General features: G+C 55.8%; 48 protein-coding genes and 3 tRNA genes (2 of these 51 cut by a window edge). 32 read left to right on the top strand and 19 right to left on the bottom strand.

The genetic code is table 11. From position 1 onward, the window contains the following. The 3 genes in view from agaW to agaF are tightly spaced (at most 10 nt apart) and all read left to right on the top strand, a layout consistent with a single transcriptional unit that may run on beyond the window. Positions 1–275, top strand: the final stretch of a protein-coding gene (agaW, locus tag ACMV5H_RS13300) for a PTS N-acetylgalactosamine transporter subunit IIC (RefSeq protein WP_115159699.1). The gene continues 505 nt to the left of window position 1, outside the view; only the last 275 of its 780 coding nucleotides appear in the window; its start codon lies beyond the left edge, outside the window; its stop codon occupies positions 273–275. After that, positions 265–1,158: a PTS system mannose/fructose/sorbose family transporter subunit IID gene (locus ACMV5H_RS13295; protein WP_021179851.1), complete on the top strand. Its 894-nt coding sequence runs from the start codon at positions 265–267 to the stop codon at positions 1,156–1,158. The genes agaW and ACMV5H_RS13295 overlap by 11 nt, the downstream gene beginning before the upstream one ends. A 10-nt stretch (positions 1,159–1,168) precedes the next feature. Next, positions 1,169–1,603, top strand: coding sequence for a PTS galactosamine/N-acetylgalactosamine transporter subunit IIA (gene agaF, locus ACMV5H_RS13290; RefSeq protein WP_115159698.1), 435 nt, complete (start codon positions 1,169–1,171; stop codon positions 1,601–1,603). 203 nt (positions 1,604–1,806) lie between these two features. On the opposite strand, the gene ACMV5H_RS13285 is transcribed toward agaF, so the two are convergent. The 3 genes from ACMV5H_RS13285 to ACMV5H_RS13275 all read right to left on the bottom strand — a co-directional run bounded on the left by ACMV5H_RS13285 (position 1,807) and on the right by ACMV5H_RS13275 (position 5,318). Then, positions 1,807–3,540 (bottom strand): ABC transporter ATP-binding protein/permease, encoded by a 1,734-nt coding sequence (locus ACMV5H_RS13285; protein WP_414821961.1) that lies wholly within the window; start codon positions 3,538–3,540, stop codon positions 1,807–1,809. Positions 3,541–3,776: 236 nt separating this feature from the next. Then, positions 3,777–4,415 carry a DsbA family protein gene (locus tag ACMV5H_RS13280; protein WP_414821960.1) on the bottom strand — a complete coding sequence of 213 codons (639 nt, stop codon included), beginning with the start codon at positions 4,413–4,415 and terminating at the stop codon, positions 3,777–3,779. An 18-nt stretch (positions 4,416–4,433) separates the two neighbouring features. Next, positions 4,434–5,318 carry an MBL fold metallo-hydrolase gene (locus tag ACMV5H_RS13275; RefSeq protein WP_179253233.1) on the bottom strand — a complete coding sequence of 295 codons (885 nt, stop codon included), beginning with the start codon at positions 5,316–5,318 and terminating at the stop codon, positions 4,434–4,436. Positions 5,319–5,427: 109 nt separating this feature from the next. Between ACMV5H_RS13275 and ACMV5H_RS13270 the strand changes: the two genes are divergently transcribed. After that, positions 5,428–6,336 (top strand): LysR family transcriptional regulator, encoded by a 909-nt coding sequence (locus ACMV5H_RS13270; protein ID WP_179253232.1) that lies wholly within the window; start codon positions 5,428–5,430, stop codon positions 6,334–6,336. Here ACMV5H_RS13270 and ACMV5H_RS13265 read toward each other — a convergent pair. After that, positions 6,333–7,256 (bottom strand): LysR family transcriptional regulator, encoded by a 924-nt coding sequence (locus ACMV5H_RS13265; protein ID WP_179253231.1) that lies wholly within the window; start codon positions 7,254–7,256, stop codon positions 6,333–6,335. The two genes, ACMV5H_RS13270 and ACMV5H_RS13265, sit on opposite strands and share 4 nt — an antisense overlap. Positions 7,257–7,378: 122 nt before the next feature. Here ACMV5H_RS13265 and lysA point away from each other — a divergent pair, with 122 nt between their 5' ends. Continuing rightward, positions 7,379–8,635, top strand: a complete 1,257-nt coding sequence (lysA, locus tag ACMV5H_RS13260) for a diaminopimelate decarboxylase (protein ID WP_115159697.1) — start codon at positions 7,379–7,381, stop codon at positions 8,633–8,635. On the opposite strand, the gene ACMV5H_RS13255 is transcribed toward lysA, so the two are convergent. Next, entirely contained in the window at positions 8,632–9,639 is a 1,008-nt protein-coding gene (locus tag ACMV5H_RS13255) for a LacI family DNA-binding transcriptional regulator (protein WP_071681862.1), read from the bottom strand. The genes lysA and ACMV5H_RS13255 overlap by 4 nt on opposite strands. A 182-nt stretch (positions 9,640–9,821) precedes the next feature. Here ACMV5H_RS13255 and ACMV5H_RS13250 point away from each other — a divergent pair, with 182 nt between their 5' ends. After that, positions 9,822–10,277 carry a GNAT family N-acetyltransferase gene (locus tag ACMV5H_RS13250; protein WP_166733252.1) on the top strand — a complete coding sequence of 152 codons (456 nt, stop codon included), beginning with the start codon at positions 9,822–9,824 and terminating at the stop codon, positions 10,275–10,277. Here the strand turns inward: ACMV5H_RS13250 and galR are convergent. Beyond that, positions 10,274–11,293 (bottom strand): HTH-type transcriptional regulator GalR, encoded by a 1,020-nt coding sequence (gene galR / locus ACMV5H_RS13245; protein ID WP_414821959.1) that lies wholly within the window; start codon positions 11,291–11,293, stop codon positions 10,274–10,276. The two genes, ACMV5H_RS13250 and galR, sit on opposite strands and share 4 nt — an antisense overlap. 471 nt (positions 11,294–11,764) lie before the next feature. On the opposite strand from galR, the gene aas reads away from it, so the two are divergent. Together aas and lplT are read left to right on the top strand one after the other, a co-directional pair. Beyond that, the gene (aas, locus tag ACMV5H_RS13240) at positions 11,765–13,918 is read left to right on the top strand and encodes a bifunctional acyl-ACP--phospholipid O-acyltransferase/long-chain-fatty-acid--ACP ligase (RefSeq protein WP_414821958.1); all 2,154 of its coding nucleotides are present in this window, start codon (positions 11,765–11,767) and stop codon (positions 13,916–13,918) included. Then, entirely contained in the window at positions 13,918–15,108 is a 1,191-nt protein-coding gene (gene lplT, locus ACMV5H_RS13235; protein WP_414821957.1) for a lysophospholipid transporter LplT, read from the top strand. The genes aas and lplT overlap by 1 nt, the downstream gene beginning before the upstream one ends. Positions 15,109–15,152: 44 nt before the next feature. Here the strand turns inward: lplT and ACMV5H_RS13230 are convergent, their stop codons facing one another. The 3 genes from ACMV5H_RS13230 to mutH form a co-directional block, all read right to left on the bottom strand. Continuing rightward, positions 15,153–16,193 carry an NADP(H)-dependent aldo-keto reductase gene (locus tag ACMV5H_RS13230; RefSeq protein ID WP_021179864.1) on the bottom strand — a complete coding sequence of 347 codons (1,041 nt, stop codon included), beginning with the start codon at positions 16,191–16,193 and terminating at the stop codon, positions 15,153–15,155. Between the two features lie 197 nt (positions 16,194–16,390). Further along, positions 16,391–16,609 (bottom strand): YgdI/YgdR family lipoprotein, encoded by a 219-nt coding sequence (locus ACMV5H_RS13225; RefSeq protein WP_021806137.1) that lies wholly within the window; start codon positions 16,607–16,609, stop codon positions 16,391–16,393. Positions 16,610–16,735: 126 nt separating this feature from the next. Next, positions 16,736–17,416, bottom strand: coding sequence for a DNA mismatch repair endonuclease MutH (gene mutH, locus ACMV5H_RS13220; RefSeq protein WP_414821956.1), 681 nt, complete (start codon positions 17,414–17,416; stop codon positions 16,736–16,738). A gap of 696 nt (positions 17,417–18,112) precedes the next feature. Here mutH and rppH point away from each other — a divergent pair. The 13 genes from rppH (at position 18,113) to dinQ (ending at position 37,543) form a co-directional block, all read left to right on the top strand. Beyond that, positions 18,113–18,640 (top strand): RNA pyrophosphohydrolase, encoded by a 528-nt coding sequence (gene rppH / locus ACMV5H_RS13215; RefSeq protein ID WP_021179868.1) that lies wholly within the window; start codon positions 18,113–18,115, stop codon positions 18,638–18,640. A 12-nt stretch (positions 18,641–18,652) separates the two neighbouring features. Beyond that, positions 18,653–20,902: a phosphoenolpyruvate--protein phosphotransferase gene (gene ptsP, locus ACMV5H_RS13210; protein WP_094981685.1), complete on the top strand. Its 2,250-nt coding sequence runs from the start codon at positions 18,653–18,655 to the stop codon at positions 20,900–20,902. Between the two features lie 195 nt (positions 20,903–21,097). Further along, positions 21,098–21,970 (top strand): prolipoprotein diacylglyceryl transferase, encoded by an 873-nt coding sequence (lgt, locus tag ACMV5H_RS13205; protein WP_021179871.1) that lies wholly within the window; start codon positions 21,098–21,100, stop codon positions 21,968–21,970. Between the two features lie 6 nt (positions 21,971–21,976). Beyond that, the gene (gene thyA, locus ACMV5H_RS13200) at positions 21,977–22,771 is read left to right on the top strand and encodes a thymidylate synthase (protein ID WP_115159695.1); all 795 of its coding nucleotides are present in this window, start codon (positions 21,977–21,979) and stop codon (positions 22,769–22,771) included. 206 nt (positions 22,772–22,977) lie between these two features. After that, positions 22,978–23,481, top strand: coding sequence for a prepilin peptidase-dependent protein (locus tag ACMV5H_RS13195; RefSeq protein WP_094981700.1), 504 nt, complete (start codon positions 22,978–22,980; stop codon positions 23,479–23,481). Continuing rightward, on the top strand, positions 23,469–24,041 hold the full coding sequence (locus tag ACMV5H_RS13190) for a prepilin peptidase-dependent protein (protein ID WP_414821955.1): 573 nt from the start codon (positions 23,469–23,471) through the stop codon (positions 24,039–24,041). The genes ACMV5H_RS13195 and ACMV5H_RS13190 overlap by 13 nt, the downstream gene beginning before the upstream one ends. Continuing rightward, the gene (locus ACMV5H_RS13185; protein ID WP_373368188.1) at positions 24,041–24,490 is read left to right on the top strand and encodes a YgdB family protein; all 450 of its coding nucleotides are present in this window, start codon (positions 24,041–24,043) and stop codon (positions 24,488–24,490) included. Before ACMV5H_RS13190 ends, ACMV5H_RS13185 begins: the two co-directional genes overlap by 1 nt. Further along, on the top strand, positions 24,480–24,833 hold the full coding sequence (locus tag ACMV5H_RS13180; protein ID WP_115159693.1) for a prepilin-type N-terminal cleavage/methylation domain-containing protein: 354 nt from the start codon (positions 24,480–24,482) through the stop codon (positions 24,831–24,833). The genes ACMV5H_RS13185 and ACMV5H_RS13180 overlap by 11 nt, the downstream gene beginning before the upstream one ends. A 258-nt stretch (positions 24,834–25,091) precedes the next feature. Further along, complete coding sequence (gene recC / locus ACMV5H_RS13175; protein ID WP_414821954.1) at positions 25,092–28,463, top strand: exodeoxyribonuclease V subunit gamma; 3,372 nt, start codon at positions 25,092–25,094, stop codon at positions 28,461–28,463. Positions 28,464–28,755: 292 nt separating this feature from the next. Next, positions 28,756–31,647, top strand: a complete 2,892-nt coding sequence (gene ptrA, locus ACMV5H_RS13170) for a pitrilysin (protein ID WP_414821953.1) — start codon at positions 28,756–28,758, stop codon at positions 31,645–31,647. Then, the gene (gene recB / locus ACMV5H_RS13165) at positions 31,644–35,192 is read left to right on the top strand and encodes an exodeoxyribonuclease V subunit beta (protein WP_218518960.1); all 3,549 of its coding nucleotides are present in this window, start codon (positions 31,644–31,646) and stop codon (positions 35,190–35,192) included. Before ptrA ends, recB begins: the two co-directional genes overlap by 4 nt. Further along, positions 35,189–37,039, top strand: a complete 1,851-nt coding sequence (recD, locus tag ACMV5H_RS13160) for an exodeoxyribonuclease V subunit alpha (RefSeq protein WP_021806125.1) — start codon at positions 35,189–35,191, stop codon at positions 37,037–37,039. Before recB ends, recD begins: the two co-directional genes overlap by 4 nt. Positions 37,040–37,444: 405 nt before the next feature. Then, positions 37,445–37,543 carry a damage-inducible type I toxin DinQ gene (gene dinQ / locus ACMV5H_RS13155; RefSeq protein WP_371822644.1) on the top strand — a complete coding sequence of 33 codons (99 nt, stop codon included), beginning with the start codon at positions 37,445–37,447 and terminating at the stop codon, positions 37,541–37,543. 74 nt (positions 37,544–37,617) lie between these two features. On the opposite strand, the gene argA is transcribed toward dinQ, so the two are convergent. Continuing rightward, positions 37,618–38,943 (bottom strand): amino-acid N-acetyltransferase, encoded by a 1,326-nt coding sequence (gene argA / locus ACMV5H_RS13150; protein WP_071682809.1) that lies wholly within the window; start codon positions 38,941–38,943, stop codon positions 37,618–37,620. A 228-nt stretch (positions 38,944–39,171) separates the two neighbouring features. Here argA and amiC point away from each other — a divergent pair, with 228 nt between their 5' ends. Next, positions 39,172–40,422 carry an N-acetylmuramoyl-L-alanine amidase AmiC gene (amiC, locus tag ACMV5H_RS13145; protein ID WP_021179882.1) on the top strand — a complete coding sequence of 417 codons (1,251 nt, stop codon included), beginning with the start codon at positions 39,172–39,174 and terminating at the stop codon, positions 40,420–40,422. A 105-nt stretch (positions 40,423–40,527) separates the two neighbouring features. On the opposite strand, the gene ACMV5H_RS13140 is transcribed toward amiC, so the two are convergent. The 3 genes from ACMV5H_RS13140 to ACMV5H_RS13130 form a co-directional block, all read right to left on the bottom strand. After that, positions 40,528–40,604, bottom strand: a tRNA-Met gene (locus tag ACMV5H_RS13140). 63 nt (positions 40,605–40,667) lie between these two features. Further along, a tRNA-Met gene (locus ACMV5H_RS13135) sits at positions 40,668–40,744 on the bottom strand. A 65-nt stretch (positions 40,745–40,809) separates the two neighbouring features. Further along, positions 40,810–40,886 (bottom strand) — tRNA-Met (locus tag ACMV5H_RS13130). Positions 40,887–41,123: 237 nt separating this feature from the next. On the opposite strand from ACMV5H_RS13130, the gene mltA reads away from it, so the two are divergent. Together mltA and tcdA are read left to right on the top strand one after the other, a co-directional pair. Further along, entirely contained in the window at positions 41,124–42,269 is a 1,146-nt protein-coding gene (gene mltA, locus ACMV5H_RS13125) for a murein transglycosylase A (protein WP_021179883.1), read from the top strand. 78 nt (positions 42,270–42,347) lie between these two features. Continuing rightward, a complete protein-coding gene (gene tcdA / locus ACMV5H_RS13120; RefSeq protein ID WP_021806123.1) occupies positions 42,348–43,154 on the top strand; it encodes a tRNA cyclic N6-threonylcarbamoyladenosine(37) synthase TcdA in 807 nt (268 codons plus the stop codon). Here the strand turns inward: tcdA and csdE are convergent. Further along, entirely contained in the window at positions 43,145–43,579 is a 435-nt protein-coding gene (gene csdE / locus ACMV5H_RS13115; RefSeq protein WP_024484295.1) for a cysteine desulfurase sulfur acceptor subunit CsdE, read from the bottom strand. The genes tcdA and csdE overlap by 10 nt on opposite strands. 19 nt (positions 43,580–43,598) lie before the next feature. Then, a complete protein-coding gene (gene csdA / locus ACMV5H_RS13110; protein WP_115159711.1) occupies positions 43,599–44,804 on the bottom strand; it encodes a cysteine desulfurase CsdA in 1,206 nt (401 codons plus the stop codon). 193 nt (positions 44,805–44,997) lie between these two features. Here csdA and ACMV5H_RS13105 point away from each other — a divergent pair, with 193 nt between their 5' ends. From ACMV5H_RS13105 to rlmM, 4 genes are all read left to right on the top strand, one after another. Continuing rightward, complete coding sequence (locus tag ACMV5H_RS13105) at positions 44,998–45,222, top strand: YgdI/YgdR family lipoprotein (protein WP_021806121.1); 225 nt, start codon at positions 44,998–45,000, stop codon at positions 45,220–45,222. Between the two features lie 508 nt (positions 45,223–45,730). Beyond that, the gene (locus tag ACMV5H_RS13100) at positions 45,731–46,648 is read left to right on the top strand and encodes a transcriptional regulator GcvA (protein ID WP_115159688.1); all 918 of its coding nucleotides are present in this window, start codon (positions 45,731–45,733) and stop codon (positions 46,646–46,648) included. A 52-nt stretch (positions 46,649–46,700) separates the two neighbouring features. Next, the gene (locus tag ACMV5H_RS13095; protein WP_024484299.1) at positions 46,701–47,096 is read left to right on the top strand and encodes a DUF423 domain-containing protein; all 396 of its coding nucleotides are present in this window, start codon (positions 46,701–46,703) and stop codon (positions 47,094–47,096) included. Then, a complete protein-coding gene (rlmM, locus tag ACMV5H_RS13090; RefSeq protein ID WP_021179890.1) occupies positions 47,089–48,192 on the top strand; it encodes a 23S rRNA (cytidine(2498)-2'-O)-methyltransferase RlmM in 1,104 nt (367 codons plus the stop codon). The genes ACMV5H_RS13095 and rlmM overlap by 8 nt, the downstream gene beginning before the upstream one ends. A gap of 30 nt (positions 48,193–48,222) precedes the next feature. Here the strand turns inward: rlmM and xni are convergent, their stop codons facing one another. From xni to queF, 3 genes are all read right to left on the bottom strand, one after another. Beyond that, positions 48,223–48,981, bottom strand: a complete 759-nt coding sequence (xni, locus tag ACMV5H_RS13085) for a flap endonuclease Xni (RefSeq protein WP_021806119.1) — start codon at positions 48,979–48,981, stop codon at positions 48,223–48,225. Positions 48,982–49,039: 58 nt separating this feature from the next. Next, positions 49,040–50,404, bottom strand: coding sequence for a nucleotide 5'-monophosphate nucleosidase PpnN (gene ppnN / locus ACMV5H_RS13080; RefSeq protein WP_021179892.1), 1,365 nt, complete (start codon positions 50,402–50,404; stop codon positions 49,040–49,042). 183 nt (positions 50,405–50,587) lie between these two features. Then, positions 50,588–51,433 carry an NADPH-dependent 7-cyano-7-deazaguanine reductase QueF gene (queF, locus tag ACMV5H_RS13075; protein WP_414821952.1) on the bottom strand — a complete coding sequence of 282 codons (846 nt, stop codon included), beginning with the start codon at positions 51,431–51,433 and terminating at the stop codon, positions 50,588–50,590. A gap of 63 nt (positions 51,434–51,496) precedes the next feature. Between queF and syd the strand changes: the two genes are divergently transcribed. Further along, entirely contained in the window at positions 51,497–52,045 is a 549-nt protein-coding gene (gene syd, locus ACMV5H_RS13070) for a SecY-interacting protein (protein WP_021179894.1), read from the top strand. 620 nt (positions 52,046–52,665) lie between these two features. On the opposite strand, the gene ACMV5H_RS13065 is transcribed toward syd, so the two are convergent. Then, positions 52,666–53,904: an MFS transporter gene (locus ACMV5H_RS13065; RefSeq protein ID WP_021179895.1), complete on the bottom strand. Its 1,239-nt coding sequence runs from the start codon at positions 53,902–53,904 to the stop codon at positions 52,666–52,668. 152 nt (positions 53,905–54,056) lie between these two features. On the opposite strand from ACMV5H_RS13065, the gene ACMV5H_RS13060 reads away from it, so the two are divergent. From ACMV5H_RS13060 to ACMV5H_RS13050, 3 genes are all read left to right on the top strand, one after another. Beyond that, positions 54,057–54,383: a YqcC family protein gene (locus ACMV5H_RS13060; RefSeq protein WP_024484306.1), complete on the top strand. Its 327-nt coding sequence runs from the start codon at positions 54,057–54,059 to the stop codon at positions 54,381–54,383. Between the two features lie 122 nt (positions 54,384–54,505). Then, positions 54,506–54,949 (top strand): hypothetical protein, encoded by a 444-nt coding sequence (locus ACMV5H_RS13055; protein ID WP_021806116.1) that lies wholly within the window; start codon positions 54,506–54,508, stop codon positions 54,947–54,949. A 69-nt stretch (positions 54,950–55,018) separates the two neighbouring features. After that, positions 55,019–57,671, top strand: the 5' portion of a protein-coding gene (locus ACMV5H_RS13050; protein ID WP_414821951.1) for an alpha-2-macroglobulin family protein. Its footprint extends 3,344 nt past the window's final position; the window shows 2,653 of its 5,997 coding nt (coding positions 1–2,653); the start codon lies at positions 55,019–55,021; its stop codon lies off the right edge, out of view.

The following is a 57,671-nucleotide window of genomic DNA, read 5'->3' as shown; positions in this document are numbered from 1 at the left end:
AAGCGCCGACCTGGCTGCTGGATGGGTTGGCGGTGGCGGGGGGCATGATGCCAGCGATCGGCTTCTCACTGCTGATGAAAGTGATGATGAAGAAAACCTACGTGGCGTATTTCATCCTCGGCTTTATTTCGGTGACGTTCCTTAAGCTGCCGATCCTGGCGGTGGCGCTGGGGGCATTGGCGATTGCGCTGATCGATTTCTTTAACAGTCAACGGGCAGATGCGGACATGACCAGAAAGCCTGTTCAACCGGAGGACGCCGAAGATGGCATTTGATGATTCTGACGATCTGCTGGCGCAAAAGGCAGCAAAACGCCTGGAACAGGCATTGGCCACCAGCCAGGTAGAGCAGGATGACTATGTTGATAGCCAGCCAGCGCAAGCGCTGACGCGTAGCGATATTAACCGCATGGCCTGGCGCTCGCTACTGCTGCAGGCATCGTTCAACTATGAACGTATGCAGGCCGGTGGTTGGCTGTATACCCTGATCCCAGGTTTGCGCAAGATCCATCGCAATCCTCAGGATCTGGCGAATTCGATGAAAATGCATATGGAGTTTATCAACGTGCATCCCTTCGACGTTACCTTCCTTTCGGGGCTGGTGCTGGCGATGGAGCAAAACAAGGAGAAAGTCTCCACCATTCGAGCGGTGAAGGTGGCGCTGATGGGGCCGCTGGGAGGCATTGGCGATGCGCTATTCTGGCTGACGCTGTTACCGATTTGTGCGGGCATCGGGGCATCTCTGGCGCTGGAAGGCAGCCTGTTTGGGCCGATAGTGTTCCTGCTGTTGTTCAACGTGTTCCATTTCGGGCTACGTTTTGGGCTGGCGCACTATGGCTATCAGGCGGGCACCAGTGCGCTGACGCTGTTGAAAACCCATACCAAACGAATATCCCATGCGGCGTCGATCGTGGGCATGACGGTCATCGGGGCGCTGGTGGCTTCTTATGTACATCTTTCTACGCCGCTGATCATGCATGCCGGTAAGGCCACCGTAGCGTTGCAAACGGACGTGCTTGATAAGTTGATGCCCAACCTGTTGCCGCTGTGTTTCACGTTGCTGGTGTTCTTCCTGATGAAGCGCGGTTTCTCACCGGTGAAACTGATCGGTGTGACGGTGGTGATTGGCGTAGTGGGTAAATTTATTGGTTTGCTGTGAGGTAGAGAACATGCCAGGAATTGTCATTACCGGCCACGGCGGCTTCGCCAGTGGCCTGCTACAAGCGGTAGAGCAGGTGGTAGGGGAACAGCCTGCCTGTATCGCGGTGGACTTCCCGGTCCATATGGGGACGGCGGAGTTGAAAGTGGCATTGAGTGCGGCGCTGCAAGCGGTAGAACAAGCGGACGGCGTAGTTTTCCTTACTGATATGCTGGGGGGATCGCCTTTCCGTAGTGCCTGCGAGTTGGCCGATGTGCATGGCAACTGTGAGGTGTTGACCGGGGTGAATATGCAGTTGGCTGCCGAAATGATGCTGGAGCGCGAAGGGCTGAGCCTGATCGAGTTTCGCGACATGGCGCTGGCCTGCGGTAAACGCGGCTTGACCAGCCTGTGGCATGAACGGCGTAAGGTGAAATGCGCCAACGCCGAGGCTGATGGGATTTGACCCTCACCCCAACCCTCTCCCACAGGGAGAGGGAGTTGATAGCCCCTGCTCTTTTGGAAGTATAGAGATCATATCAGCAACCTCGAGCACCCCTGAGCCATGGTGAATCAGTCGATGCTTATGAAGAATCACGATACTTTCAGCTAAACTCGATCGGTTCCCTCTCCCTGTGGGAGAGGGTTAGGGTGAGGGGTATGTTGAGGCTAACTCGGTATTGGCAACGGGCTAAGCGCCATCTGGGCCGGGCCATGTTCGTCGCGGCTGAAACGCCAGCAGGTCTGATGATATTTCGCCACGCTGTTGCGGTGTGCCACGCTGACCAGCGTGACCTCCGGCAGTTCGTCAACCAGCAGGCAATACATCAATTGCTCGGTTTCATCATCCAGCGCGCTGGTGGCCTCATCCAGGAACAGCACATCCGGGCGGGTAAGGATCGCACGGGCAAACGCCAACCGCTGCTGCTCGCCCGGTGAAAGCCGATGGCTCCAGTTGGCGCTGGTATCCAGCCAGCGTTGCAGGTGCTTCAGCCGGCAGTTTTCCAGGACTTTCAACAATTGTTCATCGCTGTAGTCTTTATCCTGATGTGGATAGCTCAGGGCCTCACGCAGCGTACCGATCGGGATATAGCTGCGCTGCGGCAGGAACAGCGTGGTGAGATGATTATCCAGGCCGATCTCACCGGAGCCGTAAGGCCAGATCCCGGCAATGGCACGCAGCAGAGTGGATTTACCACAGCCAGAAGGGCCGACGACCAGTACGCGCTCGCCACGTTGCAGCGTCATGCTTGCTGCACTTAACAGAGGCTGTCCATCGGGCAGTGTCAGGCCAACATTGCGCAGCGTCAACGGGGAGTGCTCTTCCTGTTGTAGGCTGATGCCACGCGTCAGGTTATGGACCTCGTCCACCGCCGCGTTAAAGCCAGCCAGACGGTTAACGCAGGCTTTCCAGGTGGCCAGATTGGAAAACGCATCGATAAACCACGATAGCGAACCTTGTACCTGGCCGAACGCGGAGGAGATCTGCATCAGCCCGCCCATCTGGATCGCACCGGAGAAATAGCGTGGTGCCGCCACCAGCAGCGGAAAGACAATGGCAAACTGGCCGTAGAAGTTGCTGGCGATATTTAGCCGCCGGGTGATACGCATGATCGACCACCAGTTGCTGCGGATGGCTTCAAAGCGGTTACTTAGCTGCTGCTTCTCACGGGGTTCACCGTGATACAGCGCGATGGCATCGTTATTTTCACGGATACGGATCAGCCCGAAACGGAAGTTCGCCTCATAACGTTCCTGATTAAAGCCGAGCATGACCAGCGGCTTGCCGACCCACCAGATCAGCAACGATCCCAGCGCCGCGTACAACAGGGCAAACCACACCATATAACCGGGCAGGGTAATGGTATGTTGGGCGATCACAAAGGTCATCGGCCCGCTGATATGCCAGAGAATGGTAATAAACGAACAGAGCGTCACCAGGCTGGAGAGCAGGCCGAGCGACAAAGATAAGGTGTACTGGGTCAGGACGTTGAGATCGTCGGAGATACGTTGGTCGGGGTTATCGATAATCTGCTGCTGTTCGGTATGGTAATAGGCCTGATGCGCCAGCCACTTGCCCATAAATTTTTCCGTCATCCAGCGCCGCCAGCGCATCTGTAGGCCCTGGGTCAGATAGATCTTGTAGACCGCCAGCACGATGAAAGCCAACGCCAGATAGGTAAAGCGCCACAGTTGGGCTTTGAATACCGGGTAGTTTTTATTCTGCAGGGCATCATAGAACACTTGGTTCCACTGGTTGATCAGCACGCTGATATAGACCAGCCCCAGGGATAGGCCAACGATGGCGATCAGCATCGCCCAGGCGCGCCATTTTTCTTCCGAAACCCAAAAGGGTTTGATCAACTGCCAGACGGCCCGTTTTTGTGTGGTGCTCGTGTTCATGAAAATCCAGAAGGTATCGTTTTCTTCTAGCATGGGCACGAGGCTGGTAACAAACAAACCGCCACATGTAAGCAGTTTTGACGTGGCTCATTATTTGCAATACAGCGGAGATAAAACGAGCGCAAGAAACGTTGAGTAGCGTAAGGCGAGGGCGTCTTTGGCGCGGCGGCAAATCACAACATAAAATGAAATTGTTACAACTATGTCCGGGGCGAACAGTGCTCGCCCCGACAGATTTATTTCACGGCATCTTTCAGCAAGGCTTTCCAGCCTTCAACATTCCCCAAATACTCCTGCATGGGGATCTGGGATAGCCGCCCTTGAGTATCCTCCAGGGCAAAGGTCGGGAAGCCATGCCCTCGGACTTTGGCAAGCAGGGCGCGGCTGTCGGCAATATGCTGTGCCGTTGGCGCGCCGCTGTTCAAACGCATCTCGGCAATAAAGGCAGCAGGATCCAGGCCCAACTCACTCGCCAGCGCTTCCAACACCGGCGTATCGGCAATACGTTGCCCTTCCCGGTAGTGAGCTTCCTGAATGCGGTGCAGCATATCCAGGCCCTTTCCGGCGAGTTGTTCAGCGGCCAGGATCGCGACGATCGGTGGCTCAGAGTCCATCACCGCCGTGGTGTCACGCAGCAGTCCGTTGAAGTAGCCGTCGCCGAAGGGCTGGCCGGTTAGCTCGGCAATCCGTTTATCATGGGGCATCACGTAATTGCGCCATTCCTCGTTGATGGTTCGGCGGGCATTGCCGGTCATCATGCCACCGGCGTGCAGGGCAACGGTCAGGCCCGGAATAGCCTGGGCAGCCTTGGCCAGCGGTGCTGCACCGTAACACCAGCCGCACAGCGGATCGAAAATGTAATGCAGGGTCGTCATGTTTTTGCTCCTACCGCTTTACTGCGGCCACTTCATTTCGCCTTTCAGCACTTTGGCGCTCAGTTCCAGGCTAGAACTATCTTGCAGCTTTGGATAGTGCTGCTGCATGGCCGCGATCAGTTCCGCGGAGTTCTTGGTTTTTGGCAACTCGCTTTCCAGCGTGGTCAGGTAATTGTGGGTAAAGGTCACCGACTCCAGCGTTTGCGCCGCTCCCGGCAGGAAGTGCCCCGGAACCACTACCTGCGGTTTCAGCGCCTTGATGCTTTCCAGCGTTTGCTGCCAATGAGCGCGTGACTCGACGGTCTGATTATCCGCAATCCACGGATGAATATTGTCACCGGCTACCGGCACGCCACCCACCACGGCTTTCAACGATGGGATCCACACAAAGGTGCGGTCTGGCGTTGGGCCATTGAGGCCTTTCACTTCGACCTGCTGGCCATCGATGCTAAAGCTGCTGCCCTGCAACGGCTGCGGCACGATCACGGTTTTCGGTGCATTCTCCTTCAGGATGGGGCCCCAATAGGCGAGTTTACCTGCCTGGGTCGCATTGATCGCTTTGATCGTTTCCGGTGAAGCAATGATAGTTGCTTCTGGGAAGGCGGCTTTGATCACGTCCAGGCCGAAATAGAAATCCGGATCCGAATGGCTGATGTAGACCGTGGTCAGCTTCTTACCGGTGGCCTTGATCTTTTTCACCAGTTCCTGCGCGTCGTTACGCTGGAATTGGGCATCGATCAGCGCCACTTCGTGTGGGCCGCTGACAATCTCGGAGGAGACCGGGAATACGCTCTTTTCGCCAGGGTTATACACTTCCAGGGTCAACGTATTAGCCGCATTGGCGAAGGTGCTGAATGAAACGAAGCCGGTTACGGCCAGGGTCAGTAATGATTTCTTAAACATGTGCAGGTGCCTTTTAGGTATTTGTTGTCGTTGGCCAGATGATAGGTTGCATAGAACGAGAGAAAAACCGGATAATAAGCAATTATTCATTGCGCAAATCGAGCGAATCATGGATCGCATCACCGCTGCAGAAGTTTTTGTCACTATCGTCGAACGCGGCAGCATGATTGCGGCAGCGGATACCTTGGCTATATCGCGGGCTATGGTGACGCGCTATCTGGCGCAGATGGAACAATGGGCTGGCGCACGGCTGCTGCACCGAACTACGCGTAGGCTCAGCCTGACCGATGCCGGGGAGCGCACTTTGGAACGTTGCCGCCAAATGCTGGCAGTAGCGAAAGATATCGATCTGGTGGAAAACGAACAGAGTGACGATTTACGTGGCCTGCTGCGCATCAGTTGCTCGCAATCGCTTGGCCAAACGGCGTTGGTAGGGGCTGTGGCACAGTATCTGAAGCGCCATCCTCAGGTTGCGGTGGATTTGCAAATGAATAACCGAGCGGTCAATCTGGTGGAGGAGCGGATCGATCTGGCGTTACGCATCACCAATGAACTGGATCCTAATCTGATTGCACGACCCCTTTCCAACTGCGCTTCGGTGATCTGCGCATCTCCAGCCTATCTGGCCGCTCATGGCACCCCGCGCCACCCGCAGGATTTAGCCCTGCACAACTGCCTGACCTACTCCTACTTTGGTAAAAGCCTGTGGCACTTTGATGAGCAGGGTGTGAAGTCGGCGGTGGCAGTCAGCGGTAACCTCAGCGCCAACGAGTCGGTGGTGCTGTTGGCAGGAACGCTGCAAGGAGTAGGGATTTCCATGCAGCCTTACTATTCCGCTGCGCCACTGTTGGCAAAGGGGGAGTTGGTGGAACTGTTACCGGGGTATCTGTCACAAACGATGGGGATCTACGGCATTTACACTTCGCGCCGCCAAATGCCCGCCACGTTGCGAACCATGCTGGACTTCCTGGTGGAATGGTTTGCCACCGATCCTGGCTGGCGTGCCACGCTACGCTAGCGCTGGATCACCGAAGCCAGGCGGGCGGGCAACTGTTGCGCCTGCTGCTGCAAATGCTGCACAAAGGCGGTGACCAGCGCGGAAGAGGGGCGGTGCAGTGGGCGGATCAGGCTCACGGTAAACGGCACCTCGACGCTGAAGGGCCGCACATGAACGCCATTATTGGCGTAATCCAACGCGGTCAGTGGGTTGACGATCGATATGCCGACTCCGGCCTTGACCATCGCACACACCGAGGCGGCGCTATGGGTCTCCATCACCATCCTGCGCTCGATGCCTTGCTCATGAAACAATGCATCCAGCAGTTGCCGATAGCTGTCGGTGCTCGACAGGCTGATAAAGTTTTCTGCGTTGAAATCCTGCGGCGTCAGCGTACTTTTCGCAAGCATTGGGTGCCCCGCAGGCAGCACACACACCTCATTCATCGTCATCAGCGTCATGCGCTCGGTGCCAGCGGGCGTCAGGATATTCTCCGTCAGGCCCAGATCGTGGCGCTGTGCCGAAAGCCACTCTTCCAACAACGGTGACTCCTGTGGGATCACGCTGAAGCTCACTTCCGGGTAACGATCGACAAAAGGTTTGCACACGGCAGGCAGCAGCGATTGGGAAAACACCGGCAGACAGGCAATGGAAAGCTGCGCCTGCTGGAATTGCCGGATACCTGCCGCTGCATTCTTGATGCGATCCAGGCCGTAATAAGAACGCTGCACTTCTTCAAACAGCCGCAAACCTTGCACTGTGGGGTAAAGACGGCCACGTACGCGGTCAAACAGTTGCAGCTGGATCAGCTTCTCGAAGCGGGCCAGTTCGCGGCTGACGGTCGGTTGTGAAGTTTGCAGCAGCGCCGCCGCCTCGGTCAGATTGCCGGTGGTCATCACCGCGTGGAAAATCTCAATCTGGCGTAGGGTAATGGCGTACATGGCGAAACTCCACGGAGAGGGAAAGCCATATCATAAATGAATAGACTATGGCGAAATAGATATTTTTCACACCGAGGCTGCTGCGGCATGATGGTGGAAAATTTGATTATGGGAACCGAACCATGCCACGCGCCTTGAACGACACCTCTACCGCCCTGAACGCCGCCAATCTGCTGGCGCTGCCCCCACGCTTTGGTTGCCCGGTCTGGGCCTATGATGCAGATATCATCAGCCAGCGTATCAGCCAGTTGCAGCACTTTGACGTGATCCGTTTTGCCCAGAAAGCCTGCTCGAATATTCATATTCTGCGCCTGATGCGCGAGCAGGGCGTCAAGGTGGATTCGGTGTCGCTGGGTGAGATTGAGCGCGCGTTAAAAGCCGGTTTTGAGCCGGGTGGCGAGGATATCGTATTTACCGCAGATGTGCTGGATCACGCCACGCTGGCGCGCGTCAGCGAATTGAAAATCCCGGTCAACGCTGGTTCTATCGATATGCTGGAACAGCTTGGTCAGGTGTCTGCCGGGCATCCGGTGTGGCTACGTATCAATCCTGGTTTTGGCCACGGCCATAGCCAGAAAACCAATACCGGCGGTGAAAACAGCAAGCACGGTATCTGGTATGCCGATCTGCCGCAGGCGGTCGCCAAGGTGCAGCAATACGGTCTGAAACTTATTGGGCTGCATATGCACATCGGTTCCGGGGTGGATTACCAGCACCTGGAGCGCGTGTGTGATGCCATGGTGCAGCAGGTGATTGCACTGGGGCAGGACATTACGGCGATTTCCGCCGGTGGCGGCCTTTCTATCCCTTATCAGCAAGGGGAAGAGGCGATTAATACCGAACACTATTACGGCCTGTGGAACCGTGCACGTGAGCGAGTTGCCGCACATCTGGGCCATCCGGTGAAGTTGGAAATCGAGCCGGGGCGTTTCCTGATGGCGGAAGCGGGCGTGCTGGTGGCCGAAGTGCGTTCGGTAAAACAGATGGGCAGCCGCCACTTTGTCCTGGTAGACGCTGGGTTCAACGATCTGATGCGTCCGGCGATGTATGGCAGCTATCACCATATCTCCCTACTGCCTGCCGACGGCCGCAATACTGATCATCAATCGCTGCAAGACACCGTGATTGCCGGGCCGCTGTGTGAGTCAGGTGATGTGTTTACCCAGCAGGCGGGTGGCGGTATTGAAACCCGTCCGTTGCCGCAGGTGCGGGTCGGGGATTATCTGGTGTTCCATGACACCGGGGCCTATGGCTCGTCGATGTCCTCCAACTACAACAGTCGCCCGCTGCTGCCGGAAGTACTGTTTGAAAACGGTGAGCCTCGGCTGATCCGTCGCCGTCAGACGATTGAAGAATTGATCGGGCTGGAGTTAATTTAAGCGTAGGGGCCAGGTACCACGGACTCACGCAGTTTTAACTCACCGACAAACGGCGTTAGCGGTTGTAGCGCTTCGCCGTTGATCAGACGCAGGGCTTGGGCGATCGCCGCTTCGATCATCGCGTCGATCGGCAGGTAGACGGTGGACAATGCCGGTTGCAGATAGGCGGCGCTTGGCTCATCGTCGAAACCAAACAGCGAAACGTCCTCAGGCAGGCGTTTGCCAGCCTGGTGCAGGGCCTTCATCGCGCCGATGGCCATATCATCGTTGCTGGCAAACAGCGCGCTGAAGGAGTTGCCGCTAGCCAGCAGTGCCTTACAACTGAGGTATCCGCCGGGTACGCTGCTATCACCGTTGGTGATCAAGGCATCATTGAACGCAACCTGGTGGTGTTCCAACGCCTGACGATAACCCGCCAAGCGGGATTGGGCGGTGGGTGTATCGATCGGCCCGGTAATGCAGGCGATCTCACGGTGCCCTTGACGGATCAGGTAATCCACCACGTTGAAGGCGGCCTGTTGCTGTTCGAAGAACACGCAGCGTTCACGGGCTTGCGGCAGATCGCGGTTAATGACCATCACCGGAACCGGCAGGTCTTCCAGCAGCTCCATCAGGGCGCTTTCACTCATAAAGCGGGTGTACAGGATAATGGCGTCGCAGCGGCGATCCGCCAGCAGTCGTACCGCCTGCAATTCATCTTCTGGCGTGTCGTGGCCGTCGGTGACGATCAGGTGCTTGCCGCTGGCCTCGACCAGTTTGGCAGCCTGGCGCAGCAAACGGCCAAAGTAGGGGCCGTCAAAATTGGACACTACCAGCCCAATACTGTTGGAGCTTTTATTGGCCAGCGATTGGGCGAGAAAGTTCGGCCGGTAGCCCAATTCATCCATTGCCTTGAACACCGCATCACGCGTGCTTTTCTTCACCTGGCCGGTGCCATTTAAAACGCGGGAAACCGTGGCTTTGGACACCCCCGCGCGCATGGAAACATCCAACATGGTGATCATCAATGGCTACCCTCTTTCAACGTCCGCTGCGGTAAATAGTGCTGAGTCTAGCATAGGGTGAGATCGGCTCGAACATGTTCGACCCCTACAAATTCAGCAACCTATGTTGTTGGGGCACCCATGCATTGATTGGCGTACACTGACGGTGCAGGCGTTTAAGGCATTTTTCCGAGGGGATTAGCGTGTTTCGTATTGTGCATCTGGCGGACTATCCGCAGCATCAGCAACAGGTTATCGATTGGCAGTGGCAGGCGTTTGGCAGCGAAAATAGCCGGGAATTCTTTGCCAGCGTGGTGGCCAGCAGCCTGCGGCATGAAGGTTTGCCGATCACCTTTATCGCCCTGTTGGATGACCAGCCGGTAGGCACCGTGGGGCTGTGGCGCTGTGATTTGATTAGCCGCCAGGATTTAACGCCGTGGCTGGCCGCGCTTTACGTTGAAGAGAGCCAGCGCGGCAGCGGGCTGGGGTTGCAGCTCCAGCAATATGTGCAGGAGTACAGCCGCCAAGCCGGGTTCAAGGAGCTGTATCTGTATGCTGAATTTAGCGGTTATTACGAACGCCATGGCTGGCAGCACATCGGCGAGGCGCTGGAGTACCCGGATCGCCCCGTGCGCCTCTACCGCCGCCGGCTAGATTAGCTCTGATCGAAAGCGTTATTGATGCTGGCGACCGAATGGCGGCGGACCAGCGTCGGGCTGAACATATTGGTGATCTCCGGTAGCGGCTGGTTGTTGGCCAACGCTAATGCCAGCTCTGCTGCTTGCGTTGCCATCGCCACCACCGGGTAGCGGATAGTGGTCAGGCGTGGGCGCAGATAGCGGGAAATCAGCACGTCGTCAAAACCAATCAGCGAAATCTGGCCAGGAACGTCCACGCTGTTATCACTGAGCACCGAAAGCGCCCCTGCGGCCATCGGATCGTTATAGCAGGTGATGGCGGTAAACTGCTTACCACGGCCCAGCAACTCGGTCATGGCCTGCTCGCCGCCAATCTCATCCGGCTTACCGTAGGCAACCAGCTTCTCATCCACCGCAATACCGTGTTCTTCCAATGCATCCAGGTAGCCCTGCAGTCGATCGGCAGCATCTGAAATCTGATGGTTGGAGCAAATAAAGGCGATCCGCTGGTGGCCCTGCTGGATCAGATGGCGGGTGGCCAGCCAGGCACCGTAACGATCGTCAAGCGCTACGCAGCGGGGCTCAAACCCAGGCAGCGTTCGGTTGATCAGCACCATCCCTGGGATTTGGCGCATCCAGACGGTCAGCTCATCGTCGGTCAGCTTCTTGGCATGCACCACCAAGGCCGCACAGCGATGGCGCACTAGTTGCTCAATGGCCTGGCGCTCTTTTTCGGCATTGTGGTAACCGTTACCAATCAGCAGAAAATTATGCGTGGCGTAGGCCACCTGCTCCACGGCTTTTACCATGGCACCAAAGAAGGGATCGGAAACGTCAGAGACAATCAGGCCCAGGGTTTCGGTGGATTGCTGTGCCAGCGCACGGGCATTGGCGTTGGGGTGATACTGCAATCCTTCCATGGCGGCCAGCACGGCGGTTCGTGAACTTTTGCTGGCTTTTGGGGAGTTATTTATTACGCGGGACACCGTGGCGACGGAAACACCCGCCAGCCTGGCAACATCCTTAATCGTGGCCATATCTGCAACACTTCCTGGGTAATCGCTTACATTCCTCAGTTTTGCGGAAAAAATCGCGCGCCGCAAGGGCTGGTATCGCTAACTTGTGGTGAGCGTTGCATTTATGGCTTTTAAATTCACCTTTTCACCCCAAGCGGATCCAGGGTTAACGGGCGCAACGTGCGGTGCCCCAACGATCCGGGTTGGTTGAGGTTTTTCAATAGTTTCAAAACCATGTCTATCAAAGGAAAAACTACATCGCTGGTTACACTTTGCGCCGGACTGTTGCGATTGGCCGCTGGCGAGAGTTTGGCGTGGCGGGGTAAATTGACTGTCCCAGAGGTATTGATTGGTGAGCAATCGGCATACTCTGTATGTTGAAGCCATTTTCAATTGCACCAACCTACGCGGATGCGTAGGTTTTTTTTTGCCTGCCGTATAGTATTCTTCCTCAGACAATTTTTAAGGCCATCAACCCCGAGGGAGAGTGGGATGATATATACCGTGTTACGTGCACTGTTTCGCCTGTTGTTTCGTGTTCGTGTCGAAGGCGACGCCAAGCATTTTGAGCAGCAGAAACTGCTGATCACCCCGAATCACGTTTCTTTCATGGATGGCGCGCTGCTGGCGTTGTTCTTACCGATCAAACCGGTGTTTGCCGTTTACTCCAGCATTTCCGAACGTTGGTTTATGCGCTGGTTGAAGCCTTATATCGATTTTGTGCCACTGGATCCCACCAAGCCGATGGCCATCAAGCATCTGGTGCGCATGGTTGAACAGGGCAGGCCGATCGTGGTATTCCCGGAAGGGCGCATTACGGTGACCGGTTCATTGATGAAGGTCTATGACGGGGCGGCCTTTATCGCCGCCAAATCTGGCGCCACCATCGTGCCGGTACGTATCGATGGCCCGGAGTTCAGCGTGTTTGGCCGTATGGCCGGGGTGTATAAACTCCGCGCCTTCCCACAGACCACCATCAGCATTCTGCCGCCAACCACTTTACCGATGCCAGACGCGCCAAAAGCCAGTCAACGCCGGCAGTTGGCCGGTGACAGGCTGCATCAGATCATGATGCAGGCGCGCATGGATACCCTCAAACCGCAAACCCTGTTCGGCGCGCTGTTGGCCGCACAGCATCGTTATGGGCGCTTCAAGCCCTGCATCGAAGACATAGGTTTCAAGGAAGACAGCTATCATACGCTGCTTAAAAAATCGCTGGGCGTCAGCCGCATCCTGGAGCGCTTTACCGCGCCGAAAGAGCATGTTGGCCTGCTGTTGCCCAATGCCACTATTACCGCTGCCGCCATCTTTGGCGCTTCATTGCGGGGCCGTATTCCGGCGATGCTCAATTACACCGCCGGTGTGAACGGGCTGAAAAGCGCGATGACCGCGGCCACCATTAAAACCATCGTCACCTCGCGCCAGTTCCTGGAAAAGGGCAAGTTGACTCACCTGCCAGAGCAGGTGCCGGAAGCCAATTGGGTTTATCTGGAAGATTTGAAAGATACCGTCACCCGCGACGATAAGCTGTGGATCCTGCGTCACCTGTTCCAGCCACAAAAGGCCATGGTGCCGCAGCAGCCAGAAGATGCGGCGCTGATCCTGTTTACCTCCGGCTCGGAAGGCCATCCGAAGGGCGTGGTGCATTCCCATGCCAGCCTGCTGGCCAACGTGGAGCAGATCCGAACCATTGCGGATTTCACCCCGCGCGATCGCTTTATGTCCTCGCTGCCGCTGTTCCACTCTTTCGGTCTGACGGTTGGGTTGATCACCCCGTTGATGACCGGTAGCCGGGTATTCCTCTACCCAAGCCCACTGCATTATCGCGTGGTACCGGAGCTGGTCTATGACCGTAACTGCACCGTGCTGTTTGGGACAGCGACCTTCCTCAACAACTACGCCCGTTTCGCCCATCCTTACGATTTTGCCCGTCTGCGCTATGTGGTGGCCGGGGCCGAGAAGCTGGCCGAAAGTACCAAACAGATTTATCAGGACAAATACGGCATCCGCATTTTAGAAGGCTACGGCGTCACTGAGTGTGCTCCGGTAGTGTCGATCAACGTGCCTCTGGCGGCCAAAGTTGGCACCGTAGGCTGCATTATGCCGCAGATGGAAGCACGTTTGATTAAGATGGCCGGGATCGATAACGGCGGCCGCCTGCAATTGAAAGGCCCTAACATCATGAAGGGCTACCTGCGGGTTGAACGCCCAGGCGAACTGGAAACTCCGGCAGCCGAGGACGAAAACGGCGTGTTGCAAGCTGGCTGGTACGATACCGGTGATATTGTCAGCTTCGACGAACAGGGCTATTGCACCATTCGTGGCCGCGTGAAGCGCTTTGCCAAACTGGCGGGGGAAATGATCTCGCTGGAGAGCGTGGAACAGTTGGCCGTGCGCCTGTCACCGGAAGGGCTGCATGCGGCCACGGTGAAAAGCGACAGCAGCAAAGGCGAAGCGCTGGTGTTGTTCACCAACGACGCCAGCATTACCCGTGATAGCTTGCTGCGGGTGGCTCGTGAGCAGGGCACCCCGGAGCTGGCGGTGCCGCGTGATATTCGCCTGGTGAAGGCGTTGCCGTTACTGGGCAGCGGCAAACCGGATTTCGTTACTTTGCGCCAAATGGCTGAACAGCCGGAGAAGGCATAATGAATGCAACTGATTCCCCACTGCTGTCACGTTCGATGATCGCGGTGATCTGTGCCCAGTTTCTCTCGGCCTTCGGCGATAACGCCTTGCTGTTTGCTACCCTGGCGCTGATCAAACAGCAAATGTACCCCGATTGGAGCCAACCGATACTGCAAATGGCCTTCGTGGCCACCTATATCATCCTGGCTCCGTTTGTCGGCCAAATCGCCGACAGCTTCTCCAAAGGCCGGGTGATGATGGTCGCTAACGGTTTGAAGCTGGCCGGTGCGCTGGTGATCTGCTTTGGGCTGAACCCGTTCCTGGGCTATACCCTGGTCGGCATCGGGGCGGCGGCTTATTCACCGGCGAAGTACGGCATCCTGGGTGAGATCACCAGCGGCGATAAGCTGGTGAAGGCCAATGGGCTGATGGAAGCTTCCACCATTGCCGCCATCCTGGTGGGCTCGGTATCCGGTGGCCTGCTGGCAGACTGGCATATTGTAGCTGCACTGGCGGTGTGTGCTGTGGTTTACGGCGCGGCGGTCGTTGCCAACCTGTACATCCCGCGCTTGCCTGTTGCCCATAAGGTGGCCTCCTGGCACCCACGCGTCATGGGGAGCACTTTCTTCAACGCTTGCGTGGTGCTGTGGCGCGATGGGCAAACCCGTTTCTCACTGATTGGTACCAGCCTGTTCTGGGGCGCTGGGGTTACCCTGCGCTTCCTGCTGGTGCTGTGGGTGCCGGTGGCGCTGGGCATTCGCGATAACGCCACGCCAACCATGCTCAACGCGATGGTGGCAATAGGTATCGTGGTCGGGGCCGGGGCGGCAGCCCGCTTTGTGACGCTGGAAACGGTTAAGCGTTGTATGCCTGCCGGGATCCTGATCGGCATCGCCGTAGCCTTCTTTGCCGTGCAAACCAGCATGCTGAATGCTTATGGCGTGCTGCTGGTGATTGGTGTGCTGGGTGGTTTCTTTGTGGTGCCGCTGAATGCGCTGTTGCAAGAGCGGGGCAAACGCTCCGTTGGGGCGGGGAATGCCATTGCGGTACAGAACCTGGGTGAAAATACCGCCATGCTGCTGATGCTTGGCCTCTACTCTTCGGTGGTCAAATTAGGTGTGCCGGTGATCGGCGTCGGGATCGGTTTTGGCGTCGTGTTCGGCCTTGCCATCACCGTCCTGTGGATATCTCAATTCCGCTCCAAAGCCTAACGGTTTGATACATAGGGGCACAGCATGCTGTGCCCCTATATTCTTTATGGTGCTGGAATGGTGAAGCGGCTGTGGATCTCTTCCAGAGCCTGCAACACTTCCTCGTTCAACACCACGTCAAAACTGTCGATATTTATCTTCAACTGCTCCAGCGTGGTGGCACCCAGCAAGGTGCTGGCAACGAACGGCTGCTGGCGCACGAATGCCAATGCCATCTGTGAAGGGTCCAGACCGTGCTTTTTCGCCAGCGCCACGTATTCGGCGATCGCCGCCTGGCTCTGGGCTGAAGAGTAGCGGGTAAAGCGGCTGAACAGTGTGTTGCGTGCCCCGGCCGGTTTGGCACCGTTGAGGTATTTGCCGGACAGCGTACCGAAGGCCAGGCTGGAATAGGCTAACAGTTCGATACCCTCATGTTGGCTGATCTCCGCCAGACCAATCTCAAAGCTGCGGTTTAACAGGCTGTAGGGGTTCTGGATCGAGACGATACGCGGTAGTTCGTGTTTTTCTGCCAGTTGCAGGTAGCGCATCACGCCCCAAGGGGTTTCGTTAGAGACGCCGATATAGCGAATTTTGCCTGCCCGGACCTGCTCGGTTAACGCTTCCAGAGTTTCCAACAGCGGGATGGTGGCTTTCTCATCGGTGTACTGATAATTGAGCTTGCCGAAACAGTTGGTGGTGCGCTGCGGCCAGTGTAGCTGGTACAGATCCAGATAATCGGTGTTTAACCGTTTCAGGCTGGCATCCAGGGCAGCGCGGATATTTTTGCGATCTAACGCCTGCTGTGGGCGGATCCCAGCGTCATTACCCCGGATCGGCCCGGAGACCTTGCTTGCCAGCACGATTTTATCGCGGTTGCCGCGCGCTTTGATCCAACTGCCAATGTATTGCTCTGTCAGCCCCTGGGTTTCCGGGCGCGGTGGCACTGGATACATCTCTGCGGTATCAATCAGGTTGATGCCAGCGGCTAATGCATAATCCAGCTGTGCGTGGGCATCGGCTTCGCTGTTTTGTTCGCCAAAGGTCATGGTGCCCAGTCCCAGCACGCTCACTTCTAAAGAACTGTGGGGAATACGGTGGTATTGCATTAACGGCCTTCCTTCAATGTTAGCGCTTACGGGCGTGATGCCCGGTAAAACAGCAGCCAGAGATCCAACGGCGTAACACGCCTTACTTGACTATAACCAAGCTAAGAAGATGGTGAAAGTGGAATATAACAGCCGAGGGCAGGGCTAAACCCCTGATTGATAATCCGTCAGGGGTCAGGAAGATGCGGGGGCTGGGATTAACGCTCGATAACCTGCGAGACCTGATCGCCGTTAATCTGGCGCTGCTTGCCTTGCTCGTCCTGATAGCTGATCAGGCCGGTATCCTTATCGATTTTAGGCTTACCCTGCGTGAGGATCATATTGCCATCTTTGGTGGCCATCACATAGTCGCTGGAACAGCCTGCTAATCCGGCGACCATCATCAGGGCGGAAATAGCTATTACCCACTTTTTCATGCCGAACACCTTATGTACCTAGAATAATTGTCCTAATAGAGTAGCAAACTCTGCCAAAGATGGCTTTCGGACGTATCCCATCTGTGTAAGGAGAAATGACGGTGAAATCAGGGTGCGCAGGGCTAATCAAAACGTAAAGTGCCTGGCCAGTAGCGCCCGGGTGAAGTTTTTCTTCAGATAGAAGCCGCGCGGCAAGGTGAGGATCGGTTGGCCCTGTTCGCCGGTGGCTTCGGTCAGTGCCTTGTTGTTGGCCGCTTTTGGCCGCAGCTGTAGCACTTCGCCATGGCGGGCAGTGATCCGCTCAACCTGGCCGAGCACGATAAGATCCATCAGCTCTTCCCAATCCTGGCGCAGCATCTCGGTTTCTTCCTGATTGGGCTGCCACAGCAGCGGGGAACCTACGCAGCGCTGTGCCAATGGGATTTGTCGTTCGCCCTCCACCGGGATCCACAGCACGCGTGCCAGTTTGTGGCGTACGTGGCTGCTTTCCCAAGTGACGCCACTATTGCCTGTCAGCGGGGCTACGCAGACGAAAGTGGTTTCCAGCGGGTTACCGGCGGCGTCGACCGGGATGGTTTTCAACTCAATGCCCAGTTCTGGGAAATCCTGTTCAGGCTTGCTGCCCGCCATGGCACCCAGATAGAGCTCCAGCAGCATGCCGACCCAACCTTTATCCCGTTTGAGATCCTTGGGAATGCTGACCTGCGCACGAGCTGCCAGTTCACCAAGGTTAAAGCCAGCCAGCGCCTGGGCACGGGCTAATAATTGCTGCTCGTTTTCTGGCGGCAGCGGGGATAAACACGCCATAAATCAGACCTATGCATTATGGTTAAAAAATGTACCGAATTTACTCACAGCCTTAAAAGGGAAAAGCAGGCTGGGGAAAACAACAATAGTAGCATGATTTTGCATGACTTTTTGGCTACCCCATCGCGGTAGAAAAATTTCAATGTAGGGTTGTGCACCTGTAGCCACCGACAATAAACAGGATCTTACACCTATTTATCCACAGATTTCTGGGATAACCCAACTTTTTGCCGATCACTGGTTTGATTTACAGCCTTGACGCGGGGCATTTTTTACGAATTTGGCGGTTTTATAGGTCACTGGGTATAATAATCTGTGGATAAAATCCGCATTGGTGGATCTTTCGCCAGAGAAAGATCCAAAGCGTGCATAGATCACATTTTTACCCTGTTCATAACTGTGTTTAAGTCATTATTGCATTGTATTTAAAGGAATAATAAAAAATTAAAAATACGGCGGATTTTAAGTTCAATTGAGTTTTCCCGGCTTATCCCTAGAGTTCTTCACACACCTATCCACAGAAAAAGTGAATAAAACCGCCCTCCAACCTCGTTACATGTTTATAACTTTGCCATTATCTGTGAGTTATCCCAATGTTATCCGAGCGACGGCGCTGCAAAGCAGTGGTTTACCGCCTGTGGCTTGTGTGAAACAATCAGGTTATCAATACGAATTTATGCTTATCGAGGTAGTCCGGTGATCGATGATGATGGCTACCGCCCGAATGTTGGTATCGTAATCTGTAATCGTCAGGGGCAGGTCCTATGGGCCCGCCGTTACGGTCAGCACTCCTGGCAGTTTCCCCAAGGGGGAATAAACCCTGGCGAAACGCCTGAGCAGGCGATGTACCGTGAGCTGTTCGAAGAAGTGGGGCTGAGTAAAAAGGATGTGCGTATCCTGGCCTCAACCCGCAACTGGTTGCGCTATAAATTGCCAAAACGTTTGGTGCGTTGGGACACAAAGCCGGTTTGTATCGGCCAAAAGCAGAAATGGTTTCTGCTGCAGTTAATGTGCAATGACGCGGATATCAACATGCAGCGCAGCAGTACGCCGGAGTTTGACGGCTGGCGCTGGGTGAGCTTCTGGTATCCGGTGCGCCAGGTGGTGTCGTTTAAACGCGACGTGTACCGCCGGGTTATGAAAGAGTTTGCCGCAACCGTCATGCCTATGCAGGAACTGGCAGCGCAGCGGCAGCCTCCTGCTTATCGCCGAAAGAGAGGTTAAGTCAAACCGACTATGCTCACGCGCTTGCGAGAAATTGTTGAGAAAGTGGCCGCGGCGGCCAGTCTGACAGATGCGCTGGATCTTTTGGTCAATGAAACCTGTCTGGCGATGGACACCGAAGTTTGCTCCATCTATCTGGCAGACAACGACCGCCGCTGTTATTACCTGATGGCGACGCGCGGGTTGAAAAAGCCCCGTGGGCGAACTATCGCCCTGGCCTTTGACGAAGGCATCGTCGGCCTGGTCGGGCGGCGGGCAGAGCCGATCAACCTGGCGGATGCCCAAAGCCATCCCAGCTTCAAATATATTCCGCAGGTCAAAGAGGATCGTTTCCGATCCTTCCTTGGCGTGCCGATCATTCATCGCCGCCAGCTGCTTGGCGTGTTGGTGGTGCAGCAACGTGAACTGCGCCAGTTTGACGAAAGCGAAGAATCCTTCATGGTTACCCTGGCCACCCAAATGGCCGGGATCCTCTCGTTATCACAGCTAAACGCCATTTTTGGCCAGTATCGCCAGACCCGCATTCGGGCGCTGGCTGCGGCTCCTGGCGTGGCAGTGGCGGAGGGGTGGTTAGATAGCAGCCAGCCTTCACTTGATCAGGTGTATAAAGCCTCCACGCTGGATACCGTCAGCGAGCGTGAACGCCTGACACAGGCGTTGGAAGAGGCTGGGGCAGAGTTCCGCCGCTTCAGTAAGCGTTTTAGCGCCAGCTCGCAAAAAGAGAGCGCGGCGATCTTCGATCTCTATTCCCACCTGCTCAACGATGCTCGTCTCAAACGTGAACTGTACGCGGAGATCGATGCCGGTTCGGTAGCCGAGTGGGCGGTAAAACAGGTGATTGAAGCCTTCGCTGCCCAGTTTGCGACCTTGCAAGATACCTATATGCGCGAGCGTGCCAGCGACCTGCGTGCGCTTGGCCAACGTCTGCTGTTCCACCTCGACGATACCACCCAAGGGGCCAGCCAATGGCCAGCCCGATTTGTGCTGGTCGCCGATGAGCTGACGGCAACCCTGTTGGCCGAAGTGCCGCAGGATCGCCTGGCTGGCGTGGTAGTGCGGGACGGTGCCGCCAACTCCCATGCCGCGATCCTGGTGCGGGCCATGGGCGTGCCAACGGTGATGGGTGCGGACATCCAGCCTGCGCTGTTGGCCCAGCGAATGCTGATTGTTGATGGCTATCGCGGCGAGCTGCTGGTCGATCCGGAACCGGTGCTGGTGAAGGAATACCAACGTCTGATCAGCGAAGAGCAGGAGCTCAGCAAGCTGGCAGAAGACGACGTTGAACAGCCCGCAGAGCTGAAAAGCGGTGAGCGGATCCAGGTGATGCTGAACGCTGGCCTTAGCCCGGAACATGAACAACTGCTGGGTGCGCGCGTGGACGGCGTTGGCCTGTACCGCACCGAGATCCCGTTCATGCTGCAAAGTGGCTTCCCGTCGGAAGAGGAGCAGGTGGCGCAATATCAGGGCATGCTGCAACTCTTCTATCCGCACAAGCCGGTGACGCTACGTACGCTGGATATCGGCGCTGATAAACAGTTGCCCTACATGCCGATCAGCGAGGAAAACCCGTGCCTCGGTTGGCGGGGGATCCGTATTACGCTGGATCAGCCAGAAATCTTCCTGATCCAGGTGCGCGCCATGCTGCGTGCCAATGCGGGAACCGGCAATCTGGGGATCCTGTTGCCGATGATCACCAGCCTGGAAGAGATCGACGAGGCCAAGCGCCTGATCGATCGCGCCGGGCGAGAAGTGGAAGAGATGCTGGGGTACGACATTCCCAAGCCGCGGATTGGCGTCATGCTGGAAGTGCCGTCGATGATCTTCCTGATCCCTTATCTGGCGACACGCGTCGATTTTGTCTCGGTAGGAACCAACGATTTAACCCAGTATCTGCTGGCGGTGGATCGTAATAATACCCGCGTTGCCTCGCTGTACGACAGCCTGCATCCAGCCATGTTGCAGGTGCTGAAATTGATCATCGATCAGGGGACGGCGGCCGGGCTGCATGTCAGCCTGTGCGGTGAACTGGCGGGAGACCCGATGGGGGCTCTGCTGCTGGTGGGTATGGGTTACCGCAATCTGAGCATGAACGGGCGCAGCGTCGCACGGATCAAATATCTGTTGCGCCATATCGAACTTGAAGACGCGCAAGGGTTGGCCAAGCGGGTATTGAGTGCCCAGATGACCACCGAGGTTCGCCACCAGGTAGCGGCGTTTATGGAACGGCGTGGCATGGGGGGGCTGATCCGCGGCGGCCGTTGATTAGGCGTTGTCCAGCCCGTTAAGCGTTGACCTATTTTTTTACAGAACTTTTCCCTGCCGGCAAGCCCGGACGTGGTTAAGCCTATGTTATGATGCGCCATCTCAATGCGGTGCTCCCGTTGCACGGGCTTTGCACCGCGTTTGGCACCTGCCGCCCCCGCTTGGGGATGAATAACAGACATATTGTGGTGATAGATGAGCACTAGCTATCTGGCGTTTCCAAAATTTGATCCGGTGATTTTCTCTATCGGCCCGGTCTCTTTGCACTGGTACGGTTTGATGTACCTGGTTGGCTTTGTTTTTGCCATGTGGTTGGCGGTACGCCGCGCGAACAAGCCCGGCAGCGGTTGGACCAAAGACGAAGTGGAAAACATGCTGTATGCCGGTTTCCTTGGGGTCTTTATCGGTGGCCGTGTCGGTTACGTGCTGTTCTACAACCTGCCGTTGTTCCTGGATAACCCGCTCTACCTATTCAAAGTCTGGGATGGCGGTATGTCATTCCACGGCGGCCTGATTGGCGTGATCGCGGTGATGCTGTGGTTTGCCCGTCGCACCAAGCGCAACTTCTTCCAGGTTTCTGATTTTATTGCCCCACTGATCCCGTTTGGTCTGGGCGCTGGCCGCCTGGGTAACTTTATCAACGGTGAGCTGTGGGGGCGTGTTACTACCAATACACCTTGGGCGATGCTGTTCCCAAGCTCGCGTCCGGAAGATATCGCCATCGCTGCCGCCAATCCTCAACTGCTGCCGCTGCTCAACGAATATGGCGTGTTGCCACGTCATCCGTCGCAGCTGTATGAAATGGTGCTGGAAGGCATCGTGCTGTTTATCATTCTGAACCTGTTCATCCGCAAACCTCGTCCGATGGGGGCCGTTTCGGGCCTGTTCCTGATTGGCTATGGCACGTTCCGTATTATCGTCGAGGCGTTCCGCCAGCCGGATGCCCAGCTTGGCCTGTTTGACGGGGTGATCAGCATGGGGCAAATCCTGTCCGTGCCGATGGTGCTCGCCGGTATTATTATGATGATCTGGGCGTATCGTCGTCGTCCACAGCAACAACAGTCGTGAGGAAAAATGAAACAGTATCTGGATTTGATGAACAAAGTGCTCGCCGAGGGCACCCCTAAAGCCGACCGTACCGGCACTGGCACGTTGTCGATTTTCGGCCACCAGATGCGTTTCAACCTGCAGGAAGGTTTCCCGTTGGTGACCACCAAGAAATGCCACCTGCGGTCGATCATTCATGAGCTGCTGTGGTTCCTGAACGGCGATACCAACGTGGCGTATCTGCGCGAAAACAACGTCAGCATCTGGGACGAATGGGCTGATGAAAACGGCGATCTTGGCCCGGTCTATGGCAAGCAATGGCGTGCCTGGGGCGCGGCAGATGGTCGCGAGATTGACCAGCTAAGCACCGTGTTGCAACAGCTGAAACAGGATCCGGATTCTCGCCGTATTATTGTTTCTGCGTGGAACGTGGGTGAGCTGGATAAGATGGCTCTGGCACCGTGCCATGCCTTCTTCCAGTTCTATGTGGCGGACGGCAAACTCTCTTGCCAGCTGTATCAGCGCTCGTGCGACGTGTTCCTCGGCCTGCCGTTCAATATTGCCAGCTATGCGTTGCTGGTGCATATGATGGCGCAACAGTGCGATCTGGATGTGGGCGATTTTGTCTGGACCGGTGGTGATACCCATCTTTACAGCAACCACATGGAGCAGACGCAGCTGCAATTAACCCGCGAGCCGCGTGCGTTGCCGAAGCTGGTGATCAAACGCAAGCCAGCCTCGCTGTTTGATTATCGTTTTGAAGACTTTGAGATTGAAGGCTACGATCCGCACCCGCCGATCAAGGCTCCTGTCGCTATCTGATTTGCTGAGGGCCGTATCCGGCCCTCTTTCTTACGCCTACTGAAAGTAGGCGCGCCGCATGCTGCGCTCGTGCTGCATTGCCAAAAATGCGAAGCCGTACTCAACTTCCCCCAGCTTGTTACCTGCTAACTAAAAATTCTGCGTATCATTTGCCAGCCTGAGAAAAGGTGCCTTTCATCGTGCCTCTGGCTGATTACACTCGCCGTATGAACCGATATAAAAATAGCCCCGAACACCAGCAAGGCCTGACGCTGATCGAACTGATGATCGTGATGGTGCTGGCGGGGATGCTGACCTCTTGGGGGGTTAGCCAGTGGCATCATTATCAACAGGCGCTACGGCTTGAGCAGACCGCCCAGCAACTGCTGGCATTCTTAACGCGCTTACAGGCCGATGCCAACTGGCATAACCGCAACGCGTTATTGTGGTTTCGGCCTGGGAAAATCTGGTGCATAGGCAGCGGCCCGCAGGTGGCACCTTGTAGTGCATTGGCGGACCGGGTCTTTACTCCAGAACACCTGGATGTGGAGTTACAAGGTTATACCCAAAAGGAGATGGGATTTTATGGGGTGCGCAACAATGCGCAGGCCGGGCATATCCTGCTGGGCAATCCGGCTGGCCGCATACGTCTGGTGCTGTCTGCCAAAGGTCGGCTGCGGCTGTGCAGCGAAGAAACTGCTATCCGGAGCCTGCCCTTATGCGAACCTTAGAACAAGGCTTTACCCTGCCGGAGGTGCTGCTGGCGATGACATTCGGCAGCCTGATTGCATTGGCGGCGGCGAAAACCTTACCGATACTGCGTCAGCAGACGGTTGATGTAGGCCGTCATTATCGGTTGGAGCTGGTGTTACGCCAGCTGGCTTTCGGGATTGAAAAGGATCTGCGCCGCAGCGGGTTTTGTGCCGGGCTGTGTCAGGGGCGTTCGTTGCTGATTGGCCATGCAGCGGGGGAAGCGCCGGGCAGCTGTGTGATCGTAGCCTACGATCTTAACAGCAATGGCAACTGGGACAGCGGTGGCGATGCCGAGTATTTTGGTTACCGCCTGCGTGCCGGCGGGCTAGAGGGGCAAAGTGGCGTGACCCAGTGCCAGGGCAGCGGCTGGGAACGCTTGCTGGATCAGGAAGAGGTACGGATTGAGTCTTTTTCTGTCAGCCAGATCGCAGGGCGCGATGGCAAGTCCTTGATGTTGTTTACCCTAAGTGGCCGCTCTACGGTGCGGGCAAATATAGAACGCCGCTTGGAGTGGGCGGTTAGCATGGAGGCACCCTAATGATGGATAGGCAGCAGGGGGGCAGTACGTTGGCTGCGGTGATGTTGTTGCTGGTAATGGGGCTGATGCTGCTCACCGCCCAGCAGCGGCAATTGGACAGTGCGCTACTGCTGGCCGTCGATCAGCAGCGCTATCTGCGGGCCTACAACCAGGCGGCTTCGGCCCTAAGCTGGGGGCTGACGCAACCGTGGCCACGGGAGTCTCTGCAGGCGAGCCACTGGTCCTGTCAGCAGATTAGCAGCGAGACTTTGCAAGCCTGCGCCCGGCTATCGGCCCGTACCGGTCTGGTGATGGTGCGTGGTGCTGGAGATGTTGCGGGAGCGGAGCCCTTGTGGCTATACCAACTGGCTACACAGCAAGGCGGGGCTGGTGGCCACCTGCTGAAAGCGCAAAAAGGCGGCTGGCTGGATTTTTGTCCGGAAAAGCGGGAAAGCAACTGTGCTGAATAAACCAACTGGCCGGCGAACTCAACGGGGTTTCAGCCTGCCCGAAGTGTTGATCGCGGCATTGTTGTTCGCCGTCTCGCTGCTAGGGCTGTTACAATATCAGCAGGTGCTGTTGCAGGCATTTCAACGGCAGTGGCAATATCGACAGGCCTGGTTGCTGGCGCACCAACAGCTGGAAATATTCAGTGCCGGTGCCGAAATAAGCCATGCCATATCGCTACCGCCTAATTGGCACTACCAAGTCGAAACCCGCCAAGCGCAAGGCTCATGCCTGCGGCGTACGGTGAAGATACAAACGCCGCTGCACCAACAGATTGAACTCAGTCGCTGGTATTGCGGGCAGTAGCACGGGGTGTTGTGCCACCTCAGACTCTTTTGGTCGAGATGTTCTCGATCGGTTCCCTCTCTCTTTGGTAGAGGGTTGGGGTGAGGGGGAATTCTGTCACTAAAATTACGACCAGTAGCACGAGTGTTGTTAGACTTGCCCCGGACTCTTTTTGCCGAGGTGTTCTCGATCGGTTCCCTCTCCCTGTGGGAGAGGGTTAGGGTGAGAGGCCGTTGAGTCAGTAGTCGGTAATGCCCTTTTTCGCTTCCAAGGAGCCTCATGTTTACGGTTTATCATTCCAATCAACTGGACTTGCTGAAAACGCTGACCAGCGCGCTGATAGCCAGAGAACCTTTGGCCGACCCGTTTCAACAGGAAGTGGTGCTGGTGCAAAGCCCCGGCATGGCGCAATGGTTGCAGATGCAGCTGGCCGAGCAGTTTGGCATTGCCGCGAATATCGTTTTCCCGCTCCCGGCGACATTTATCTGGGACATGTTCACCAAGGTATTACCCGGCATACCCAAAGAGAGCGCCTTTAGCAAAGATGCCATGACCTGGAAGCTGATGTGGCTGCTGCCAGGCATGCTGACCCGGCCCGAGTTTGCTCCTTTACAGCATTACCTGACCGATGACGCCGACAAGCGCAAGATCCACCAGCTCGCCGGGCGTGTTGCCGATCTGTTTGACCAATATCTGGTTTATCGCCCGCAGTGGCTGGAGAGTTGGCAGCGTGGGGAAACGGTAGAAGGGCTGGCAGAGGCGCAAAGCTGGCAAGCCCCCCTGTGGCATCGGCTAGTGGAATATACCCACGAGCTGGGTCAGCCTGAATGGCACCGTGCCAACTTATATCGCCGGTTTATTAGTACCCTGGAGAATGCCACTCAATGCCCTGCGGGATTGCCGCCACGGGTGTTTATCTGTGGGATTTCTGCCTTGCCACCAATCTACCTGGAAGCGCTGCAGGCTTTGGGTAAACATATTGATATCCATCTGATGTTTACCAACCCCTGCCGCTATTACTGGGGCGACATTCAGGACTACGCCTTTCTGGCCCGTTTGCAGAGCCGCAAACGCCGCCACTATCATCAGGCACGTGAGCAAGGCCTGTTCCGTCAGCCGGAACAGGCTGCCCAACTATTTGATGCCGAGGGAGAACAACAGTTGAGTAATCCGCTGTTGGCTTCGTGGGGCAAATTGGGGCGCGATCATCTGTATTTACTGTCGCAGATGGAGGCGGTGCAGGAAGTCGATGCCTTTGTCGAGATCCCGGCAGATAGTTTGCTGCATGCCATTCAGCACGACATGCTGGAACTGGAAGATCACGCACTGATCGGCACCACGCCGGAAACTCTGGAGCGCAGTGACAATAAACGCCAGCTCGATCCGCAGGATCGCTCCATCAGTCTGCATGCCTGCCACAGCCCGCAGCGCGAAGTCGAGGTGCTGCACGATCGGTTGCTGACCATGCTGGCAGAAGATCCCCAACTTACCGCGCGCGACATCATCGTGATGGTGGCGGATATCGACAGCTACACCCCGTATATTCAGGCGGTGTTTGGCAATGCCCCCGCCGGGCGCTATCTGCCGTTTGCCATTTCCGACCGCAAGGCCAGGCAGGCGCATCCTGCGCTACAAGCCTTTATTTCCCTGCTGGATCTGCCGCAAAGCCGTTTTACCTCAGAGCAGGTACTGGCGCTGTTGGACGTGCCCGCGCTAGCGGCACGTTTCTCGATTCAGGAAGAAGGCTTAAGCCTGTTACGCCACTGGACTGGCGAATCCGGGGTACGTTGGGGGCTGGATGATGACAATGTGCGTGAGCTGGATCTGCCTGCAACCGGGCAGCATACCTGGCGGTTTGGCCTGACGCGGATGCTGCTGGGCTACGCCATGGACAGCAACGCCGGAGATTGGCAGGGCGTATTACCTTACGATGAGTCGAGTGGATTAGTAGCCGAACTGGCCGGGCAACTGGCCGATCTGCTGGCACAACTCAGCCGTTGGCGGCAAATCCTCAGTGAAGAGCGGCCGTTAGCCGAATGGTTGCCGCTGTGCCGCCAACTGCTCAATAGCTTCTTTGAGACGGACAGTGAAACGGAAGAGGCGTTGGCGCTGATCGAAGAGCAGTGGCAGAAAGTGGCCAGCTTTGGCCTGGCGGCGCGTTATCCCGATGCCGTGCCGTTGACGTTGCTGCGCGATGAACTGGCCGCACGGCTCGATCAGCAGCGTATCAGCCAGCGTTTCCTGGCTGGCCAGATCAACTTCTGTACCTTGATGCCCATGCGTTCCATTCCGTTCAAGGTGGTCTGCCTGCTGGGCATGAACGACGGTGTCTACCCCCGCACCTTGCCGCCGCTGGGGTTTGACCTGATGGCGCAGCAGATTAAGCGCGGCGATCGCAGCCGCCGTGATGATGACCGCTACCTGTTCCTGGAGGCGATCCTCTCTGCCCAGCAGCAGCTGTATATCAGCTTTATTGGCCGTTCCATTCAGGATAACAGCGAGCGCTATCCTTCCGTATTGGTCACTGAACTGTTGGAATATCTGCAGCAAAGCTATTGCCTGCCCGGCGATGAAGGGCTGGATGCGGACGGCAGCGCACGCAGGGTCGGTGAGCACTTGCTTAAACGCCATGCCCGCATGCCGTTTGCTGCGGAAAACTTCCTGCCGGGGAGCGAAGATCAAAGCTATGCGGCAGAATGGTTGGCCGCTGCCGATGGCCGTGGCGCTGCACATCCAGAATTTAATCAACCGCTGGCGGAGGAAGAGAAAACCCAGGTTTCTCTTGATGAACTGCTCCGTTTTTACCGCCATCCGATCCGTGCCTTCTTCCAGCTACGTCTTGGCGTTAACTTTATTCTGGAAGAGACCGATCTGCCGGAAGACGAGCCTTTTACGCTGGATAACCTCAGCCGCTATCAGTTCAACAGCCAATTGCTGAACACGCTGATCGAGGGGGAGGACGCAGGCAAGTTATACCAACGGGTGCGTGCATCGGGGGGATTACCTTACGGGTCTTTCGGTGAGATTTACTGGCAAAAGCAGCAGGAAGAAATGACGGAACTGGCCGAACGGGTGCGTGAACAGCGCCAGGAGAACGGCAGCCTGGAGCTGGATATCGACGTGGCGGGCATGCGTATTACCGGCTGGCTGCATCAGGTACAGCAGGATGGCTTGCTACGCTGGCGGCCGGCAACGCTTTCGGCCGTAGACGGCATCTTGCTTTGGCTGGAGCACCTGGTGTATTGCTGCGTTGGCGGTAGCGGGGAAAGCCGTATGTTTGGCAGCAAGAATTCCGCCTGGCGCTTCGCTGCGCTCGCAAGCGAGGATGCCCACGCGCAGTTGGCGGAGCTGGTAGCAGGCTACCGCCGTGGCCTGTCGCAGCCGCTGATGCTGCTCAATAAAAGCGGGTGGGCCTGGTTGAGCCAATGTTATCAGGCACAAACGCAGCAGATAGACTGGGATGAAGAAGTCCAGATCAAGGCGCGTGCCAAGCTGCTACAAGCCTGGCAGGGCGATCAGCGGATCCCGGGCGAGGGAGCAGATCCCTATACCCAGCGCGTTTTCCGCCAAATGGATAATGTTCGCCTTGAACAAATTCTCAAAGAAACAGAGCGTTACCTGCTACCCGTGGCCCGTAATAATCTTGGGTAATACCCCTCACGGTGGCACAGGTCGCAGTGAGGTGATAAAAATTTTACGCTTTTATACTCAACCATTGAGGTTAAGTCTGGTCTTACATAACGTATAGGCATATACGTTGTAGAGTGGCGCACGCTGCGCCCCCAACGATGTGGGCTATAGTGAGTTGAGTGTTTAAAACCGTAATGCGTTGAGTTAGAAATTGAATTTCATTGGGCATCGCTTTCGGTTGTGTCATTTTGCACCGTGCTGTCACCGTCAGGGAGTTGGCGAGACAGCCAGAGAACAGGGGTTTATTTTGGATATGCGCAGACTGTTGACCCGCATTACCGGGTTGATGTTATTGGTTATGTTTTGGGCGCCGTTAAGCTGGGCCGCGCAAGGCTGGCAACCGCTGGCGGAAAAGATCAACAAAAGCGATCACGATCCGCGTGAATACCAGGCTATCAAGCTGGATAACGGCATGACCGTACTGCTGGTGTCCGACGCGTTGGCACCAAAGTCACTGGCTGCTCTGGCGCTGCCGGTAGGCTCGCTGGAAGATCCCAACAGCCAACTTGGCCTGGCTCACTACCTGGAACATATGGTACTGATGGGCTCCAAGCGCTATCCAGAACCCGAGAACCTCTCCGAGTTTTTGAAAAAGCACGGTGGTAGCCACAATGCCAGCACTGCGTCTTACCGCACTGCGTACTATCTGGAAGTGGAAAATGATGCTTTAGAACCCGCTGTCGATCGGATGGCCGATGCCATTGCCGAACCTATTTTGGATCCCGGCAATGCGGACCGCGAACGCAACGCGGTGAATGCCGAGTTAACGATGGCGCGCTCTCGTGACGGTATGCGCATGGCGCAGGTTGGGGCAGAAACCCTCAATCCGGCTCACCCTAGCGCACGTTTTTCTGGCGGCAACCTCGAGACGTTGCAGGACAAGCCAGGCAGCAAGCTGCATGAAGAACTGGTTAGTTTTTATCAGCGTTACTATTCTGCCAACCTGATGAAGGGCGTGCTGTACAGCAACCAATCCTTGCCTGAACTGAGAGCGCTGGCGGTCAAAACCTTCGGCCGCATTCCTAATCACGATGCGAAAGTGCCACCGATCACCGTTCCGGCGGTCACCTCGGAGCAGCAGGGCATCATTATTCATTATGTACCGGCGCAGCCGCGCAAGCAGCTGAAGGTCGAATTCCGTATCGATAACAACAGCGCCGAGTTCCGCAGTAAAACCGATACCTATATCAGCTACCTGATTGGCAACCGCAGCACCAATACGCTTTCTGACTGGCTACAGAAGCAGGGGCTGGCAGATGCCATCAATGCGGGTGCCGACCCGATGATCGATCGCAACGGTGGCGTGTTCTCAATCAGCGTTTCCTTGACCGACAAGGGGCTGGCGGAGCGTGACAAAGTGGTGGCAGCGATCTTTAGCTATCTGAAAATGCTGCGTGGTGAAGGGATCAAGCAAAGTTATTTTGACGAGATCGCCCATGTGCTGAATCTGGATTTCCGCTATCCGTCGATTACCCGCGACATGAATTACATCGAATGGCTGGTGGACACCATGCTGCGCGTGCCGGTAGAGCATACGCTGGATGCGCCGTACCTGGCCGATCGCTACGATCCTGAAGCCATTGCTGAACGCCTGGGGCAAATGACGCCACAAAATGCGCGTATCTGGTTTATCAGCCCGAATGAGCCACACAACAAAACGGCTTACTTTGTCGAGGCACCTTATCAGGTCGAGAAAATCAGCGCGGAACGCTTCGCGAAATGGCAGCAGTTGGGTAAAAATATCGCACTTTCTCTGCCGGGGCTGAACCCTTATATTCCGGATGAGTTTACCCTGAACAAACCCTCACATGAGTTTACCAAACCGGAAATGGTGGTGAACCAGCCAGGGCTGCGGGTGCTGTATATGCCAAGCCGCTATTTTGCCGATGAACCCAAGGCCGATGTGACTGTCGCGTTGCGTAACGCCAAAACCATGGATTCCGCGCGTAATCAGGTGCTGTTCTCGTTGATGGATTATCTGGCGGGGATCTCGCTAGATGAGTTGAGTTATCAGGCTTCTGTGGGTGGGATTAGCTTCTCTACCTCGCCTAATAATGGCCTGATGTTTAGCGCCAATGGCTTTACCCAGCGTCTTCCACAGCTGTTGACCTCGCTGATTGAAGGCTACTCCAGCTTTACCCCAACGCAAGAGCAGTTGGAACAGGCGAAGTCCTGGTATCTGGAACAGTTGGATTCCGCCGAGAAGGGCAAAGCCTTTGAGCTGGCGATCCAGCCGGTACAGATGCTGTCCCGCGTGCCTTACTCCGAGCGTAGCGAACGCCGCGAAGTGCTGAAAACCATTACGTTGCAAGACGTGCTGGCTTACCGTGACAGCCTGATGGCCGGGGCCACGCCGGAGTTACTGGTAGTGGGCAATATGAGCAAGCAACAGGTGGACACGTTGGCTTCTTCACTGAAGCAGAGCCTGGGTTGTACTGGTCTGGAATGGTGGCACGGCGAAAACGTCGTGATTGCCAAAAACCAGTTTGCCAACCTGCAGCGCCCTGGCAGCAGCACCGATTCGGCGCTGGCGGCGGTGTATGTCCCAACGGGGTATGACGAAGTGACCAGCATGGCGTATAGCTCATTGCTGGGGCAGATCATCCAGCCGTGGTTCTACAGCCAATTGCGTACGCAAGAGCAGCTCGGCTATGCGGTGTTCTCCTTTGCGATGCCGGTTGGCCGCCAGTGGTGCATCGGTTTCCTGCTGCAAAGCAACAGTAAGCAGCCAGCCTATCTCTACCAGCGCTATCAAGATTTCTACCCGAAAACGGAAAAGCGCCTGCGTGAGTTGAGTGATGCCGATTTTGCCCAATACAAACAGGCCATGATCAATGAGCTGCAACAGCGTCCACAGACTTTGGGTGAAGAAGCGGGCCGCTTTAGCAGCGATTTCGATCGCGGTAATTTCGCCTTCGATACCCGTGAAAAGCTGATCGCTCAGGTACAGACTCTGACGCCTGCCAAGCTGGCGGATTATTTCCATCAGGCGGTGATTAAGCCACAGGGGCTGGCACTGTTGTCTCAGGTGAGTGGCAGTAGCCAGCAGAAAGCTGATTTTGCGGCGCCGGGTGAGGGTTGGGTGACCTATCCTAACGCCTCGTCCCTGCAAAAAACGCTGCCTCGTAAAGTGGCGACGCCATGACGAAAGGCGTTCCTCAGCGGCTTGATCCACTGACGTTGCCGCTGTTTGGTGAACGGCTGATCGAAGCCTCGGCAGGGACAGGGAAGACCTTCACTATCGGTGCTTTGTATCTGCGCCTGCTGCTTGGCTTAGGCCAGGCAGCAGCGTTTCCACGGCCGCTCACGGTAGAAGAGATCCTGGTAGTTACCTTTACCGAAGCGGCGACGGAGGAACTCCGGGGCCGCATTCGCAGCAATATCCATGCATTACGCATTGCCTGCGTACGCGGGCATAGCTCAGACCCGCTGTTTGCCGCGCTGATGGCGGAGATTGGCGATCTGCCAGAGGCCGCAGCGCAATTGCTGGCTGCCGAGCGCCAGATGGACGAAGCGGCGATCTACACTATCCACGGTTTTTGTCAGCGAATGCTCACTCACAACGCATTCGAGTCGGGCATTCTGTTTGAACAAACGCTGGTGCAGGACGAACTGCCGTTGCGCCGCCAGGCCTGCGCCGATTTTTGGCGGCGTCACTGTTATCCATTGCCACTGGGCGTTGCCCGGGCGGTCAGTCAGGAGTGGAGCGGCCCAGAGGCTTTGTTGAGCGATCTCTCGGGCTATCTGCATGGCGAAGCTCCCACTCTGCGTCAGCCACCGAAAGATGAAGAAACGGTGCTGATGCGCCATGAACAGATAGTTGCGCGGATCGATGCTCTCAAGGCGCAATGGCAGGCGGCGGCCGATCTGGAAGCGCTCATCAGTCAGTCTGGCGTCGACAAACGCAGCTACAGCAGCAAACATTTACCCAACTGGCTGAATAAGGTGGGGGAATGGGCGGGGCAGGAAACCGAAGATTACCAGTTACCCAAAGAGCTGGAGAAGTTCCGCCAATCGGTGCTGCTGGAGAAAACCAAAAAAGGTGAAGCTCCGCGGCATCCGCTGTTTGTGGCGATTGATGAGCTGTTTGCCGAACCCTTGACCCTGCGTGACCTGATCATGGCACGGGCGCTGAGCGAAATACGCCTTTCCATTCAACAGGAAAAACGCCAGCGTGCCGAACTGGGGTTTGACGATCTGCTCAGCAGGCTGGATGCGGCACTGCAAAGCGCAGGTGGTGAACAACTGGCGCTGGCGATCCGTCAGCGTTATCCGGTGGCGATGATCGATGAGTTTCAGGATACCGACCCACAGCAGTACCGGATCTTCCAGAAACTGTATGTTGGCCGGGAAGAGTGTGGCCTGCTGCTGATCGGAGATCCCAAACAAGCGATTTACGCCTTCCGTGGGGCAGACATTTTTACCTATATGAAGGCTCGTTCAGAGGTAAGTGCCCACTATACCTTAGAGACCAACTGGCGCTCATCACCGGCGATGGTTGGCAGCGTTAACCGCCTGTTTGCTCAGGTGGAAAAACCGTTCCTGTTTGGCCAAATCCCGTTTATCGAGGTGGCTGCCGCAGCGAAGAATCAGGAACTGGTCTTCGAGTGGCAGAATAAGCCGCAACCGGCTATGCAATTTTGGCTGCAACCTGGGGATGGGGCCGGAGTAAGTGATTACCAACAATTAATGGCGCGCTTGTGTGCAGCCCAGATCCGCGACTGGCTGAGTGCCGGGCAGGCCGGAGAAGCCTGGCTGGTCAAAGGGGAGCAACGCCGCCACGTTCAGGCTTCGGATATTACCATTCTGGTGCGTAGCCGCGCCGAAGCGGCGTTGGTGCGTGACGCACTCAGCGCGCTGGCCATTCCCTCGGTTTACCTTTCCAACCGTGACAGCGTGTTTGATACGCCGGAAGCCAAAGATTTACTGTGGCTGCTACAGGCGGTACTGGCTCCCGAACAGGAGCGAACCTTGCGTTGCGCTTTGGCCACCGGCCTATTGGGGTTGGATGCCTTGACGCTGGATGGACTAAACCATAACGAGTCCGCTTGGGATGATTTGGTCAACGAGTTTGATGAATATCGTAGCCACTGGTTACGTCGTGGCGTATTACCAATGCTGCGTGAGGTGATGGCCAAGCGGCATCTGGCAGAAAACCTGCTGGCCAGCCCTGGGGGGGAGCGCCGTTTGACCGATGTCATGCACCTGGGGGAGCTGTTGCAGGAAGCCACGGCGCAACTGGACGGTGAACACGCGCTGGTGCGCTGGTTGGCGCAGCAGATCGCTCAGCCGAATCGCCAGTCGGACAATCAGCAACTGCGGCTGGAAAGCGACCGTCATCTGGTGCAGGTGATCACCATCCACAAGTCGAAAGGGTTGGAGTTCGATCTGGTATGGCTGCCTTTTGTGGGGAATTTCCGCCAGCAGCAACAGGTGCTGTACCACGATCGCCAGACCTTTAAAGCCCTGCTGGATCTGAATGCCAACGAAGAAAGCGTGGCCTGGGCGGAAGAGGAACGGTTGGCAGAGGATTTGCGCCTGCTATACGTGGCGCTGACCCGTTCGGTGTATCACTGCAGCATCGGTATTGCGCCGTTGTTCCTCGGTACGCGCAAGAAGCAGGGCGATACGGATTTGCACCGCAGCGCGCTGGGATATCTGGTGCAGGCCGGGCAGGCGGGCGATGCGGCCTATCTGCAAAACTGCCTGCAACAGCTGGCAACTCAGGGCATCGCGCTGTCGCTGGTGGATGCACCGGGTGAACAAAGCTGGCAGCCACAAATGGCCGCCGCCGCAGAACTGACGGCCAGGCAGTTTCCACGCAGGATGCAGGATTTCTGGCGGGTTACCAGCTATACCGGCTTGCAACAGCATGGCTCAAGCCGGATGCAGGAGCTGTTGCCGCGCCTGGACGTTGATGCCGTTGGTGAGGGCGATACGGCTACACCACCCGCATTGACTCCCCATACTTTCCCGCGCGGCGCGGCACCTGGAACCTTCCTGCACAGCCTGTTTGAGGAGTTGGACTTTACCCAACCGCTAGATGAACAGTGGCTGTTGGCGCAGTTACAACAGCAAGGGCTGGAGGAGCATTGGTTGCCAGTATTATCCGGCTGGATGCAGGTGTTGCTGAATGCGCCACTTAATAGCAGCGGCGTCGCGCTATCCGCCTTACCGGCGGGAGCCAGGCAGGCAGAATTACAGTTCTATCTGCCGATCGGTGGCTTGCTGCAAGCGCAGCAGTTGGATGAACTGGTAAAACGCTACGATCCCCTTTCTGCTGGCTGCCCGGCGCTGGATTTCCAACAGGTTCAGGGCATGCTGAAAGGCTTTATTGATCTGGTGTTCTGCTGGCAGGGCAAATATTACCTGCTGGATTACAAATCCAACTGGCTTGGCGAAGACAGCAGCGCCTATACCCAAGAGGCGATGGCGCGGGCGATGGCGGAACACCGCTACGATCTGCAATACCAACTCTATACCTTGGCGCTGCACCGCTATCTGGGGCATCGTCTGGCGGATTACGATTACCAGCGCCATTTTGGCGGGGTAATTTATCTGTTTTTACGCGGGGTAGATGCCGAGCATGAGGGCAACGGTATTTTTGCCTGTCGTCCGGAGTTCGCTCTGGTTGAAGGAATGGATCGCCTGTTTAGCGGTGAAACGGTCGACGTTGAGGATGGGCAATGATTGAGATTTTGCATCAGGCGTTGGCTCTGGGCGCCTTGCGACCACTGGACGTGCAATTTGCCCAGGTGGTCGCCAACGATGATGAGCCGGATATTCTGCTGGCCGCCGCCTGCCTGAGCTCGGAGGCCGGTGCGGGCCACGTTTGTCTGTTGCTCGAACAATTATTGCCGGAAAATCTGTTTGGTGGCCGCCAGCCAGAGTTGGCCTTGGCTGCCTGGCAGGCCTGCGGGCAACCGGACGTGGCGAGTTGGCAACAGCGTCTGGCGGTCTCGCCAGCGATTAGCGATGGCAGTACGGCAACGCCGATGGTACTGCAACAGCAGCGGCTGTATCTGCAACGCATGTGGCAGAGCGAAGGTGACGTCGCCACTTTTATCAGCAGCGACAGCGTGCCACAGGAACTTGAAGAAGCGCAGCTGCGCACCATCCTCGATCGGTTATTTGGCGCAGCCACGGACGAACCTGATTGGCAAAAAATTGCCGCAGCGGTAGCGGCCACGCGCCGCATCGCGATTATTTCCGGCGGCCCCGGTACTGGTAAAACCACAACCGTCGCTAAGCTGTTGGCGGCGCTGGTGCAGTTGGCGGCCGGGGAGCGTTTGCGTATCCAGCTTGCTGCGCCTACCGGTAAAGCAGCGGCTCGACTAACCGAATCCTTGGGAAGCGCTAGCCGTCAGTTGGACTTAACCCCGGAGCAACGTGCCTTGTTTCCTACGGAAGCGGCGACGTTACACCGCTTGCTGGGGGCCCAGCCAAACAGCCAACGCATGCGCTATCACCGGGGGAACCCGCTGCATCTTGATGTGCTGATAGTGGACGAGGCTTCGATGGTGGACTTGCCCATGATGGCAAGGTTGATTGCCGCCTTACCCCCCAAGGCGCGAGTCATCTTCCTTGGCGATCGCGATCAACTGGCCTCGGTGGAGGCTGGAGCCGTGCTGGGGGATATCTGCCGGTTTGCCGAGCAGGGATATAGCGAAACCCGTGCGGCACAGTTGTCGCGCCTGACCGGTTGCCCCTTGCAAGGGCAGCCAGCGCAGGCCGAGGCAGCGGTGCGCGATAGCCTGTGCCTGCTGCGCAAGAGTTACCGGTTTGATGCCAAATCCGGCATTGGCCAGTTGGCTTTGGCGGTGAATGCTGGCGATAGCAAGCGCGCCCTGGCGGCGTTGAATGGCAGCTATGCCGACGTGGCGGGTTATCCGCTGGCAGAAACCGAAGATTATCAACGGCTGTTGGATAACTGCGTTGCTGGTTATCGCGACTATCTGCGGCTGGTAGCAGAAGGGGCGGGGGCCGTAACGATCCTGGATGCCTTTGGCCGTTTCCAGTTGCTCTGCGCACTGCGCGAAGGGCCATTTGGCGTTGCCGGGTTGAATGAGCGTATCGAAAGTGGGTTGCAGCGTGCCGGTTTGATTCGGCGTAATCCTGGCCCCGCCGGTCGCTGGTATTTAGGGCGGCCGGTGATGATTGGCCGTAATGATAGCGCGCTGGGGCTGTTTAACGGCGATATAGGCATTGCCTTGCCCGGTGAGGGCGGCGATCTGCGCGTGCATTTCCAATTACCGGACGGCAGCATCAAATCGGTACAGCCTAGCCGCTTACCGGCGCATGAAACCGCCTATGCGATGACGGTGCATAAATCACAGGGTTCGGAGTTCGACCACACGGCGCTGGTGCTGCCGAATCATTTTCTGCCGGTACTGACCCGCGAATTGGTTTATACCGCCATTACCCGCGCGCGCCAGCGGCTTTCGCTGTATGCGGTAGACAAGGTGTTGGTGAGCGCTATCCGCACCCCCACCCAACGCCGCAGCGGCTTGGCAGACCGTTTGCAGATTGGGAAATAATAACGGTGGGCGTTTGCCATACAGACGTAAAAAAACCTGACTGGTGAGGTCAGGTTTTTTTAGTGTTCCAGCACGGAGCGGTAACTCTGGCCAGAGCGAGGTGCTCCCTTACTAACGTGCTCAGTATATAAACAGCGGCGGATAAAGGCAAATCATAGAGAAGCATTTTTGGACAAGTTCCAAGCCTCGCCCGAGAAAATTTAATGTTGTATAGTCATTGAGTTAGTTATGGAGATGCATCGTTTCAGCCTTCTGTATGGCGGTATAACGTCTTGAAGTCCTGGCTGAATTGCGGGTGGTGCCGGGTTCAGTGCTCTGGCCGGAGCGAGGTGCTTCCTTACTAACAATGGAAGGAGCCGTTGTGACAGGCAAATGGAAGGGTAAACAGCGGCGATCTCGCTCCATATGATGGAGAGACGGATGAAAACTTTGATCGATAAAGTTCTCATCGTTCTGAAAGCGCTCGTCGCGCTGCTAGAACTGATCCGCCTGTTGATCGACTGATAGCGGAAACGTAGCTAAGGCCAGGGTTAACCACACCCTGGCCTTTAACATTTACTCAGCTTGTCCCACTACGTTCAAAGATCGGCCAACAGGATCTTCGAGCGGCGCTGGTAGTTATATAAAGCCTGCTTCTGCATCGGCAACACGTCGACTTCCGCCGGAGTGAAGCCGCGCTCCTGGAACCAGTGGATGCTGCGTGTGGTCAGCACAAACAGCTTCTGTAGCCCCATCTGGCGCGCCTGGCTTTCTACCCGCTGCAGCAGCATCTCGCCCCGCGACGAGCTGCGGTAATCCGGATGCACCGCCACGCAGGCCATCTCACCAATCTTTTCTTCCGGGAACGGATAGAGCGCCGCGCAGGCGATGGTCAGGTTATCGCGTTCGATAATCGTGAACTTGTCGATCTCCATCTCCAACTGTTCGCGCGAACGGCGGACTAAAATCCCCTGTTGCTCCAATGGGCGGATCAGCTCAAGTATCCCACCGATATCATTGATGGTCGCCCGGCGTACCTGCTCGGCGCTCTCCATAACGATTTGGGTACCGATACCGTCGCGTGAAAACAGCTCCTGTACCAGTGCACCATCCTCCTGATAGCTGATCAGGTGGCTGCGGCGTACCCCGCTGCGGCAGGCCTTTACCGCGCCGCGCAGGAAGCGTACGGTGCCGGAATGGTAGTCACCAGCCTCTTCCAACTGCTCGATACGTTTTTGTGCATCGTTGGGGAACAGTTCGGAAAGAATATTGCCTTCTGCATCTGTCACCCCTTGTGATGAACAGAAGCCGATCATTTTCTCGGCCTTCAGCTTGATTGCCAACTGGGTGGCGACTTCTTCCGAGGTCAGGTTAAAGCTTTCGCCAGTCACCGATACCGCCACCGGGCCAATCAGCACGATGGCCTTACTATCGAGTTGGCGATGAATGGCTTCTTCATCAATACGGCGGATACGGCCGCTGTGGCAATAATCGACGCCGTCATCCACGCCCAGCGGTTGGGCGATAATAAAGTTGCCGCTCACTACGTTGATGTGCGCCCCTTGCAATGGGGTGTTATTCAGGCTCATGGAAAGCCGTGCGGTAATATCCAGCTGTAACAAGCCGGCGGCCTGCTTGACCAGCTCTAGGGTATGGGCGTCTGTTACCCGGGTATGCTTATGGTAAATCGGCTCGTAGTTATGCTGCGCCAGATTGGCGTCAATCTGCGGCCGCGCACCGTAGACCACCACCAGACGAATGCCCAGGCTATGTAACAGCCCGATATCATTGACGATACTGGAAAAGTTTTCATGTTCAATAGCTTCGCCACCCAGCATGACGACAAAGGTCTTGCCACGGTGAGTATTGATATAGGGAACTGAGTGACGGAATCCTTGCACCAGCTCTGTACTACGTTCCTTCACGGCAAGACCTCATTTGCATATTTATACGGTATTTTTGTATTTTTATTCTTTTATTGCGCCAAAGGCAAGCAGGAAATGACAGTGATTTTTCTGACAAATGCGCTAACTGATTAATAAATTGAAAGATCATAAAAAGATTTTCTGATGACAGCGGTGAATGGATTGGGTAAAGTTTTTGCCATTGTTTTTTTTTGCTGTTTTTTTAATCGTTATTTTTACCGGAGCCGCATGCCTAACTCTAATCACAATCCGGGTCGCCGTCGTTTGTTGCAGGGGGTTGCTGCAACCTGGTTGCTGAGTGTGAGTCGCGTTGGTTTCGCCGCTGCTTCTCATGTGATTGCCGTTCGTGTCTGGCCTTCCTCGACCTATACCCGAGTCACGCTGGAATCCAATGTCCCGCTAAAATACAAACAGTTTGCCCTGACCAATCCAGAACGCATCGTGGTGGATGTGGAAGGGGTACAGCTGAATAGCGTGCTTAAAGGCATCGCCGGACAGGTGCGCAAAGAAGATCCCTATCTGAAACAGGCGCGGGTCGGCCAGTTTGACAAGAATACCGTCAGGCTGGTGCTGGAACTCAAGCAAAGCGTCAGCCCAAATATGTTTACCCTGACTCCCGTCTCGGAATATCGTAACCGCCTGGTAATGGATCTTTATCCTACCAAGGGGGGCAGCGGTGAAGAGTATGATCCGCTGTTGGCGTTACTGGAAGATTACAACAAGGGCGATCTGGAGCGGACGTTACCGGCAGAAGCACCACAGGCCGGTAAGGCAGGGCGCGATCGGCCGATTGTGATCATGCTCGATCCTGGGCACGGCGGGGAAGATCCGGGAGCCATTGGCAAAAATAAAACCCGTGAAAAAGATATCGTGCTGCAGATTGCCCGTCGTCTCAGTGCGCTGATCAAACGCGAACCCAACATGAAAGTGTTTATGACGCGTAATGAAGACGTGTTTATCCCATTAAAGGTACGTGTAGCCAAAGCGCGTAAGCAGCGGGCCGATCTGTTTGTCTCGATCCACGCCGATGCCTTCAGCAACCGTGCGGCACGCGGTTCCTCGGTGTTTGCGCTTTCTACCAAAGGGGCAACCAGTAACGCCGCCAAGTTTCTGGCGCAAACCCAGAACGCCGCCGACGATATCGGCGGAGTCAGCAAGAGTGGCGATCGCTACCTGGATCATACCATGTTCGATCTCTTGCAGACCGCCACCGTCAATGACAGCCTGAAATTCGGTAAGGAAGTGCTGAATCGGATGGGTAAAATTAACCGTCTGCATAAGAATCGTGTCGATCAGGCTGGCTTTGCCGTATTGAAGGCCCCGGATATTCCGTCGATCCTGGTGGAAACGGCGTTTATCAGCAATCTGGAAGAAGAGCGCAAGCTGCGCACCAGCCATTTTCAGCAGCAGGTGGCGCAATCTATTCTGGCCGGGATCAAAGCCTATTTCGCCAACGGTGGCGCATTGGCACGGCGTTAAACCAGGCGTAGCCCAAGGAGGGGCGGCGTAGTTAATTGGGAAGGTAGGGGGAAATTCAGATACAAAAAAACACCCGTTAAGGTGCTTGTCTGATGTTATCAAGATTGGTTGCGGGGGCCAGATTTGAACTGACGACCTTCGGGTTATGAGCCCGACGAGCTACCGGGCTGCTCCACCCCGCGTCCGTCTTGATACTGATATTATCGAACCAACCCTTCATGTGATACCGCTATTGCCGTATCGGTTGGTTGCGGGGGCCGGATTTGAACCGACGACCTTCGGGTTATGAGCCCGACGAGCTACCAGGCTGCTCCACCCCGCGTCCGTATAATACCTTTTCTTTCATCGAATCCAACACATTTTTGATACCGTTATCACAGTATCGGTTGGTTGCGGGGGCCGGATTTGAACCGACGACCTTCGGGTTATGAGCCCGACGAGCTACCAGGCTGCTCCACCCCGCGTCCGATGGAAGCGCACTATACTCTCCAGGCATTTTGTTGCAAACCCTTTTTGCATATAATTCACCGAAAGCCATTTTTATGCTGCATTAGTCCCCAATTTGCGTTTTTTTTCATCATAATCATCTGGCTGGGAATTTTTAGCGGTAGCGATTCCTTTATCTATGGCCGTTTGTTATCGTTCAGCCAGTTTACCCGTATCCATTGGGTATGGAACATATCAGTCTGAGAGAGTGTGCAATGAAAGGACGTTGGGGCAAATACCTGCTCGGTGGGTTAGTGATTGCGGTACTGGCCGGTTGTTCGTCAAAACCGACCGACCGGGGGCAGCAGTATAAAGATGGTCATCTGGATCAGTCGCTGGAGTTGGTGAATCGCCCCAATGCCAGAGGCGCCCCGATCAACGGCCAGGATTACGCCAACCAGCTGATGGAGATTAAATACGCTTCGCCGTCGCTGTTTAACCGCAATAACGCCACCTATCAGGCGGTGCAAAACTGGATGGCGGCGGGGGCGGATACGCGCCAACTGAACCAGTTCGGCCTCAGCGCCTATCAGATGGAAGGCGTAGATAGCTATGGCAACGTCCAGTTCACCGGCTATTACACCCCGGTGCTGCAGGCGCGTTATACCCAACAGGGCGAATTCCGCTACCCGCTGTACAGCATGCCAGCCAAAGGCAAGCGCCGCCTGCCGGATCGTGCCGGTATCTACTCAGGGGCGCTGGACAGCCGTTACATCATCGCTTACACCAACTCCCTGATGGATAACTTCATGATGGAAGTGCAGGGCAGCGGCTATGTCGATTTCGGCAATGGCCAGCCACTGGTGTTCTTTGGTTATAGCGGCAAGAACGGCCATGCTTACCGCAGTATCGGCAAGGTGCTGATCGATCGCGGCGAAGTGGCCAAGGCCGACATGTCCATGCAAGCCATTCGCCAGTGGGCGGATACCCACAGCGAAGCCGAGGTGCGCGAACTGCTGGAGCAAAACCCGTCGTTCGTGTTCTTCCACCCGGTGCCTTTTGCTCCGGTGAAAGGGGCCAGCGCGGTGCCGCTGATTGCCAAAGCCTCCGTGGCCTCCGATCGCTCCCTGATCCCGGCCGGTACCACGTTGCTGGCAGAAGTCCCGCTACTGGACAACAAGGGCAAGTTCACGGGAAAATATGAAATGCGCCTGATGGTCGCTCTCGACGTGGGTGGCGCCATCAAGGGCCAGCACTTTGACATGTACCAGGGGATTGGCCCAGAAGCCGGTCACTCGGCAGGGTTCTATAATCACTATGGCCGGGTCTGGGTATTGAAAGGCGGTAATCCTGGGGCACAGCTGTTTAGCGCCAATCAACCGTTGACCGCCTCGAGTGGTTCCCAGTTGGTTACCCGCTAAGAACGATGGCATATAGCTTGACCCGCAGGGCCGGATCTTCCGGCCCTGCCTATTTGCAACCAAGGTAAGTAAAGCAAAATGAGTACAGCCTATTCAGAGGCCTATCTACAGCGTTTTGGCGGCACGGCACGCCTGTACGGCCAGCCGGCATTGGCCCTGTTTGCCCAGGCGCACGTTTGTGTGATCGGCATTGGCGGGGTCGGTTCATGGGCGGCTGAAGCGCTGGCACGCACCGGCATTGGTGCGATCACCCTGATCGACATGGATGACGTCTGCGTCACCAACACCAATCGGCAGATCCATGCTTTGCGCCAGCATGTTGGCCAATCGAAAACCGAAGTGATGGCGGAACGGATCCTGGCGATCAACCCGGAATGCCGGGTGACCTGCGTAGATGATTTTATTACCCCGGACAACGTCGCCGAGCTGTTGAACCATAATTTCAGCTATGTGATTGATGCGATCGACAGCGTGCGGCCCAAAGCGGCGTTGTTGGCCTATTGCCGACGCTACAAGATCCCGGTGGTGACTACCGGCGGTGCCGGTGGGCAGATCGATCCTACGCAGATCGCCGTGGCCGATCTGGCCAAAACCATCCAGGATCCGCTGGCCGCCAAGCTGCGTGAAAGGTTGAAGAACGACTTTAACGTGGTGAAAAACAGCAAAGGCAAGCTGGGGATCGACTGCGTCTTCTCCACCGAGCCGCTGGTATATCCGCAGCCGGATGGTTCAGTATGCGCCTCACGCAGTACTGCAGAAGGGCCGAAAAGAATGGATTGCAGCGCGGGTTTTGGCGCGGCGACCATGGTCACCGCGACCTTTGGCTTTATTGCCGTCTCCCACGCGTTGAAGAAGATGGTGGCAAAGGCGGCACGTCAGGCATAGCTGGCAGCGATGGCGTGTACCCTGGCCGCCAAGGCTGCCAGGCCGCTGGCTCGGGTGGCGCTGAGCTGGGCACGCAGCGCCAAGCTATCAAACAGGGCCAAAGGATCGATAGCTAAGACCTGCTGAGGCGTTTTGCCTTCGACTGCGGTCAGCAGGATCGCCAGCAGGCCGCGCACAATGCGTCCTTCGCTGTCGCCATAAAAATGCAGTGTTCCATCTGCCAACCGCTGGTGCCCCAACCAGACCCGGTTTTCGCAACCGCTCAGTTCCATCTCCGTTTGCCGTAGATCGGCCGCCAGCGATGGCAAGCGTTTCGCCAGCATGATCAGTTGGCGGTAACGGTCTTCCCACTGTTTTAGCGCGCTGAAGGTTGTTATCAGCGTCTCGGCGGTGATTTCACGGCCAAAAGGGTGAGGGGCAAGCATCGGTTCTCCGTTGTGCATCTTATTCCGCCAGTAGTTCGATGGCGTTAGTTAATGCCAGCACCAGAGCATCGACGTCTTGCGGCGTATTATAAGGCGCAAATGACGCACGTAACGTTCCGCTGACCCCTAATGCGGCGATCAAAGGTTGGGCGCAGTGTTGGCCCGCGCGTACCGCGATGTTCTGTTCGGCTAACAGGGTGACGATATCGCTGTGGTGGATCCCGGCGATATCAAAGGCCAGCAGGCTGGAGCCGGAACTGCGGAAGCTGCGAAATCCGGGTAACTGCTGCAAACGCTGTTCGGCATTTTGCGCCAGGGCGCGGCTGTATTGCTCGGCGGCGGCCATATCCTGCGTTTCCAGCCAGCTCAACGCGGCACCCAACCCCAGCACTCCGGCAATATTTGGCGTACCGGCTTCAAAACAGTGCGGTGGTTTTTGTGGCGTAAAGCCGCTGAAAGAAGCCTGCGTCAGCATTTTCCCCCCGCCTTGCCATGGCCCCATTTGAGCCAGCAGCGCGGTTTTGCCATACAACGCACCAATGCCCGTTGGGCCATAGAGTTTATGCGCTGAGAAGGCGTAGAAATCGATATCGAGCCGCTGAATATCGGCAGGGCAATGCACAATGCCCTGTGCGCCGTCGATCATCACTACCGCGTTCACCGCATGGGCCAGCTCAATAGCCAGCGCGATATCCGGGCAGCCTCCCGTGACGTTGGACATTTGCCCCAAGGCCAGAATGCGGGTTTTCTCGCACAACAGCGTAGGGAGCAGCGTCAAATCTGGCAGGCGATCGGGGCCAAGCGGCAGCTTCACCACTTCGGCACCGGTCTGTTCTGCCACCATCAACCACGGGATCAGGTTGGCATGATGCTCCGCCTCGCTAACCAGGATCTGATCTCCCGGCTGCAGGCGTGGGCGAGCATAGCTCTGCGCGACTAAATTGATGGCTTCCGTGGTGCCGCGGGTCCAAACGATGTCGTCCGCACAAGGGGCATTAATCAAGGTGGCAACCTGCTGGCGTGCCTGCTCAAAGCGCTGGGTCAAATCCTGTGCCGCACGATGTTGGCTGCGGTGTACGGTGGCGGCATCTGCGCTGTAAAACTGCTGCGTGGCGTCGATCACCGCCTGCGGTTTTAGCGCGGTAGCGGCACTGTCCAGATAAATTCCTGCCTGTTGAAGGGCCGGGAACTGGCTGCGGAACAAGGTAGGCTCAAAAGGCTTCATCGGCTGATTATCAGTGGCTTTGTCAGCCATTGATCCTGTCCTATTTTGCCGTCAGAGACAAGTTATCCCGAACAATTGTCGCCGTTTCCTGGAAATCTGACGAAAGTTTGTTATGCTGAATATTGGCGTTCGAATGAGTCCCTTAAATAACAGAAATGATTTTTACAGCATTTTTATCTACAAGGAGTCACAAATGAACAAGACAGCCGCAGTTATCTCTGCCCTGATGCTCACGTTTACCCTGGCAGCCTGCTCAAGTAACTACGTCATGCATACCAGCGATGGACGCACCATTGTCGCCGATGGAAAACCCAAGGTGGATGACGATACCGGGATGATCAGCTACAAAGATGCCAACGGCGTTGAGCAGCAGATTAACCGCGCCGACGTGAAGGAAATGGTTGAAGGTAATCAGTAACTTCCAGGCAAAAAAAAGCACCGCGAAGTTGGCGGTGCTGCATAAAATCACTATGGACAGACAGGGTAAATGTACAGGAAGTGAAAAACAGTAGCCTAGCTACCATGTCCGAATTGGCGGACAAATTGCAAACACAACATCACAACCACAAGCCAAAAGTTCATCGGCGTCTTCGACACCCAATCCCTTTTCGTTCCGGCCCAGGAAGTGTCGCCACTATAGGTATTTACTGGCGCATGCTCAACGGACAATTTATAATGGCTCGGATTAAAAAAACTAATGGCAATAGTCCACGCGGATGGGCTAGTGGCGTTATGTATCATGCAGCCTGATCTCGTTTGCGAAACCCGGCGGTCATTTGTTACATAAATGTAACTAAAGCCGATGAATTGCAAATTGGCCGCTCTGGCGTGTCCCTGCGCTCGCGGCATTTTTCGGCACAGCTAGGTAGCGGTAAGGACGCGTTCAGCCGACAACGCCGCAGTTTGCCATACAAAAGGGTCAATGAATGTCTAAACGTCTCCCTCCTCTTAATGCTCTGCGGGTTTTTGACGCGGCAGCCCGCCATTTGAGCTTTACCAAGGCGGCAGAGGAGCTGTTTGTTACCCAGGCCGCAGTCAGCCATCAGATCAAGTCTCTGGAGGATTTCCTGGGGCTGAAACTGTTTCGACGACGCAACCGTTCTCTGTTGCTGACGGAAGAGGGGCAGAGTTATTACCTGGATATCAAAGAGATTTTCTCTTCGATCAATGAGGCAACACGCAAGCTTCAGGCACGCAGTGCCAAGGGGGCTCTGACCGTCAGCCTGCCACCCAGTTTTGCCATTCAGTGGCTGGTGCCACGTCTTTCCAGCTTTAACTCAGCTTATCCGGGGATCGATGTGCGCATCCAGGCCATTGACCGCGAAGAAGAAAAGCTGGCGGATGACGTTGACGTGGCGATCTTTTATGGCCGTGGCAACTGGCCGGGAGTGCGCGCCGAGCGTCTGTACGCGGAGTATCTGCTGCCGGTTTGTTCTCCCAGCCTGTTAATGGGCGATCATGCACTGAAAGTGCCGGGCGATCTGGCTTATCATACGCTTCTGCATGATACTTCACGCCGCGACTGGCTGGCATACACCCGCCAACTGGGGTTACAGCATATCAACGTGCAGCAAGGGCCAATCTTTAGCCATAGCGCCATGGTGGTCCAGGCGGCCGTTCATGGCCAGGGGGTTGCGCTGGTGAATAACGTGATGGCGCAAACCGAGATCGAAGCCGGTCGGCTGGTCTGCCCGTTTAACGATGTGTTGGTAAGTAAAAACGCTTTTTATCTGGTATGTCATGACAGCCAGGCAGAACTGGGTAAAATAGCCGCCTTTCGCCAATGGATCTTGGCGCGTGCGGCCAGCGAACAGGAGAAGTTCCGCTTTCGCTATGAACAATAAAGCCGGCTGCGGTGACGTTGTGGCTGGTTAATCTCGATTAAGGTGAATAATGATGAGTAGCCGTTCTATGCTGATTTTTGCTGCTATCAGTGGTTTTGTCTATGTTGCTCTGGGCGCGTTTGGTGCGCACGTATTGAGTAGTGCGCTTGGGGTCAATGAAATGGCCTGGATCCGCACCGGGCTTGATTATCAGGGTTTCCATACTCTGGCGATCCTGGGGCTGGCCGTTGCCATGCAGCGTCGGGTCAGCCTGTGGTTTTACTGGAGCGGAGCGCTGTTGGCGCTCGGCACCGTGTTGTTCAGCGGCAGCCTGTACTGTCTGGCGCTGTCTCACCAAAAGGTTTGGGTTTATGTCACGCCAGTGGGCGGGACCTGCTTCCTGATCGGTTGGGCATTGATGTTGATTGGCGCTTTGCGTCTGAGGAAAAAGGCCGAGCGCCATGAATAAGATCGCGTTGTACTGCCGCCAAGGCTTTGAGAAAGAGTGCGCGGCGGAAATTACCGACAAGGCCGCCCAGTTGGAAGTGTTTGGCTTTGCCAGGGTTAAAGACAACAGCGGCTATGTGCTGTTTGAATGCTATCAGCCGGACGATGCCGATCGCCTGGCGAAAGAAATCCCGTTCCGTGAGCTGATCTTTGCCCGCCAGATGCTGGTGGTGGGAGAACTGCTGCGTGATTTGCCGCCGGAAGATCGGGTTTCACCGATTGTCGGCATGCTGATGGGCGTGGTCGATCGGGGCGGCGAATTACGGGTAGAAGTACCGGATACCAACGAAAGCAAAGAGCTGCTGAAGTTCTGCCGCAAGCTGACTGTGCCGCTGCGCGGCGCATTGCGTGAGCAGAAAGTGCTGATGGCGCGTGAGAATCCCTCTCGCCCGGTGGTACACGTGTTCTTTATCGCGCCGGGCTGTTGCTACGTGGGATATTCCTATAGCAACAACAACTCCCCGTTCTATATGGGGATCCCACGCCTGAAGTTCCCGTCCGATGCGCCAAGCCGCTCTACGCTGAAGCTGGAAGAGGCTTTCCACGTTTTCATCCCGGCAGACGAATGGGACGAGCGTTTAGGCAGTGGGATGTTTGCGGTCGATCTGGGGGCTTGCCCTGGCGGCTGGACCTATCAGTTGGTCAAACGCAGCATGATGGTTCATTCGGTGGACAACGGCCCGATGGCCCCGAGCCTGATGGATACCGGGCAGGTGACCCACCATCGTGTCGACGGCTTCCGCTTTGAGCCGACCACCAGCAAAAACTACTGGGTAGTGTGCGATATGGTGGAGAAGCCGGCAAAAGTGACCAGCCTGATGATCCAATGGTTGCTCAAAGGCTGGTGCCGTGAGGCGATCTTTAACCTGAAGCTGCCGATGAAGAAGCGCTACGAAGAGGTGGCGCAGAACCTGCAAAGCATCCACGAAGCCTTGGCCAACGAGGGGATTAGCGCAGAGATCCACGCCAAGCAGCTGTACCACGATCGTGAAGAGATCACCGTACACGTGCGCCGCATGTGGTCGGCCATTCCCGGCCGCCGCGACGAGCGCGAGTAAGGCGTAAGGGCGTTGCTGCTGGCAGCGCCCTTAATTTATTGGCAAACGTAACTGTTGCAGATTGCCGTCCAGCGTCAGATCGGTACGCAAAGTGGCGACCTGCTTGCTGATATAGGCCAGCTCGCGGTGCTCTAACAGCTTGCTGTGCCACTTCTCCGGCACCTGCTCCAGGTGTTGATACAGACCATCCAGACTCCCCATCTGTTGCAGTAGCAATACCGCCGTTTTGGGCCCGATACCGGCAACGCCTGGGATCTTGCTGCTACCAATGCCTGCCAGCCCCCAATAATCCGTGAGCTGTTGCGGTAACACACCAAACTCTTGCTGCACAAACGGCATATCCAACCAGCGTTTCTGGAAGTAGTCACGGATTTGTACGCTGGGAGCCAGCAACTGGCAGTAGCCTTTGTCGGTAGAGACAATCGTCACCTGGTGGCCACCAGCGGCAATTTTCGCTGTCAGCGTCGCAGCCAGATCGTCCGCCTCATTGCCTGCGGAGTGCCAACTGGCGACCCCTAGCTCGGCAAACGCTTCGCGCAGCTGCGGCATTTCCTGATGCAGGTTTTCCGGCATCGGCGAACGCCCGGCTTTGTAATCGGGCAGAATTTGATGGCGCCAGCTCTCGCTACGGTCGTCTTCGTCGAACACCGCCACGGCGTGGGTGGGCTGGCTGTGTTGAATCAACTGCTGTAGCGCATGCTTGCAAGCGTTGACACAAGGGGACCCTTGAACCGCATGAATGCGGCGAATTAGGTTCAGAGCATCGACAATCAGTAAATGTATAGGCATAGGCAAGGCAATAACGTCAGAAAATAAGGGCGGCTATGACGCCGCCCAGAGGTGAGGATCAGGCTACAATCTCGTAGCAAGGCACGTAGGCGGTTCCCGGCAGTTTCATACGGTGCTGGGCGACAAAGCCCTGCAACAGGTTATCCATCTGCTTCATCATCAACGGATCGCCATGCAGCTTGTAAGGGCCGAACTGTTCGATGGCATGGATGCCGTTCTCCTTCACGTTACCCGCTACGATCCCTGAGAATGCACGTCGCAGGGCTGCAGCCAACTGTTCCGCCGGTTGATTCGGGTACAGGTTGAGGTTGGCCATGTTTTCATGGCTTGGCTCGAAGGGGAGCTGCAGGTCCGGTGCAATACGCATCGACCAGTTAAAGCTGTAGGCATCACCGGTATTGCGGCGGTTTTCTTTCACTAGCGGCATGGCCTTTTTCATCTGACGGGCCACTTCGGCCGGATCGTCGATGATGATGGTGTAGTGGCGGCGGGCCTTCTCGCCCAGCGTATTCATGATGAATTCGTCCAGCACGCGGAAATAATCGGCGCTTTCTTTTGGCCCGGTGAGGATCAGCGGCAGTACCTGCTCGCTGTTTTCCGGGTTCATCAGAATGCCCAACAGATACAGCAGTTCTTCCGCTGTACCGACCCCGCCAGGGAAAATAATGATACCGTGCGCGATCCGCACAAAGGCTTCCAGACGTTTTTCGATATCTGGCATGATCACCAGCTCGTTAACCAGTGGATTCGGCGGCTCGGCGGCAATAATGGAGGGCTCGGTCATGCCGATAAAGCGGCTGTTGTGGTAGCGCTGCTGCGCATGGCCGACGGCGGCCCCTTTCATTGGCGCTTCCATCGCCCCTGGCCCACAGCCGGTACAGATATTCAGCTCGCGCAGGCCCAGCTGGCTACCGACCTTACGGGCATAAAGATATTCGTTTTCATTGATCGAGTGGCCACCCCAGCACACCACCATATTCGGGTCTTCGTCGAGGTGAAGCGTGCGGGCATTACGCAGGATGGAGAACACCAGATTGGTGATATGAATGGAGTCTTCCGAATTCAGGTGTTGGAAACGCCCGGCGCTGTCAATTTGGCCGTGGACAAACAGGATATCGCGCAGCACCGCAAACAGGTTGGCCTGCAGTGAACGAATAATGCGGCCATCAACAAAAGCCTCTTCTGGCGGGTTCACCAGCTCCAGTTTTACGCCGCGTTCACGGCGCAGTACGTTGATATCAAAGTTTTCATAACGCGATAGCAACTGTTTACTGTTGTCGGTCTGGCTGCCGGAGTTTAACACCGCCAGGGAGCAGTTGCGGAACAAACGGTACAGGTCGCTGCTGGCGGTACGCTTCAGCATGTCTACTTCCAGCTGCGACAACAAATCCATAGCGCCAAGTGGGCTGATATGTGTAATCAAGGTAACTCCTTTGCGCCCATAAATAGGGCGATAATAATCCTTACCTGTCTCTGTGCACTGCGGTAAGAATTTTGTATTGCCTACTGGAATGCCTGAGCAAAAAGCGGGCACTCTTGATTTAACCTTACCGCCGTCTCCGGATTATTACCAATACAAACCGCCTGTTAGCTCAGTTGTTGAGCATTATTGACGGGCCAGACGGCCATGCGCCGGTTCGAACGCCACATTGCTGCGCCAAGGGTTGATATCCAGACCACCGCGCCGGGTGTAGCGGGCATAAACGCTCAATTGTTGCGGCTGGCAGAAACGCAGCAGATCGTTAAAGATCCGCTCAACGCACTGTTCATGGAATTCGTTGTGATGACGGAACGAAACCAGATAGCGTAGCAGGGCTTCACGGTTGATCTGCGGACCGCGATAGCGGATTTGCACCGAGCCCCAATCGGGCTGGTTGGTGATCAGGCAGTTGGACTTCAGCAGATGGCTGACCAGCGTTTCCTCAACGATTTGGCTACCGGCTGCGCTTTCCAGGTAACCCGTGTCGAACTCGTAGTTATCAATGCTGATGTCTTGCTGGTCGAGGCATTCACCCTCCAACCGGGCGATAGGGCTGCCTTCAAGCCGCTCGACGCTGAACAGGCTCACGCTGACATCCCCTTGTGCGCAGGCGGCGAGATCGCGTTGTAGCGTAGAGCGTACCGCTTCCCAGTCCGGGAAGTGGGTTTGGTTAAAGCTGTTGAGATAAAGCTTGAAGCTTTTGGACTCGATCAGGTTGACGCTGTTGGCGTTCAGGCTGATTTCTCCCACCGCGACCTGCGGCAGCCCCTTGGCATTGAGCCAGGACAGTTCATACAGCGTCCAGATATCGGCACCGTGGAACGGCAGGTTATCGGGATAAAGCCCCAGCGGCTCCCGGTTCATGCTGCGAGGAACCGCTTGTAACAGTGAGGCATCGTAGCAGTCACGGTATGCGGTTGGCTTGCCCAGCGTCAGTGCCGCCAGAGCCTGATGATCTTGATAGGAGGACATGAGCTGTCACCTTGGTCTTAGATAGGTACAATAGGCACCAGTTTACCGTATGCGAGAAAAAATATGGACCATGATGTATCGCACGCCCTGCGTGAATTTACCCAGCGTTATGTCGACAAATGGCAGCAGCAGTATGGCCATGCCCCGGCTAGCCAGGAACTGTACGGCGTGGCTTCCCCCTGTATTGTCGAAAATCGCGATGATACGGTGCTGTGGCTGCCACAGCCTTTTACGCCAGCGGCCAGCCTGGAAAAGGTGGAGCAGGCGCTGGAACTGCAACTACAGCCGGATATCCACACCTTCTATACCCAACAGTATGCCGGGGATATGAATGCGGAGTTTGGCGAGCATCCGTTGACGCTATTGCAGGTCTGGAGTGAAGACGACTTTATTCGGCTGCAGGAGAATCTGATTGGGCATCTGGTGACGCAAAAACGCCTTAAGCTATCGCCTACGTTGTTCCTGGCGACCACAGAATCGGAAATGACGGTAGTGTCGCTGTGTAATGTCAGCGGCAACGTGCTGCTTGAGCAATTTGGCAGCAAAAAACGCACGCTATTAGCCGCCAGTTTGGGGGATTTTCTCAATGCTTTACGCCCCAGAGTTAATTAATCGGCTAATTTGCCTTTAGTGCGTGTGCGAGATCTCTTACAAAAGCTGTGAGAGATCGCTTTTAATTTTTCGATTTAGTTAGCCGTTTTTTAATTATTAGTTATATATATCAGCTTGTTATGTATTTTTGCCGATGTAGGTTAAGTCAAATTTACCGTAATCCGTCCTACATGCCCTTGTTAACGGGAAGGAAATAAGCGATCTTATGTCTACCGGAAGGAAGCCGGATGGAGCAGGAAAGCGTCAGGATGATGCAGCTTCAGGAAGAAGAAAGGGATGCACTCAGGAAGAGTGGAAAGGATTGGTATCAGGATGATACACAGGATGTTTCAGGATTGAAACCAAGGACACCTCCAGGACGGAGATAGAGAGCCAACACAGGATTGTTGGTGGGTCAGGAAGGCCGAGGAACCGCGTCAGGATGATGCTAGAGGATTTTGCGAAGGATTGTTTTGGTCAGGATGGCCGAAAGGAAAAGTTTTCAGGGATTGAGCAGGGAGCACACTTGTAGCGGGATTAGCTATAAAACGAACCGGGGGCACTGTTAACGCAGTGCCCCCAACTTTTTGTCTGGAGCAAAGGCCAGACAGCAAATCCTGCCTGACCTCCCTCCTCAAGGTTTACCCGATTGCCCCCAACGTATCGCCTGTGCTTTGTTTCTTCGGTAGCAGGAACAGCGTGGCGAAAATATCCAACAGGTAAATAGCGGCCAGCAGGCTGATCGCGGCGGTAAAGGAAACCTGAGTGACCAGCGCACCGATCACCAATGGCCCCAACCCACCGACGCCGCGGCCTAGGTTGAACAGGATATTCTGCGCCGTGGCGCGAGCCTGTACTGGGTAGGTGTCAGAAATCAGCGCGCCGTAGCCGCCAATCATCCCGTTAACAAATACTCCCATAAGTGCACCCGCAAACAGCATCAGCGTGGGATCGGTGAGTTGCGCATAGCTTATGACCATCACTACGGCGCCAACCTGATAAATGACAAAGATGATCCAACGGGGAAAGCGGTCGGCCAATACGCCAAACAGCCAGATACCGAAGGTCATGCCGATCACCGTGACCCCCGTCCAGACGCCAGATTTGGTCAGCGAGAAGCCAAAGTTTTTGGCCAGATAGGTCGGCATCCAGATCATCAGCCCGTAATAGCCAAAGTTCTGCACCGAGCAGAGGATGAAGATCCCTAGGCTGGCCTTGCCGGTGGCGCGATCTTTAAATAGCAGCTTTAATCGTTGAGTAAAGGAGAGCTGCTGTTCGCTGGTTTTTTGCTGTGTAAACGCTTTGGGTTCGCCCATGGTTCGGCGAATAAGGAAGGAAACCAGCGCCGGCAGCAGACCCACCAGGAACATGCCGCGCCAGCCGATATAAGGCAGCAACAGCGGGGTGAGGAAGGCTGCGGCAAGCACGCCGAGTTGCCAGCCCATCCCCACATAGGCCGAGGCACGGTTGCGCTTCTCAGCGGGCCAGGCTTCGGCGATCAACGCCATGCCAATGCCGAATTCACCGCCCAGCCCAATCCCCGCTAGGGTGCGATAGGCAAGCAAGTCCCAGTAGCCGACGGCAACGGCGCACAGGCCGGTAAACAGCGAAAACATCAGGATAGTGATGGTCAGCACGCGGATGCGGCCAAAACGGTCGCTGAGATGGCCGAAGATCACGCCGCCAATCACTGCACCGATCAATGTCCAGGTCACCAGCGAACCGGCTTGTGATGAGGTGAGACCCAGCTCAGTGGTGATCACCGGCAGCATAAAGCCGAGTATCAACAGATCGAAGCCGTCCATAGCATAACCGGTAACCGAAGCCAGCATGGCTTTACCGGGCGTAGCGTGATTTTTATTGAGTGATGTTGCGGGCATGTCTTTTATCATGTGTGATTTTTGGGTGCGCGTATTGTGCCGTGCCAGGCGTGACGCCACCAGATAAAATTGGGTGCTTTGGGCTTAAATGTTATGCTTTGCGGCTTGCAGCCGTAGGCTGATTAACATGCTTAAATTGTTCGGGAATGTCGATGAGTATATCCAACCAGGTTCGCCACAATTTACAGGCGATTGAACAGTCCATGCGGGATTTGGCGTTGTGGCAGTTGACGCCGCCAGAAGCCGAGGCTTTTGCCAGCACGGAACCCTTTTGCATCGACAGCATGCAGGCCGAAGAGTGGTTGCAGTGGATACTGTTGCCAAGGATGCATGCGCTGCTCGATGCCAATGCGCCACTGCCAACGCGTTTTGCCATCACCCCCTATTTTGAAGAAGCGTTAAAGGATAAACAGCCGAACTGTCTGCCGCTGCTGTTGCTGTTACAACAGCTGGATTCACTGCTCAATATCGAGCTGTAATCGCGCTGCATTCTACACCTGCAATCTGCAATTCGCCGGTATGGCTAAAATAGAGTTTCCACCGCCGTGTGCAACTAGTAGATAATGTGCACATTACCGCGAGTCACCAAGGAGGGTTTCTCATGTTGAGACAAAATATATTCGGTTGGTCGGGGATTGCGCTAGGCGGCCTGGCGCTGTTATTGGCGATGGTGCATTTCTATGCCGGGCCATTTGCCCCTCAGCAGACGTTGGAAAGCCTTGTTGCGGGTAAAGCGGTGGCTATCAAAGAATCACTGCTGGCCTCATTGGCTGGCCAGCAAATCCCTGAAAAGGTCTCGCGGCCTCATTATGATGTGGATCGGATTTTGAAGATCGTCACTGCCGTATTGGCGGTGGGGGCCGTGATCCTGGGCGCCATTGCTGGTGTGTGTAAGGAAAATCCGCGCGCGGTTTCCGCTGCGGTATTGCTCGGTATTGGCACGCTGGCTTTTCAAATTGCCATGTTCGCTTTTGGCGTGATCATGACCATTCTTCTTATTGTGTTGGTATTGTCACTGATTTCTGGAATGGGTGTAGGCTGTTAGCTGCTTAGGCTCCGTCGTCGGAAACCTTGTCTCTGGGTGTCTTTCAAGGATTAAAAAGGTGCTGCAATCATGGATTTGCTGAAGTTTATCCTCCGTTTGCCTTTTACGTTGATAAAAGGCCTGTTCCGCCTGTTGGCCCTGGTTTTTGGCCTGTTGGGGCGGCTGTTCAAGCCGGTGGTGGGCAACCTGAACTGGAATGCACCTGCCTGGTGGGCAGCGGTATCCGGCGGGGTGAGGCGTGGCTTCCTGCGGCTGGAAGGTGGGGTAGACAAATATCCCAAAGCCATTAGCCTGTCGTTGCTGGTGCTGTTGTGCGCCGCGGGTGGCGCCTTCTACGGATGGCACTGGTGGCTGAATCGGCCACAGCCGATTGAACCGGCACCGATGGTGTACCAGGAAACCAGCGTGCGGGTATCCGATCCTGAGCCGGTTAACTTTGCCGTGCAGAAATCTGCGCCGCAGCAGGTCACCCTCACCTTTAGAAACTCCGTGGCACCGTTGACCGATGCTGGCAAGGTCGTGGAAAAAGGCATCTCCATCAGCCCGGCCCTTGAAGGGCAGTGGAAGTGGAATAACGCCTGGACCCTGGTCTTCACGCCGAAAAACCCATTGCCGATGGGCAGCAAATATGAGGTTAAGCTCGAGCCTGCCGTGTTGCTGGCCCCGCAGATTAAACTCGCCAACACCCACTACAGCTTTAGTGCCCCGGCTTTTGACTATCAACTTGGGCAAGCTGAGTATTATCAAGACCCACAAGATCCGCAAAAGCGCAGCGCTATCTTCAACGTCAAATTCAATGCGCCAGTGGACGTGGCCAGCTTTGAAAAGCAGATCGCCATGGGGTTGATCGAAGCCAACGCCAAATCTGAAAAGAAACTTAATTTCTCCCTGGTTTACGATGCCAAGAAGCTGAACGCCTGGGTGCATTCTGAACCGCTGAAAGCGCTGGATCACGGTGGTAAAGTGCATCTGGTACTGGGCAAGGGCATCAAGTCGGTGGTGTCTGCCAATGAGATCGCTCAATCGAAAGACAGCTGGGTGTCGGTGCCAACTCTGTATAGCCTCACTGTGAAGGACGCTAGCGCCCAGGTGGTCGATAGCGATGGCAGCAAAGGCCAGCGTGCGCTGATCGTCGCCTTCAGCGATGCGATCAAAGACAAAGATGCCGGGCGCGCGGTCAAGGCCTGGCTGTTGCCGCAGCATAATCCTAACGATTCCGAAGCCAGTAACGAACCGGACGATTTTTATCAGTGGGGCGGGACCGAGAGCATCGAAAACAGCGTGATGGCCCAGTCTACGCCGCTGACGCTGACCCTGAATGAAGCGGAAGAGACCTATCAACCGCAGTTCAGCTTCAAGTTTGACGCACCGGCTCACCGCTTTATGCTGCTGGAGATCACTAACCTGATGACCTCTTCGGGCGGCTATAAAATGCCGGAGAAGGTCTACCGTATCGTCGAAGTACCAGACTTCCCGAAAACCTTGCAGTTTATGTCACAGGGTTCTCTGCTGTCGGTGAATGGTGACAAGCAAATCAGCGTGGCGGCGCGTAACGTGCCCGGCCTGCGTCTGGATATCAAGCGGGTGATCCCAAGCCAGCTGCAGCATATCGTCTCATTCAAAAGCAGCGAATACTCTTCGGCCCAGTTCAACCAGCTTAACGATGAATATTTTACCGAACACTTTAACTATCAAACGGTCATCAACAACGATCAGCCGGGTGAAGTAAGCTATAAGGGCATAGATCTCTCACGTTACCTGTCCACCAGCACGGATTCCCATCGCGGCGTGTTCCTGCTGACGCTGTCGGAATGGCAGCCGGAAAAGAAAAAGACGCAGGCCACAGAGGATGAAGACGATCAGGGCGAGCAGGAAGGGGATGATTCACCAAGCGTAGGAGATTCGCGCTTTGTTGTCGTCACCGATCTGGGCATCATTGCCAAACGCTCGCAGGATAAAACGCGTGATGTGTTTGTCCAATCTATCCACAGCGGTGCACCAGTCGGTAACGCCAAGGTTTCGGTGATCGCCAAAAACGGCGTGACGCTGCTCAGCCAGGTGACCGATGCCAATGGGCACGTGCGTTTCCCATCGTTGGACGTGTATACCAACGAACGTCAGCCGGTGATGTTCTTGGTGGAAAAAGAGGGCGATGTGTCCTTCTTGCCGACCACCCGCTACAACGACCGCGGGCTGGATTTCTCCCGCTTTGATATTGAAGGCGAAGAAACTCCGATCGATCCACACACCCTGAGCAGTTACCTGTTCTCCGATCGTGGCGTGTACCGTCCGGGCGATACCTTCAATATTGGTCTGATTACCCGTGCTGCCGATTGGGGCGTAGCCCTGGCTGGCGTACCGGTACGTGCCGAGATCCGCGATCCGCGCGACAAATTGATGACAACGGTGCCGCTGACTCTCGGTGGCAGTGGTTTCAATGAATTGAGTTACACCACCGACGAGAATGCGCCAACGGGCGAATGGAACGTTTACCTGTATCTGATTGGCAAGAATAACGACACTTCCACCTTGCTCGGCCATACCGCCGTCAACGTAAAAGAGTTTGAGCCAGACCAGTTGAAGGTGAAGCTGGAGTTGACGCCGAACCGCCAGCAAGGGTGGGTGAAACCTTCTGAGCTGCAGGCGAACATCGATGTGCAGAACCTGTTTGGCACGCCTGCCCAGGATCGCCGAGTTACCTCGAAGCTGACGCTACGGCCAA

This window comes from Serratia sp. N21D137 (assembly GCF_047530005.1).
Lineage (GTDB): Bacteria > Pseudomonadota > Gammaproteobacteria > Enterobacterales > Enterobacteriaceae > Chania > Chania fonticola_B.
The sequence above is the reverse complement of the archived record's forward strand: the minus strand, read 5'-3'. Positions and strand labels throughout refer to the sequence as shown.

Excerpts from the sequence above, each read along its gene's own strand:
- ACMV5H_RS13280 (WP_414821960.1), bottom strand. The coding sequence starts at position 4,415 with ATGACGACCCTGCATTACATTTTCGATCCGCTGTGCGGCTGGTGTTAC.
- rlmM (WP_021179890.1), top strand. The coding sequence starts at position 47,089 with ATGAATAAGATCGCGTTGTACTGCCGCCAAGGCTTTGAGAAAGAGTGC.
- ACMV5H_RS13265 (WP_179253231.1), bottom strand. The coding sequence starts at position 7,256 with ATGTACGCCATTACCCTACGCCAGATTGAGATTTTCCACGCGGTGATG.
- ACMV5H_RS13060 (WP_024484306.1), top strand. The coding sequence starts at position 54,057 with ATGAGTATATCCAACCAGGTTCGCCACAATTTACAGGCGATTGAACAG.
- agaF (WP_115159698.1), top strand. The coding sequence starts at position 1,169 with ATGCCAGGAATTGTCATTACCGGCCACGGCGGCTTCGCCAGTGGCCTG.
- ACMV5H_RS13065 (WP_021179895.1), bottom strand. The coding sequence starts at position 53,904 with ATGCCCGCAACATCACTCAATAAAAATCACGCTACGCCCGGTAAAGCC.
- ACMV5H_RS13105 (WP_021806121.1), top strand. The coding sequence starts at position 44,998 with ATGAACAAGACAGCCGCAGTTATCTCTGCCCTGATGCTCACGTTTACC.
- ACMV5H_RS13055 (WP_021806116.1), top strand. The coding sequence starts at position 54,506 with ATGTTGAGACAAAATATATTCGGTTGGTCGGGGATTGCGCTAGGCGGC.
- mltA (WP_021179883.1), top strand. The coding sequence starts at position 41,124 with ATGAAAGGACGTTGGGGCAAATACCTGCTCGGTGGGTTAGTGATTGCG.
- ptrA (WP_414821953.1), top strand. The coding sequence starts at position 28,756 with ATGCGCAGACTGTTGACCCGCATTACCGGGTTGATGTTATTGGTTATG.
- recD (WP_021806125.1), top strand. The coding sequence starts at position 35,189 with ATGATTGAGATTTTGCATCAGGCGTTGGCTCTGGGCGCCTTGCGACCA.
- ACMV5H_RS13100 (WP_115159688.1), top strand. The coding sequence starts at position 45,731 with ATGTCTAAACGTCTCCCTCCTCTTAATGCTCTGCGGGTTTTTGACGCG.
- aas (WP_414821958.1), top strand. The coding sequence starts at position 11,765 with ATGATATATACCGTGTTACGTGCACTGTTTCGCCTGTTGTTTCGTGTT.
- ACMV5H_RS13195 (WP_094981700.1), top strand. The coding sequence starts at position 22,978 with ATGAACCGATATAAAAATAGCCCCGAACACCAGCAAGGCCTGACGCTG.
- ACMV5H_RS13095 (WP_024484299.1), top strand. The coding sequence starts at position 46,701 with ATGAGTAGCCGTTCTATGCTGATTTTTGCTGCTATCAGTGGTTTTGTC.
- dinQ (WP_371822644.1), top strand. The coding sequence starts at position 37,445 with ATGATGGAGAGACGGATGAAAACTTTGATCGATAAAGTTCTCATCGTT.
- amiC (WP_021179882.1), top strand. The coding sequence starts at position 39,172 with ATGCCTAACTCTAATCACAATCCGGGTCGCCGTCGTTTGTTGCAGGGG.
- xni (WP_021806119.1), bottom strand. The coding sequence starts at position 48,981 with ATGCCTATACATTTACTGATTGTCGATGCTCTGAACCTAATTCGCCGC.
- ptsP (WP_094981685.1), top strand. The coding sequence starts at position 18,653 with ATGCTCACGCGCTTGCGAGAAATTGTTGAGAAAGTGGCCGCGGCGGCC.
- csdE (WP_024484295.1), bottom strand. The coding sequence starts at position 43,579 with ATGCTTGCCCCTCACCCTTTTGGCCGTGAAATCACCGCCGAGACGCTG.
- ACMV5H_RS13275 (WP_179253233.1), bottom strand. The coding sequence starts at position 5,318 with ATGTTTAAGAAATCATTACTGACCCTGGCCGTAACCGGCTTCGTTTCA.
- ACMV5H_RS13255 (WP_071681862.1), bottom strand. The coding sequence starts at position 9,639 with ATGATCACCATGTTGGATGTTTCCATGCGCGCGGGGGTGTCCAAAGCC.
- lysA (WP_115159697.1), top strand. The coding sequence starts at position 7,379 with ATGCCACGCGCCTTGAACGACACCTCTACCGCCCTGAACGCCGCCAAT.
- tcdA (WP_021806123.1), top strand. The coding sequence starts at position 42,348 with ATGAGTACAGCCTATTCAGAGGCCTATCTACAGCGTTTTGGCGGCACG.
- ACMV5H_RS13295 (WP_021179851.1), top strand. The coding sequence starts at position 265 with ATGGCATTTGATGATTCTGACGATCTGCTGGCGCAAAAGGCAGCAAAA.
- recC (WP_414821954.1), top strand. The coding sequence starts at position 25,092 with ATGTTTACGGTTTATCATTCCAATCAACTGGACTTGCTGAAAACGCTG.
- ACMV5H_RS13230 (WP_021179864.1), bottom strand. The coding sequence starts at position 16,193 with ATGCAATACCACCGTATTCCCCACAGTTCTTTAGAAGTGAGCGTGCTG.
- syd (WP_021179894.1), top strand. The coding sequence starts at position 51,497 with ATGGACCATGATGTATCGCACGCCCTGCGTGAATTTACCCAGCGTTAT.
- ACMV5H_RS13270 (WP_179253232.1), top strand. The coding sequence starts at position 5,428 with ATGGATCGCATCACCGCTGCAGAAGTTTTTGTCACTATCGTCGAACGC.
- recB (WP_218518960.1), top strand. The coding sequence starts at position 31,644 with ATGACGAAAGGCGTTCCTCAGCGGCTTGATCCACTGACGTTGCCGCTG.
- ACMV5H_RS13285 (WP_414821961.1), bottom strand. The coding sequence starts at position 3,540 with ATGAACACGAGCACCACACAAAAACGGGCCGTCTGGCAGTTGATCAAA.
- galR (WP_414821959.1), bottom strand. The coding sequence starts at position 11,293 with ATGGCCACGATTAAGGATGTTGCCAGGCTGGCGGGTGTTTCCGTCGCC.
- ACMV5H_RS13225 (WP_021806137.1), bottom strand. The coding sequence starts at position 16,609 with ATGAAAAAGTGGGTAATAGCTATTTCCGCCCTGATGATGGTCGCCGGA.
- ACMV5H_RS13190 (WP_414821955.1), top strand. The coding sequence starts at position 23,469 with ATGCGAACCTTAGAACAAGGCTTTACCCTGCCGGAGGTGCTGCTGGCG.
- lgt (WP_021179871.1), top strand. The coding sequence starts at position 21,098 with ATGAGCACTAGCTATCTGGCGTTTCCAAAATTTGATCCGGTGATTTTC.
- thyA (WP_115159695.1), top strand. The coding sequence starts at position 21,977 with ATGAAACAGTATCTGGATTTGATGAACAAAGTGCTCGCCGAGGGCACC.
- lplT (WP_414821957.1), top strand. The coding sequence starts at position 13,918 with ATGAATGCAACTGATTCCCCACTGCTGTCACGTTCGATGATCGCGGTG.
- csdA (WP_115159711.1), bottom strand. The coding sequence starts at position 44,804 with ATGAAGCCTTTTGAGCCTACCTTGTTCCGCAGCCAGTTCCCGGCCCTT.
- mutH (WP_414821956.1), bottom strand. The coding sequence starts at position 17,416 with ATGGCGTGTTTATCCCCGCTGCCGCCAGAAAACGAGCAGCAATTATTA.
- ACMV5H_RS13185 (WP_373368188.1), top strand. The coding sequence starts at position 24,041 with ATGATGGATAGGCAGCAGGGGGGCAGTACGTTGGCTGCGGTGATGTTG.
- queF (WP_414821952.1), bottom strand. The coding sequence starts at position 51,433 with ATGTCCTCCTATCAAGATCATCAGGCTCTGGCGGCACTGACGCTGGGC.